Below are 57,671 nucleotides of genomic sequence, written 5' to 3'. Positions count from 1 at the left end.
GGGACCTACCACCGCATTAATCCCGGGTTCAAAGCGCACTGTGGTGGCGGTGGCAAAGGATTTGAATCCTCGCATGGTCAAGGTTTTTAAGTGCACGATTACAGATTATGCCAGACGACGCCACCGGTGGCGCTACGACGGGGCGTTACGACAGTTGCAACCGGTACCCGTGGTCGCGGTGGCACGCCGCACCGTACCGGGACCGCTAGAACATGAAGGGCACGACGACGATCTTGTAGATAAGTGCAATCGCGAAGGTCGTAGCGTAACCGGTCATCACCCGGTTATCGGTGGTACGTGAGGTAGCGTAGGAAAGCACGGCCGGTTGGCCAAGCAGTCCTGCCACCGCTCCAGAAGAACGGGTGGCCGAGGAACCAAGCGCCCATGCGGCAGCCATCATGACTCCGCACCCGACAATGCTCACGGCCGCGGCCAAGAGCAGCGATTTCAAGCCCACCATTGTGAAGACGGTCGAGGCAAAAGCAGAACCGGAGTTGAGGCCCACCGCGGCGAGGAAAAGCATGAGGCCAAACTGGCGCAGGGTCAGATTCGCGGGGCGCGGGAGTTGCCAGGGTACCCGGCCGGTGCGGTGCACCGCTCCGAGGATCAGCCCCACCACAAGCGGACCACCTGCCGCCCCCAGGGAAAATGCCGCACCACCCGGCAGCGGAATTTCCACCAGCCCGAGAGCAAAGCCCAGGGCAAGGCCACCGGCTGCTGCCACCCAGTCGAGTTCGGATGAGCTGGAGACCGAATCACCGAAGTATTCTTCGAGTTCTTCTACCCGCGAGGTAGGTAAGGCGACTTCTACCACGTCGCCCATTTCCAGGTAGGTATCCGGGGTGGCGAGGATCTCGTCATCGGCACGGCGGATAACCGTCACCCGTGCTTCGAAACGACGATAGAGCGGGAGGGAACCCACCGTGAGCCCAGCAATATCCCGATTGGATACCGTAAAACGGTGCACCGTCAGATAGGGATCAGTCAGCCGCCGATGACGCATCCGGCTACCCAGGCGTTCGATAGCTTCAGAAAGCGCCGCCCGGGAAGCGAAAATACGAACCCTATCCCCCGGTTCCAGAGCACGCTCCATATCGAGGATATGCCAACGGCGATTGCGCCGCATTGCTACGAACCGCACCTGTTGTCCGGCTATATCCCGCATCTGCTGCGCGGAGATCTCCCGATCCACGTACACGGTTGCCTGTTCCAGTTCCACATCATCCGGATCGAGTTGGTCATGACGGGCTTTCCATTCCCGGTTAATAAAAATAGCGACCATGACAATGGCGAGCGTGACCCCGACCGGGTAACCAATGGAGTAGCCCACCGCCGGATTATCCGGGTCGGTCATTTCCTGGGCGAGAGCAAGCGAGGGCGTCGAGGTGAGCGAACCGGCGAAAACACCCACCGCAGTACCGCGCAATAAACCGAGAAGCTCGCCCAGTCCCACCGCGGCCGCCGCACCGGCCGTAATCGCAATAATTGAGGCGAGCATAAGGCCCAGCTGTTTGCGAATCTCCTGGAAGAATGTTTCCCCGGCTTCCAAGCCGATCATATAAACGAAAATACCCAGGCCTAAATCTTGCAGGAGCACGAGGAGGGAGGTGGAGGGCGGAACCACCGCACCGACAAGCAAACCGATGAAAAGCGCTCCCGCTGCCCCGAATTTCAGGGGACCAAAAGGAATCGCCCCGAAGGCAGCGCCAAGCGCCACCACAATGAAAACAACGAGAACGGTATTGCTGGCAAGGATATCGAGCACAGTGCCACCTCGGGGTTGAAGACTGGTAGAACGTTGCCTACTCTACCAATTTGGTACACCGTGCCAGTGCTTTCGGGCCCGGTGCCCGCCCCGTCCTACTCGGTAGGGGCTTCGTCAGGAGCCCCTTTACCCATCATTTGACGCGCCATTCCTGCCAGATAAACCGATCCAACTACTGTCACCACCGGCGTGGCGAGCTCATCGCCCGCTTCGGCCTCGGCCCATCCGGCAGCTTCGTCAATCGCAGCGAGCAGATCGCGTTCCACCCGCACCCTTTCTGCACCGAAGACCGCCCGCGCCAGCTCTGCCAGGTCCTCGGCGTCCATGGCACGTTCACCGGGCATATCGGTGATGACAACAGCATCCAAGACCGGCTCGAACTGCCCGAGGGTTCCTTCCACATCCTTATCTGCCATCATGGCGAGCACCCCAACCCGCCGGCCGGGATAGTACTCTTCCAGCGCGGCGGCTGTATGTGCGGCGCCGTGAGGGTTATGGGCCGCGTCCACGAGGACGGTGGGCGAGGTACGCACCACTTCGAGGCGCCCGGGCGAAGTAACGGCCATCAGTGCATGTTCGACGACGTCACCCGCAAGCGCGCGCCCCCCAAAGAATGCTTCAACCGCAGTGATGGCCAGCGCCGCGTTCTCTGCCTGATACGAGCCGCGCAGTGCGAGAGGAATATCGTCGTAGCGGGCCGCGGGGGTGCGCACAGTCATAAGCTGACCGCCCACCGCAGTCTCCCGCCCGAGGACCTGGATGTCTTTCCCGTAGACGGATACGTGGGCGCGGGCCCGGTGGGCTGCCTGAGCGATAGCCGCACCGGCTTCCTCGGGTTGGGAGGCGCTCACCACGCTGGCCCCGGGTTTAATAATCCCAACTTTTTCACCCGCGATCTGTGCGATGGTGTGCCCGAGCCATCGTTCATGGTCGAGAGCGATGGGGGTGAGAACAGCGACGTCGCCGTCAATCACATTGGTGGCGTCCCACCTTCCCCCCATGCCCACTTCGACTACCGCCACATCGATAGGTGCGGCGGCGAAAGCTACGTAGGCCATGACCACAAACACTTCGAAGAAGCTCATGCGCGGCCCACCCTCCGCTTGGGAGCGCTGGTCCACTAGTTCGACGAACGGCGCGACATCTTCCCATGCCTGAATGAAATCCGCGCGGGAAATATTATGTCCGTCGATAGCGATGCGTTCACGCACCGACACCAGGTGCGGGGAGGTGAAACGCCCGGTACGCAGACCGTGCTCGCGTAGCAGCGCTTCGATCATGCGTGCCGTCGAGGTTTTCCCATTGGTGCCCGTCACGTGCACGCACCGGTAGGAATGGTGCGGATTACCGAGTAAATCCAGGCACATCTGAACGCGCTCAAGGGAGGGCTGCACCTTATGTTCGGGGGCGCGGGTGAGGATATCCCGGTAGATCTCATCCACCCGAGCTTCTTCTGCGGTGGTATCCGCGAGTTCAACGGTGGGATCAGGTGACTCCTTGACCTCTCGGAGCACCGCTTCGTCCCCGAAAATTCCAGAGTTGAGGACCTCGGAAAGCGCCGCGTCAAGTTCAGCTTCCCGCGCATCTTCACTGTCGTACCCCGCGCCATCGTACCCAGCGTTATTCGTACCCATACCTGCCCCTTTCACGGCACACCAGCATATACCACGGGGCCCACGGTGCGACTGGCGCTGCCAGCCCCGTGGGCCCCGTTCCCGCACACTACCGGTCCGCACGAACCCTTATGTACGGATGTGCCTAGGAGGCTGATTCCTCCGCGTTCTCCACCGACGGGATGAGGGTGGAGAGGAGAAGCGCAATAATCACAAGGACCGCACCCACCGCAATTCCGGCCTGATAACCGCCCACCAGGTTCTCAGTGCCACCCACGGCGGTGGCCACAGCGGTGAGGATCGCGAAGGAAAGCCCGGCTCCCAGGTTGAAGGCACCGGCATTCATTCCCGGTAGGTAGCCCTGGTTATCAGCCGGGGAGAGCACGATACCCAAGCCGTTGAGCATGATATTGACGGTACCGGCGTAGGTAATACCGATGGCCACGCACAGGAAGAAGATAAGCGACTTCGAGGGTGCCCCCACACCGAACACCGCGATCCCGAGGAAAATAACCGTGGAGAGGAGCCCCGCCTGGAGCACCTTCTTGTAGCCGAAACGCGAAGCGAGCTGCCCGGCGATCGGCCCCATAATAAGACCGGCAATCGCGTAGGGCGTCAGCGTCACGAAGGAGACCGTTTCGGCCGGGAGCTCCAGACCACCGGCACTGGCTTCCAGCTGCGCCAGGTTCGGGATGAGACCGTTCATGACCGCGAATACCCCGGTCATGGTGAAGAGAGTGGTGGACAGGAGAGCCCAGGTGCGCCGTTGCTTGAGGTAGCGAGTGGCCACCAGCGGGTGTGCGCGCGAGGACTCGATCTTCCAGAAAATCACCGCGGAAACGGCGGCCACCAGGATTTCCACGCCGATGAGCCACCAGCGGGCATCCCCGAGCTTGCCTAACTCATTGAAAGCGAAATAGACGCAGCCAAAAACGATGAGGAGTGCGATAACGCCGGGCCAGTCCATCGGGGTGCGGTCGCCCTGGGATTCACGGGTCCCGAACACCGACGCCAGGAAAGCGACGGCGCACACAACTGCCATGCACACGAAAACGGAGCGGAAGCCCCAGTTCCCGGCGAGCCAGCCGCCCAACAGGGCGTCTACTCCTGCGATACCGCCGTTGACGGAGGTAAGAATAGCCATGTACTTGGCGTAACGGCGCGGTTCGGGCACTTCCTGGTGCAGCATCACAAGGGTGAGAGGCACCATCGGCCCCGCCGTCCCCTGAATCACACGCCCGATACCGAGGATCGTGACATTGGGAGCCAGTGCCGAGACCACGCATCCGATCCCGGTAGCCAGGAGCATGCCCAGCAGAATCTTCTTACGCCCGATAAGGTCGCCCCAGCGCGGCAGGAAAAGGGAGAAGAGCGCGGCGGAAGCGAAGAAGGCCGTTTGGGTCACGCCAATTTCAACCTCGGTCGCATTGAGTTCCACGCTCATAGTATGCAGAGCTGGGGAAAGCATGGAGGCGTTGAGCTGGAAGGCGAAGACCGCGCAGAGCAGCGCGGCCATCAGCACGATAATATTCGTGCGCGAACCGGATTGCGCCCGGCAGGCACGTGTGGGAACGGACGATGCCATAGTTTTTCTTTCTCACCGGGGAGGACGACGCCGCACCGTGGCGGCACCGCCCTCCGTTCACAAAGGTTGGGTTGGACGGGGATTAGCCCCGTGGTTAGCCCAGGTAGTGGTGTTCACCCACGCGCTCCAGCGCATCGGCGATGAGATCCCAGAAACGCCCGTGATCGAGTCGGGTCGCAGCCCAGGTGTGGCAGTCCTCGGGAATGGGTCCGCGGAAATCAGCCACTGTCATCCCCACGGTTAGGGTTCCGGTGAGTTCCACATCAATGGGGACCTGCACCGTTTCCACGATGGTGGGGTCAATAAGATAGGCAACCGCGCACGGATCATGCACCGGCGGGTAGTCGAAGCCCTGCGCGTCCTGGTAGGAAGCACGGAAGAAATCCATGAGTTCGTGGACGAAACGGGCCGGCTGGGTGCCCACCGCATCAATTTTTGCGTAGGCTTCCGGGGTGCAGAGCGCCTGGTGGGTGAGATCCAGGCCCACCATGACCACCTTCCACGGCTCGTTGAAAACGATATGCGCGGCTTCGGGGTCGATCTTAATATTGAATTCGGCCACCGCGGACCAGTTACCAACGTGGTAGCCCCCACCCATGAGGACCACCTGCTTGACACGCTCGGCCAGGCGCGGTTCCTTACGTACCGCCAGCGCGATATTGGTGAGCGGACCGGTGGGAACCAGGGTGACGGTTCCCGGTTCGTGCGCCATCACCGTGTCAATAATGAGGTCGACGGCGTGCCGGGAATCAAGCTCGATAGTCGGGGCTGGCAGTTCGGTGCCGTCCAAGCCGGTATCCCCGTGAATATCGGGGGCGACTTCCACCGGGCGTACCAGCGGTCGGTCGCATCCGGCCGCGAAAGGCACGCCGGTCATTTTCATGACGGTGCCCACGGCGAGGGCATTATTCGTAACCTTCTTCAGGGTTTGGTTGCCACCCACCGTGGTGACGGCAAGCAGTTCAATCTGCGGATTCGCCCACGCCAGCAGCATCGCAACGGCGTCGTCATGACCGGGATCGCAATCCAAAATGATTTTTTCCGGGGTGTGCTGTGTTGCCATGTTTTTCTCCACATCCTTGGGGAACTCCCGCGGAGTTCTACGTGGTTTCATTAAAACATAGAAACAATAGTTTCACCGCGAGCGTTCGCCGACACCCCGCAAATATCAGGCTACTGGCGCCTCCGCTGGCTCATCGGCTTTGGCTCGCACCAGAGTCGGTGGGAATAACCGCCCTTGGATCCCGTCTACCGCTAGCCCGAGAACAAAACCGAGCACCGCCGGCCCGGCCCAGGCGAGCCCTTCTGCACCCAGCGGGAATAGCGCCAAGAATTCCGCGACGGGAGCGAAAATATCCCATTCGGTGACAACCAGCCCGTCCAGGAGAGCGAGAGGTGCCGCAATCCAGGCGGAGGCTCGGTAAGCCCAATGCAGGCGCCCGGGAACCGCCAGATCAACAAGCGTCACGAAAATAAGAACAATCGCGATGGGATAAATAAAGCGATTGATCGGATTAATGAAATTGAGGATTCCTTCCAGTCCCAGCGTGGACATGGCAAAAGCAAACATTCCCTGCCCGATGAGGAGAGGACGGTACGCCAGCCCCGGAAGATAACTGCGATAAAACTGAGTGGCCGCGCCCAGCAGGCCAATCGCCGTCGTCAGGCACGCCAGAATCGTGATGGCACCGAAAATAAGCTGACCGCTGCGTCCGAAGAAACGCTCGGAAACAGCCGCCAGTGCATCCGCACCGTTGGCAAATCCCTCGGTGGCCACCCGGACCCCGATCTGGGACAGCCCCAGGTAGATCGCGGCGAGGATAATCGCGGCGATGAGGGCCACGCCCGCCGCTCCCCCGAAGAGCGCCCCGCGGGAGGTGAAACCTTTGGAGCGCAATGAGGACACGATGACCAACCCAAAGACGAAGGCCGCCAGCGCATCCATGGTCATATACCCGCTCAGCAGCCCACCGGTGAGCGCATTGGGCGCATACGGTGCCTGCGGAAGGGCAACCTGGGGCGGCAGGTTGAGCACCACCACCGCAATAAGAATCGCCATGAGAATAACGAGGGCAGGGGTGAGGATTCCTCCCACTCGATCCACCATTTTGCCTGGGTTGAGGGCCACGAGCACAGCCACCACGAAGAACACGGCGGAGAAAACAAGGAGGGCGGGGCGGGCAGCGGCGTCGTCGTGCATCACGGGGCGGACCGCAACCTCGAAACTCACCGCGGCCACCCGCGGTACCGCGTACAAAACTCCGGTGGTGATAAAAATTGCCCACAGAAGCGCGTGACCGGGGATGCGACCGATACGGGTCGCAATATCCTGCGGAGTACCATCGCGGCTAGAGGTGGCAGCGATGAGCCCAACGGCGGGGAGAATAACCCCGGTGCCGATAAATCCGGCGATAGCCAGCGGCGTATTTGTTCCGGCTTGGATGCCGAGCATCACCGGGAAAATCAGATTCCCCGCCCCGAAGAACATGGCGAAGAGCGCCAAACCGGTAACAGCGAGCGTGAGGACGCGCGATTTTTTCATCCCTGACCTTCGTGTGAATTGTGAGGAGAGTGCGTGGGCCGCGGCGAAAACCATGGTCGTCCACCGCGGCCCGTGCAAGGCACCCTACTCTAGAGGATCACGGCGCGCCGTTACAGAGCGCGCCGACCTTTAGTACGCGACTTTCGTCACCTCGATGCCGAGCGGTGCGCCTTCTGCACCCGCAGTCACCTGCGCCTGCACCGCGAGAGTTTCCTCCTGGATGAAGGGCAGATAGCGGGTAACCGCATCAACGCGCTCGGCGGGAACCGTGAGGTTGAGAGCGATCCGGTCGGCCACGTGCAGCTGCGCGTTCTTGCGTTCGTCCTGCACGGCGCGCACGACGTCGCGGGCGTAGCCTTCGGCTTCCAGTTCTTCATCCACCTCGGTATCCAGGGCGATGAAGGAACCGGAATCGAGCGCCGCGGCAACTGAACCCGGGTCGGCTTCCACCGATACGGTGATCTCGAATTGGCCGGGCGCCAGGCGCACCTCCGGATCGGTGTGGAGCACCGCGTCCGCACCGTCTTCGCTCCAGTTCCCGGCCTTGGCGGCTTGGAAGAGCGCGGAGGTCATCTTGCGTAGCTGGGGATCCAGCTCACGCGGGAGAACCTTGAGGTCACGGCTGACCTTCATCCCCGATTGCGCCACGTCCTTGAGCTCAACATTCTTGACGTTCACTTCCAGAGCGATGAGCTCGGTGAAGGGCGCCAGGTCACGGTCGGTGACGATGGTGAGGGTACGCAGCGGTTGGCGCACCCGCAACTGGTGGGTTTTACGCAGGGAATGCGCAGCGGAGACGACGGCGCGCGCTTCGTCCATCGCTTCGCGCAGCGCATCGTCCTTCCAGGAATCGGGTAGTTCGGGCCAGTCTTCCAAGTGGACGGAGCGTCCGCCGGTCAGCCCCTTCCAGATCTCTTCGGTCACGAGCGGCGCGAGGGGCGCCATGACCCGCATGAGCACTTCGAGCGCCGTGTAGAGGGTATCGAAGGCGGCGTGGTCCTCATTCCAGAAGCGATCCCGGGAGGTACGCACGTACCAGTTGGTCAGCACATCTAGGAAACCGCGCACCCGGTCGCAGGCTGCCGGAATATCGTAGTTATCCAGGTCGGTGCGCACCTTATCGGCCAGGTCCTTAATGCTGGCCAGCAGGTAGCGGTCCATCACATCCAAACCGGAGGGGTCGCTTACCGGCTGGGCGCGGTAGCCCTCCCCCTTCGAGCACGTCGAGGCGTAAAGCGCGAAGAAGTAGTAGGCATTCCACAGCGGCAGCAGGACCTGGCGCACCGTATCGCGCAGGGCACGTTCGGTCACGATGAGGTTCCCGCCGCGCACAATCGGTGAATTCATGAGGAAGAAACGCATCGCATCCGCGCCGACCTCGTCGAACATCTCGTAGACATCCGGGTAATTGCGCAGCGATTTCGACATCTTCTGACCGTCATCTCCCAGCACAATGCCGTGGGAAATACAGGTGCGGAAGGCCGGACGGTCAAAGAGCGCGGTGGCAAGCACGTGGAGGGTGTAGAACCAGCCGCGAGTCTGGCCGATGTATTCGACGATAAAGTCCCCCGGGTAGTGGTCCTCGAACCAGTCCTTATTCTCGAAGGGATAGTGGACCTGGGCGTAGGGCATGGAGCCCGATTCAAACCAGCAATCCAACACGTCGGTGATGCGCCGCATGGTGGACTTACCCGTCGGATCGTCCGGGTTAGGGCGGGTCAGCTCGTCGATATAGGGACGGTGGAGATCCACTTCGCCCTTCTCGTTACGCGGCAGTCGCCCGAAATCACGCTCGAGTTCTTCCAGGGAACCGTATACATCTTCGCGCGGATAGTTCGGATCGTCGGAACGCCATACCGGAATGGGGCTGCCCCAGAACCGGTTACGAGAAATGGACCAATCGCGCGCCCCGGCAAGCCAGTTACCGAACTGGCCGTGCTTGATATGCGCCGGGGTCCATTCGATCTGCTCGTTAAGCTCCACCATCCGATCTCGGAAGGCACTCACCCGCACAAACCACGAGGACACTGCCTTGTAGATGAGCGGTTTACGGCAGCGCCAGCAATGCGGGTAGGAGTGCAGGTAGGAGCGTTCTTGCACAAGCACGGCGCGCTCGTTTTCCGGGCGGCGTGCCAGCGGTCCGGTTCCCTCGCGCAGATCGCGGGTGATGGGCAGATTGGCATCAAAGACCTGGGTGCCTTCGTAATCGGGCACCTCGGCGGTGAAACGCCCGGCGCCATCCACCGGAACCACGGGGCGGATGCCCACCTCCTGGCAGGCGAACATATCGTCTTCACCGAAGGCGGGGGCAATATGAACCAGCCCGGTACCGTCGTCGGTGGTCACGAAGCTCCCCGCGATCACGTGGTAGGCATGCGGGCCGGGTGCCTCATCGTCCGCACGATTCATGAAGTAATCGAAAATCGGGGCGTAAGCGCGGCCCACTAGCCGCGAGCCGGGGAAACGATCCACAACTTCCGGATCTTCACCCAGTTCCTTTTCGTAAGATTCCAGGCGGGCTGCGGAGATAATCACTCGCTCGCCTTCCAGCTTGCCTTCGCGCGGAATGACGGTGAGGTACTCGATGTCCGGACCCACGGCAATGGCCAGATTGGAGGGCAGCGTCCAGGGCGTCGTCGTCCAAATAAGGGCGAGTTCACCCGTTTCCAGACGCAGCCCCACGGTCAAGCTGAGATCCTGCCGGTCCTTGTAGACGTCGTCATCCATCTTCAATTCGTGATTGGACAGCGGGGTTTCGTCATTCCAGCAGTAGGGCAGCACCCGGTAGCCATCGTAAGCCAGACCCTTGTCGTACAGAGTCTTGAAGGCCCACAGCACCGATTCCATATAGGTGGTGTCCAGAGTCTTGTAATCATGGGAAAAATCGACCCAACGTGCCTGGCGGGTCACGTATTCTTCCCATTCCTTGGTGTAGCGCAGCACCGAGGAACGGCAGGCCTCGTTAAATGTGGCGATGCCCATATCCTCGATCTCATCGGTGGAATCGATGCCGAGGATACGCTGGGCTTCCAATTCGGCCGGCAGCCCGTGGGTATCCCAGCCAAAGCGGCGCTCAACTCGGCGCCCGCGCATGGTCTGGTAGCGCCCCACCACATCCTTGACGTAACCGGTGAGAAGGTGACCGTAATGGGGTAGGCCGTTGGCGAAGGGTGGACCGTCATAGAAAACGAATTCATTGGAGCCGTGCGGCCCGGATTCACGCTGCGCCACGGAGGACTGGAACGTATTGTCTTTCTTCCAGAAAGCGAGGGTGCCTTCTTCCATCTTCGGGAAGTTCGGGGAGGCGGGCACGCCGCCCTCGCGATGAAGCGGATACATATCCACGCGGTGTCTCCTCGTGTCTCAAACCTAATCGGATTGAGGACGACGCCGGAATTCCGGTACCGCGGTACCACCTCATTTGCTACTCACCGCACGCGTGGTACGGCGGGTAACCGCTTCATTAGGACGCTAACGGGTCCACCCGCTCGGTTCTACTGGGCTGCACGGCACGGGCCGCGCGGCTGTTCTTCCGAGAGCTCGCCGGTGATTGCCGGGTCATAGCCAACGCCGCTCATTGTAGCCCTTCCGCGCGCGGTGCGCATCTACCTTCCGGGTGGTGGGCGGACCGGTGGGGATTGGGGCAACGGCGCAGCTCCGGCGGGTGGTTCGCGGGGCGGCGTCAACCTGGCTGGCGGCGCCCCGGGCTCCGTGGCTTGCGGCACTCCGGACACCGCGGCAGGATCGGTGGTAATACGAGCAAGTTCGCGCATTTGCGGGGAATCCGCGTTTTCCAAATATTCCGAATGCTGGGAGAATAATCCGCCGCGCCCGGAGAAATGATGCGCGGTGAAATCCGGATCCCGGCGCGGATTGAAGCCGAGCGCATCGGTATGCCCGCCCGAGACCGCTCCCCCACCCAGCACGTTGACCACGTTAATAATGTCTTTCTTATTGGAAAGGACGTGATTGGAGGCGGCGCTTCCAGCCCCGTGCGCCCCGGTATTCATATCCCATCCTTCGGCCACAACCCCGGGTGTTCCGTATACCACAAGAGTGTCGACGACGCCGGGCCGAACCCGCTCCGCGGCCGCTGAAGCCGTCACTGAACCGTAGGAGTGCCCCAGCAGACTGATACGCGGGCGATCCTCCCCGCGGACCTGGGCAATTCCCTCCGCGAAGCGCGCGAGGCTTGCTCCGCCTTCACGGGCGCGCGCCGGGGTGTAGAGGGAAGAGTCCAGCGCACTTTGCGGAGCGGCGTAATCAAACCAAGTCACCACAGCCGGGCTTCCGGTTTCTCCCCGAGCGGTGAGGATCTCCTGCTGGAGGGTAGCCAGGCGGCCGGCCGCTTCGATGTGGGAATCAAGGGAATTCACCACATTGGTAGTCATTCCACCCACCTCGATGGTGATAGACGAGGCAGTATCCACATCGCCTTGAGATAGGGCCACCTGGATGGTGCGCAATTCCGCACCGGTACCGGTACGGGCCCGGTTCGGCCCGCGATACACGAGGAGTTGGCGTGGCTGGCCGGACTGGGCGGACTGGGCGGAGCCTGCCAGCGGAGAGGAACGCGGCGCAGGCGAGTGCGCCGGAGCTGCGCGCCCCGCGGATAGTCGCGCGGCGGACGAGTGCGCCGCGAATGATCGCCCCGCGGGTGGCGACGAGCTCCGCTTCGAATCCTGGGACGAAGCGGAGCGAACCGGGGCCGTGGAGATATGCTCGCGCCAATTGCGATCCAGGCCGCGCTGGGTGCGGATCCTGGCGTACGCAGCCAGGTTGGCGGTGATGGTGGCATAGCGCAGTTGAGCCGCCCCAAGCTGGGCGGTGCGAATCTCCCGATCAGTTTTCCCGAGGTTTCCCTCAAGATCCGCCTGGGCACTGGCGATTTCCGCGGAAAGCTCGGCCAGAATCGGATCGTAATAGGCGCGGGCCATTTCTTCGTCATGACGGGCCACGGCAATATTGGCGCGGTCCCGCACCGCGTAGGGTATTCCGTCCAAATTCCCCAGATCCTGAGGGGCATGGGCGAGCACATACGAGCGCTCGGCATCTCCCAAGGATGCCCACCATGCCTGCACATAGGCCGCGCTTTTCCCAACCGGCACCCGCCCGACCGAACGATAGTAATTGGTGCGAGCCTCCGGGGCTATCTGCCCGGCAGCCAGCTGGTTGAACACCCTGTTTAGATAGCTGAGCGTATTATCGGCCGATCGGTGGGCTACCTCTACCTCCGCTCTAATCTGTACCACTATCTGGTGGCGTTCCCACTCCGCTACCCCGGTGTCATCCGCGCCGGCGAGCGGGTCGATCACCTCACCGCGAGGGGTGATCTCCATTCCGGCAGCATTCGCACGGGAGAGTGCTTCGCTCACTGCCGTTTGGGTACGGGTGATTTTATGCTGCGCTTCCCCCAAAGCCTGGATCAGGTGGTCAATACGGTCGGTGTGCGCGGCGGCGCGCGCGGCCAGGGCCCGCACATCGGAAAGGAAGGCACGTGCTCCGTAGCCTTCCCAGGCTCCCTTCAAGGAGCGCGCGGCTAGCTGGCGCAGCTGCCAGCTGGCTTCTTCGCAGCGCCGGCGCACGGCCGCTATCTCATCGAGAACCGCTCCGAGCAGGGCCCCGTTCCAGCCACGCAGTTGCCCCCACGTCACCCGGAGATCTTTCATCTTCCGACCCCCGCAATATCGAAACCGGAAATATCCACGCCCGCGATATCCGCGCCGGCCTCGCCGTCTGCCTCCTGGTAGATGCGCCAGGCCAGTGCGAGGGAGGCTGCTAGCTCATCGGCTCGGGCCGCGATATCGCGGGTGTGCCTATCCAGGGCCGCGCATCCCGCGCTCACGCTGGCCGGCGGTGGGCTTCCAGCCAATGCCGCCGCCACCGCTCCCGGCACGGTATCTACCCGCAGCGGAGCCAGCGCGGCACTCACGTCCGCAAGCGCGGCGCGCAGCTCCGCCGTCGCAGACTCCGTGATAAGAACACCATCCACCGTGACCTCCCCTCTTCGCTCCTGTTTCCTTTGCGCTGGCTACGTTTGACTTCTGTGCGCTGGCGCCGCTTACTTTCGTTGAACTGGCCCCGCTTGTTTTCTGGGAGCCGGCTCCCCTGCCAAACGCTTGAGCCGATGGTGCCAGGCATGGAAATATCCGTCCAGGGTCCATCCACAGGCGGAGTTCGGCGCGTGTAGTTATCCACAGGTAGGGGCGCGGTAGGGTGAAGTGTGCGTGTTTTAGTGACTTATTTTGAGCCCTTTGGTGCCGATACCGAAAATGCGAGCCGGGAGGCAGCGCTGCGATCCGTCCCTCATCTTCGAGATATGAATCTTCCTTGCGAGGTGGAGGTCGCGACGGCCATGTTGCCGGTGGTGTTCGCGAGCGCCGGACAGGTGCTGGCCGAGGCAGTGGAGCGTTTTCACCCCGATGCGGTTATTGCCATCGGGGAAGCGGGCGGGCGTAGCGCTATCACCCCGGAACTCCAAGCTTTTAATGAAAACTTCGCCCGGATTCCCGATAATGCGGGAGCTCAGCCTAACGGTGAACCCGTGATTGCGGGCGGGCCTGCTATTGCTGCGAGTCCCGTGCGGGTGGCGGATATTACCCGCGCTATTAACGGGGCCGGTATCGCTGCGGAAACGAGCCGAGATCCGGGGCGCTACCTCTGTAATAACATCGCCTACCGCGTGGTCCAGCTTCCCGTTCCCGGTCTCTTCATTCACGTTCCGGCTCTGCGCACCGTTGGGGTGGCCACGGTGGGTGCGGAAACCGACGTACCGTCCGCGCCGCAGCCTGCGCCACTAACCGACGCCGGAGATGCAGCATTGCCCAAGACGGTGCACGGCGCACCGTTAAACGAGGGCGCCACCCCGGCGCTCCCCCGGCCCGCCACCACCTTCGATGAGCTCGGCCTCGGGATTGCCGCGGCGATTGCTGAACTTGCCCGGCAGATCACCGCGACCCGGTAGTTTCCCGCACGACGCTGGCGCGGTGCTGGCGCTACGCCGGCACCGCGTGCGCCCCGGTGCCCCTACTTTCCGCCTAGCCCCGAGGAGGGTAACTCCACCACGTCGCTGCCGGTACGGGCCACCGTCCAGGAATTCGCCTGGGCAACGGGGCGGATAACCACCGAATCGATATTGACGTGGGCGGGGCGGGAGAGCATCCATACCACCGTCTCAGCAATATCCTCGGCGAGGAGCGGTTCAGCTACCCCGGCATACACATTCTGGGCTGCGGCATCTGATCCGAGTCGATTCTTAGAAAATTCCTCCGTCATCACCATGCCCGGGCGCAGTTCCATGAGCCGCACCGGTTCTCCCACCAGTTCCAGACGCAAAGTGTCCTTAATCATGCGTTCGGCATGCTTGGCCGCCGTGTATCCGGCCCCACCCACGTAGGTTTCCTGCGCCGCCGTGGACGTCACAAAGAGAACGCTCCCGCCGTTCTCGCGCATATGTGGGAGCAGCGCCAGGGTCAGGCGCAGGGTACCGAGTACGTTCACGCGGTACATCCACTCCCAATCCTCGATTTTCGCGTCCGCCACCTTGTCCTGCCCGCGGGCGCCGCCTGCGTTATTGACCAGGGAGTCCACCCCGCCGGATTCCGCTACGGTGGCGACGAGCCGTGCGACGTCGGCCTCTTTCGTCAAGTCCGCCACCACGTAGCTGCACCCGGTTTGTTCGGCGAGCTGGCGGAGCCGATCTTCGCGCCGGGCAGTGGCGATCACCTCAAATCCGGCCGCGCGTAAAGCGCGAACGCTCGCCGCACCAATTCCGCTGGATGCTCCGGTCACGAGTACTCGATGTGACATGTCAAACCCTCCGTTCTGCCGGGTGAGAGCCACGCCGGCCATAAAACACCTTTCTTCAGCCTAAAATAAAACGCGGAGAGCATACCCGGTGTTCGCTCAGCGCCGCTGCGGGAGCACCGGGCCTAGCTGGTAGAAAGGAAGTGCTCGTGATCGGCTTTATTGGAACCGGACATATGGGAGGTGCCCTGGCGCGCGGGGTGCTTGCCGCGGGTGCGGATCCGGCATCCGTCGTCGTTTCCGCGAAAGACGCGCAGGCGGCGCGCGACTTCGCAAAGGAAACGGGAGTGCGCCCGGCCGTCTCAAATACCGAGCTGGTCACGGCCGTGGGTGACGGAATCGTCGTCGTCGCCGTAAAACCATACGCGGTTGCGGACGTTCTGAGAGAGATTAACGACGCCGCACGGCAATGCGGCACCGTCGTCGTGTCTATCGCAGCGGGCCTTGAACTTGCCACCCTCGCCCACCATCTCGCCCCCGGTCAGCCACTCGTGCGTGCCATGCCGAATGTAGCCGCCAGCGTGCGTGCCTCCATGACGGCGCTATGCTTCTCAAGCTCCGTCACCCCCGCTCAGCAGGACGCGGTGCGGGAAGTTTTCGCTGCCGTGGGTGCCCATATCACCCTGGAAGAAAAGCATTTTTCCGTCTTTTCCGCGCTCGCCGGATGCTCCCCGGCTTTCACCTTTACTTATATTGATGCCCTCAAACGGGCCGCGGTTGCCGATGGTCTCCCGGCCGCGCAGGCGGTGCGCATCGCCGCACAGGCGGTGGAAGGTGCGGCACGCCTGGTGCTCGCCAGTGAGCTGTCCCCAGCCGATTTGGCCGATACGGTGCAGTCGCCTGGCGGCACCACCGTGGCCGGTGTGGTGGAATTAGAACGCGCCGGTTTCGGAGCGGCCGTTGTGCGCGGCGTGCAGGCCAGTATTGATAAAGATAGGAACCTCAGCTAAATGAACGGACTGTCACTCCTTGGCTTCGCTGGGATTTTCCTGGTGGTGCTGCTGCTGTGGGGGATTTCCATGCTGCGCGAGGCCCGCTCGCTGCGTTTTATGCGTACCCACGAATGGAGCGAGGAAGAAAAAGAACGTATTTTGACGGCCGCGGCGGAGGGAACCGCCACCGCCATGCGCGCCGCGAAGAAAATCCACCCCATCTTGACCGCGCGCCACGCTCGCCTCGTGGTGCACGATCTGGAAAGCGAAGCCGCTGAGACTCGCCGGCGCGCCAAGCGTGCCAAACCCGGGACCCGCGCGTCCCGCTCTATCCGCGATACTGACGCAAAGGAGAGGTAGCTCGCCTTTTAACTCCACGTTTTCCAACGGTTCACATTGACTCGATAGATACATATATGGTGACGCCTTCGTGCTGAGATGCGCCGAGCCATATTTTGACTTCACTACCTGATGGGAACAGATATGAAGCGTTTTGCGGGCGTCGCCCTGCTCGTTGCCGGACTCGCGCTGTCCGGCTGCTCAACCAACCCGCCCTCCAATGAGGCTTCTTCCTCCGCTAGCGGCCCAGCCCCGGTTCAGAATGCGAACCCGGATGCCTCGGTGCACGTTGGTTTTATTTTGGAACCCACCGGCCTGGATCCGACCTCGGTATCCGGCGCGGCCCTCGATCAGCTTGTTATCGATAATGTTTATGAAGGACTCACCCGCCGCGCTGAAAACGGTGATATCTTGCCAGCTTTGGCGACCTCCTGGGATATTTCCGAAGATGGGCTGAGCTATACTTTCCATCTGCGCGAAGGTGTTAAATTCCACGACGGTTCTGATTTTGATGCCGCGGATGTTGTTGCCACCCTGGAAGCTTCTGCTGCCGAGGGGTCGAAGAATCCCGATCATAAGCTCATGCGCACTTTTAAATCCGCGCAGGCTTCCGACCCGCATACCGTCGTCGTGACCCTATCCGAACCGAATATGAATTTCTTGGACAGCATGTCTACGGACGCTGCCATGATGGTTCCTTCCGATAACACGGTCGATTTGAATAAGGAATCGAACGGTACCGGCCCCTTCACCATCGGTGAATGGAAGACCGGATCCACCATTACCCTCGAACGCAATGACAATTATTGGGGCGATCCGGCCGGCACCAAGGAAGTGGTCTACCACTATTACGCGGATCAGACCGCAGCCGCCAATGCGCTGGCCTCGGGACAAATTGATATTCTCACCACCCAGAACACCGATACGGTGGAGCGGTTCGCGGCCGACCCGGCAATTATTACCTCGCAGGGTACGGAAACCTCATGGATGACGCTCGGCTTCAACCACAGCAACCCGACTCTGGCTAATAAGGATGTGCGTACCGCTATCCGCAAGGGCATCGATAAGGATGGCCTCATTACCGCGCTGGGTGGGAACATGGTGCGGGTGGGTTCCATGGTTTCTCCCGGGATGGCCTGGTGGAGTGATTCCCTCAATGACATTGATTCCTATGATCCGCAGGCGGCCCGTGAACTGCTCAACAAGGCCGGCGTTGAGAATCTCTCTCTCAACCTGCGGGTAGCTAATAATTACGATTCCGCTATTTCTGAATATGTGGCTGCCCAGCTCAAGGAGATCGGCATTAATGTGACGATTGACCGGATGGAATTTTCCAGCTGGCTCGATGAGGTCTACCGCGGGGGAAATTACGATATGACCATGGTGCTCCACGTGGATCCGTGGACGCTCACCTACTACTCGAATCCTAGCTACTACTGGCATTACGACAGCGCACAGGCCCAGCAGCTCAATAAAGAAGCGATGACCGCCAGTTCGCTGGCCGAACGCGATAAGAAGCTCGGTGAGCTCGCCACCTTCGTTTCTGAAGATGCGGCCTCGGATTGGCTCTACAGCCCCAAGGCCATTATTTTCTCCCGGGAAGGGGTCTCCGGATTCCCGACCAACCGGACCGGTTCTCGCTTCTACGCCGCTGATATTCAGGTTGCGCGTTAATGGCTGAACCACTCGCGCTCGCGCAGGTGCCGGGGGCGGATGCCGCCTCCGGCACCGTGGACCGCGAAACGGTGCTTCGCACCACGACGTCGCGCACCGCCCGCATCGTGCTCGCCGCGCTGGGGTGGGCGGTAGCGGCGTTATTCCTCGCCTCTTTCGTAATTTTCTTCGCGCTCCACACCCTGCCCGGGGATCCGGCCGTCATTATGGGTGGTCTGGATGCTACCGACGCGCAAATCGAGGCGATCCGGGCCGAGCACGGCTGGGATCGTCCTCTCATCGTCCAGTATCTGAGCTGGTTAGGCGCTGCCCTCACCGGAGATTTCGGCACCTCACCCTTTTCTTCTCTTTCCGTGACCCACGAGCTCGTGACGAAGCTCCAGGTCACCGTGCCCCTCGCTCTCATGTCCTTGAGTTTGGCGGTTATTTTCGCCCTGGTGATCGGGGTGTATGCCGCGGCCCGTTCCACCACCCTGACCGGGCGCCTCGTCTCCTGGCTTTCCCAACTGGGTATCGCGATCCCTACGTTCATTGTGGGGATGTTGCTCGTCATGTACCTAGCGACCCCGCTTCATCTTCCCTCCACCGGTTTCCCGCGCGAGGGATGGGGCGATCCGGGTGCGGCGCTCCGTAGTCTCATCCTGCCCGCCATTACCCTGGCGATTCCACAAACGGCGGGACTGGTGCGCTACGTGCGTTCCGCCGTGCTGGAACAGCTCGGCCAGGATTATGTGCGCACCGCTCGCGCCCAGGGGATGAGCCGCAGGCGTGCCCTCCTCACTCAGGCGCTGCGAAACGCCTGGCTCCCTCTGCTGGCTGTTATCGCTCTCGATGCGGCGGCCCTCCTCATGGGCACCGTGGTGGTCGAACAGGTCTTTGCACTTCCCGGCATCGGGCACCATCTGGTTGCGAGCGTATCCACCCGCGATATTGTTACTGTCCAAGGTTTCCTCATGGTGCTCTCCGGAGCGGTTATTCTCCTTATGATGCTCTCCAACGTGGCCTCCCGCCTCCTCGACCCGAGAGTGAGGTTGCGATGAGTATTCCTTCTCCGGCCCTGCGGGCCCTCTCCGCCACGTCGCCGTGGCGGGCCCGGTTGCGGGCGCTGCTGCGCAATCCGGCCGGCCTCATCGGCACCGTGGTGGTACTGGCGGTGCTGGCCACTTTCCTGCTGTCTTTCATCTGGGTACCTTATGATCCCGAAAGTGTGGATTCGCGGGCTTCCTGGGCCCGCCCGAACGGGGCGCACTGGTTCGGCGCCGACCAACTCGGGCGTGATATTTTCTCCCTCATGGTGCTCGGTTCGCGGGTTACGGTGCTCACCAGCGTGGGTGGAGCGGCGGTGGCTCTGGTGGTCGGGTTGCTCCTCGCCTCGATTATTGTATATGCCCCGCGTTGGCTCGGTTCCCTGATGGAGCGCCTCACCGATGTATGGGTGGCTTTCCCCACCCTCATTATTGCCCTCATTCTTGTCACCGCATTTTCTGGCTCCACCCTCACCTCCACCGTTGCCATCGGATTGGGCTCCGCCCCGGCGGTTACCCGCACCATCCTGCCCGAATTGCGCCGTGCCACCGCCTCCGATCACGTGCTCCTGGCGGTGGCCGCGGGGGCGCGTTCCTGGTGGATTCTTTCGCGCCATATTTTCCCGGCGATCACCCCCACGCTGATTGTGCGCGTCACCCAAATCATGGGAACAGCCACGCTGGCGGAAGCGGGGCTGTCCTACCTGGGGCTGGGCACCCCGCCACCCACTCCATCCTGGGGGCGCATGCTTTCCACCTACCAGAGTTTCATGTATTCCCACCCGACGGTCATTCTCATTCCGGCCACCGCGATTATCCTGACGATTATCGGATTTAACCTCTTGGGGGACGGCCTGCGCGACGTGCTCGATCCGCGCGGAAGGGAGACACGATGAGTCTTCTTGAGGTACGTGATCTCACTGTGACTTTCGGTTCCACCGACGTGGTGCGGGGAGTGTCCTTCACGGTGGAGGCCGGCGAACGCGTCTGCCTTATTGGTGAATCCGGGTCTGGAAAATCGATGACGGCGATGGCGATCCAGGGGCTGCTCCCCCGCGGGGCACGCGTGACCGGTTCGATTCGTTTCGAGGGGCGCGAATTGGTAGGCGCTTCTGACGCGGAGTTCCAGAAAATCCGCGGGCGCCGTATCGGCTGTATTTTCCAGGAACCGCATACAGCACTCAACCCGGTGGTGCGCATTAAGCACCAGTTGGTGGCGGCTTCTCGTATTCACGCGGGATTAAAAAAATCGGCGACGGCGCAGCGGGCCAGCGAGCTGGCCCGCATGGTTGAGCTCCCTAGCCCGGAAAACATCATTAACCGCTTCCCCCATGAGCTTTCCGGGGGCCAGCGCCAACGCGTGGTTATTGCCATGGCGATGAGTTTGGCCCCCGCCCTTCTTATCGCAGATGAGCCGACGACCGCCCTGGATGCCACGGTGCAGGCCCATATTTTGCAGCTCATGGACGATGCCGCCCGCGAACATGGCACCGCTGTTCTCATGATTACCCACGATATGGCGGTGGCCTACCACACTTCCGAACGTATCCTCGTGCTGCGCCGGGGAGAATTGGTCGAAGAGGGTAGCGCCGCGGATATTTTGCTCCGCCCCGCGCATCCTTATACTCAAGGACTGGTGGCCGCGGCTCGCGCCACTAGCTTGCAACGCCCAGCGGGGATGGGAGGCAAGGCACGGGTAGGAGAAGCTCGGGTTGTCGCCCAGGAACTAGGAGCACAGCAAGGCCTGGCGGTGCACGGAGGTGACCAGTCATGACAAACGCATCGGAAAAAACCTGGGATCCGCGCGAGGCTGCACTCCGGATGACTTCCCGGGCCCCGCTGGAAAAGGACTGGCCCGTCAAACGCGGGGATGTGCTGTTCAGCTGCCGGAACGTCACTAAATCCTACGGGAGCACCCTGGCTCTGGCACCCACGTCTTTCGAGGTGCGAGCGGGGCGGTCGCTGGGGATTATTGGCGAATCCGGCTCGGGAAAAACCACGCTCAGCCGCATGATGCTCGGTTTACTCGAGCCTAGCGGCGGCTCAATCACCTACCGGGGTCAGGAGGTGCGCTACGGAAAGTTGGGTGTTACCCGCCTGCGCCACGAAGTCCAATTGGTGCTGCAAGATCCTTTTGCTTCCCTCAATCCGCGGATGACGGTAGGCCGGATTATTGAAGAACCGCTGCGCCTGCTGCGAGTTCCAGGCAAACACCGGGAGATGGTGCGCGATGCGTTGGCCGCCGTGGATCTCAACCCGGAATGGGGCTCCCGCTATCCGCATGAGCTTTCGGGAGGGCAGCGCCAGCGGGTGGCAATTGCCCGTGCCGTGGGCTGCCAACCCAAGGTTCTTATTGCCGATGAGCCCGTCTCCGCCCTCGACGTTTCGGTGCGAGCCACTGTCCTGGAGCTTCTCCACGACCTGCGCGCCCGCCTGAACCTCACCCTCATTGTCATCTCCCATGACTTAGGCATTGTCCAGAATCTGTGCGAGGACACCCTCGTGCTACGCGGGGGCACCGTCGTCGAATATGCTCCCACGGCGCAGGTGCTGGAGCATCCGCGCCACCCTGCCACCCGGGAACTTATCGCAGCGGTGCCGTTATTGCCCGAGCCGACACAGGCGGTGAACGCCGCCCCGTCCGCAGCGTTCACCCTCCCCGTCCCGCCCGCAGCATCAGCTACATCCGCCGTACCCGCCACGCCACCCGAAAGAGACGATGACCTATGAACCTGCGCATCCTGCACCTCTCCGATACCCACCTACGGGCCGAGCGCGCCCCCCACTACGGAAAAATTGACACTTCCGGGCTACTGGAGGCGGCTGTTGCCACTGCCGGCAAACTCGCGCCCTGCCACGCCATCGTGGTCTCCGGGGATATTTCCGATGACGGCACCCCCGAGTCCTACACATTCGCGGCCCACACCCTCGCCCCGCTTGCGCAACGCTGGGATGCGCCAGTGATTTGGGCCTGCGGGAACCACGACCTGCGCGCGGCGATGCGAGAGGCCCTTGACCTGCCTGGCGCACCCCTGGACCCGATTTTTTCCATCACCGATATCACGGTGGGAAAGGCACGGTGGCGCTTCGTTGCGGCAGATAGTTCCGTTCCCGGGCGCGGCTTCGGCTACCTCGGCGACCAGATTCACCGTATCGAGGACGCTGTGACCGACGTCGACGGCGCACACACGGTGGGCGGCGCACCCACGGCGGGCGAGGCACCGCTCCACTCCGTCCTCGTCCTCCATCATCCGCCACTGGCCGCCCCCACGGTGCTCCACGGGGCACTGCGCCTCATGGACGCCCCGCGCCTGGCACAAGGCTTGCAATCCTGGGAAGTGGCGCCCGCCGTGGTGCTGGCGGGCCACTACCACCTGGCCGGGCGAGGACGCGCTGCTGGAGTGCCGGTAGTAGTCGGCCCGGCCCTCGCCAATGAAACTACGCTCGGGCGGGGTCCCGAATGGGAAAGCGCGCGAGCCCGCTCGGCTTTTTCAGTGGTGCAGATAAGCGCGGCCAGTGTCCAGCAGGATATTACCTACCTGGAGGACGGGGCGGCCGCACTGCCCAGCGGCATCGAACCGGGCGAGGAAATCTTTGCGTATAGTCCGGAAGAAGTAGTGGCTATCGGGAGGCGGGCCGGGCGGCCCGGCTGGAGCCCAAGCGACCCGCTGGCCTGGGACGGCCCGGGTTCCTACCTCCTGGAAAACACGTTTGATACCGGATCGAAAGGACAGTGATGACTTCCCCACGCCTGCCCCTCGGCCTGCATAATCTCCGTTCCCTGGGCGGTACCCGGATGGCCGGCGGGCATATCCGCGAGCGCGCCCTGCTGCGTTCTTCCGCGGCTTTCCGCCACGACGAGAGCCTGGGAGATTTTTTGAGAGCGCAGGGCATCACCGGTGTTATTGATTTGCGTGACGACGCCGAACGTGCCGGCACCACCAATTGGGCAGATTACGGGGTGAGCGTTGCCTCCGTGCCTATTTTCAATAACCAACTTGCCCACCTGGAATGGTCCGAGCTTGCCGACCTGTATATGCAGATGGCCCGCAATTTCGGTGGGCAATTGGCGCGGGCGGTCACCGCGGCGGCGGAGCTATCCGCGGAAGGCGGGGTGCTCATCCACTGCACCGCCGGGAAGGATCGCACCGGGGTGGTCACCGGGCTTATCCTCTCCATCCTCGGGGCGAGCCGCGACACAATCCTGGCTGATTACCTCACCTCCGCCACGGCGCTGGGCGAAAGTTACCAGGAGGATCTTGCCTTCGTGATGGGGCGCGAATATATCCCGGGGGCCGCCGCGCACCGCGCCGTGTACGTGACTGAAGAAGCTCTGAGCGCTGCCACGGTGCGCATAGAAGCGGCCGGTGGGGCGCGCGAGTACCTCCTCGGGCACGGGATTGACCCGACTGTTTTTGAGCTGTTGCGCGCCCACCTGGTGGAACCGGATACCCATCTCTAGCGGGGCCGTGCGCCATTTTGACGGCCTCGGATACCACCGCTACGGTGGCCCGAGCACCGCGCGCCGTAGCTGCGCCGTCGCCCCTCTCACGTATGGCGCAGTTTCCCGCAACGCACGGGGCGTGAAACAATAGCCCCATGACTAGTTTTAACCAAGAGTCCGAACTCCTCGATCACACGGAGGTACCGGACCGTGCCACTCTCGACGGTCTTGAAACTACCTGGGGCGAACGGTGGGAAGAAGAAGGCACCTATGCTTTCGACCGCACCGCTACTCGCTCCGAAGTATTTTCGGTAGATACCCCGCCGCCCACGGTCTCTGGCTCGCTGCATATCGGCCATGTTTTTTCCTACACTCACACCGATACCGTGGCCCGCTACCAGCGCATGCGCGGAAAATCGGTGTTCTACCCGATGGGCTGGGATGATAACGGTCTGCCCACCGAACGGCGCGTTCAAAACTACTACGGGGTGCGCGGGGATGCATCCCTCCCCTACGACCCGAATTTCGTGCCCCCGCACCAGGGCGGCGCAAAATCCATTAAGTACGCCGACCAGGTGCCCATTTCGCGGCGTAATTTCATTGAGCTGTGCTGGAAGCTGTCCGAAGAGGACGAAAAGCAATTCGAGGCTCTGTGGCGCCACCTGGGACTGTCCGTGGACTGGAAGCAGAATTACCAGACCATCGGAGAGAAGGCCCAGAAGGTAGCCCAAACCGCTTTTCTGCGTAATCTCGCGCGCGGGGAGGCTTACCAGGCGCAGGCCCCGGGCCTGTGGGATATTACCTTCCAAACCGCGGTGGCGCAGGCCGAACTTGAGGCCCGCGATTATCCGGGTGCCTATCACGCGCTGGCATTCCACGGTGCGAGCGGCGACGTCGTGATCGAAACCACCCGCCCGGAGCTGCTGCCCGCCTGCGTGGCCCTCATCGCGCACCCTGATGACACCCGCTACCAGCACCTCTTTGGGACCACGGTGCGCGTGCCGATTTTCGATATGGAAGTTCCGGTGCTCGCCCACCCCAAGGCGGAAATGGACAAGGGCGCCGGTATCGCCATGTGCTGTACATTCGGTGACGTCACCGACGTGGAGTGGTGGCGCGAATTGCAACTTCCGTTGCACAGCGTGCTCGGTAAGGACGGGCGCCTGGTGCGTGATACCCCCGAGTGGATTACCTCGGAGGCCGGGCGCACCATGTACGCTGAAATGGCCGGGAAAACCACGTTCTCCGCCCGTAAGGCGCTGGTGGAGAAACTCAAGGAAACCGGGGAAATGATCGGTGATGAGAAGCCGACCATGCGTAAAACCAACTTCTTTGAGAAGGGTGATAAGCCGCTCGAAATTGTTACCTCACGCCAGTGGTACATCCGCAACGGCGGGCGTTCCCACGTGGAAGGTAACGGCAAGGAGCTGCGCGATAACCTCATTGAAGCCGGCAACAAGCTGGCTTTCCACCCCGATTTCATGCACGTGCGCTACGACAACTGGGTCAAGGGGCTCAACTCGGACTGGCTTATTTCGCGGCAGCGTTTCTTCGGGGTGCCGATTCCGGTGTGGTACAAGATTTCGGAGAACGGCGAAGTAAAGTACGACGCCGTCATTACGCCGGAGGAATCCAGCCTTCCCGTGGATCCTTCCAGTGATGTGCCAGCCGGCTATACCGAAGATCAGCGCGGTAAGCCGGGCGGCTTCGCCGGGGAAACCGATATTTTGGATACCTGGGCCACGTCGTCGCTCTCCCCGCAGATCGCCGGGGGCTGGCTCACCGATGAGGATCTTTTCGAGCGCGTGTACCCCATGGACGTGCGCCCGCAGGGTCAGGACATTATCCGTACCTGGCTCTTCTCCACCGTGGTGCGCGCGCACCTGGAATTCGGGGAGCTGCCCTGGAAGCACGCCACGATTTCCGGGTGGATTTTGGATCCGGATCACAAGAAGATGTCCAAGTCCAAGGGCAATGTGGTGACCCCTATGGATCTGCTGGTGCGGCACGGTGCGGACGCGGTGCGTTACTGGGCTGCCTCCGCGCGCCTGGGCGTGGACGCCGCCTTTGATGAAAAGCAGATGAAAGTGGGGCGCCGCCTGGCTATGAAGGTGCTCAACGCCTCGAAGTTTGCGCTGGGCATGGGCGGGGAAGGCTCACCGGTCTGCCTGGATGCCTCCCACGTGACCGAGCCGATTGACCGGGCTCTGCTGGCCGATCTGGCGCGCGTGGTGGAGGAAGCCACCACCGCTTTTGAGGTCTTTGATCACACCCGCGCTCTGGAAGTAGCTGAAACCGCCTTCTGGACCTTCTGTGATGATTACCTGGAGCTGGTCAAGGACCGCGCCTATTCGAATACCCCGGAGGCGGAGAGCGCCCGGGTGACGCTGGCGATTGCGGTGGATACTTTCCTACGCTTGCTGGCGCCCTTTATCCCCTATGCCACCGCCGAGGTGTGGAGCTGGTACCGTACCGGCTCCGTGCACCGGGCGGCGTGGCCGGAGGCGGCGCCGCTGCGCGAGGCGGCGGGTTCCGGAAACGCGGAGCTGCTCGAGGTGGCCGGTCAGGCACTCACGGTGCTACGCGGCGTGAAATCCGCGGCGAAGGTGTCGCAGCGCACCAGCTTCGCTCGGGTGGAGCTGCGCGGTAATACCGCCTTGCTCGAGGAGGTGCGCGCGGACCTGGTGCGCGCCGCCCACGTGCGCGGGGAGCTCCGTTTCACGCCGGGTACGGAGGCCGGCGAGCAGATCACCATCGGTGATTACGAGCTGGATGAGCCGGAACCGAAGCGGAAGTAGCGTCACAAGCACAACGGCGCAGCGTGCGTAGCGCTCCACGTAGCACTACGCACAATTGAGTGAATCCTGGTGGCGGGTCTGCGAAAGCGGGCCCGCCACCCTCATTCACGGCTACGACTCGAGGTACGATTCACTATTCGAAAAGCGGATGCCATCTTGTCCCAACACACCCTAAGGAGTAGCCATGTTCTCCTACTTCCATCCCGAAGAGGAATTCCAAGTCTGGAAAGTGGAAAACTATTGCCACCGTTGCCCTCACGCTGTTCTTGATATTTCTTTCAACGATGGCGAACGCTATCGTGGGATGTTCGAAGCCGCTTATGACTCCGAGAATGGCGGCGATCTCGATATCGAGATGGATGATCCCCGATATGACGAATTCCACCAAATTGTTTTTGAGATATCAGAAATTATTCACGACGGCCCGCGGCGTTACCACACCTACCTTTCAATTGATTACCGCGACTTCCCCACGCTGATTACTGATATCAACACCGGAGACACCGTCTATTCAGCTCAGACCGACCCTTCACGTACATGAGAAGATTCTCATGATTGTTTCCTGGCCCCGTCATCTCGCTCCGGTGTACTTAGGGACATGACAACTCGTGTGAAACTTCTTGCCGTGCTCCTCGGGCTGGCGCTCCTCGGTTTCTTGGGGATGCAGCTTGCCCACGCCGTGAGCGGGAGCGGCACCCAGTCCGTGGGCCCCGCCGTCACCGTCACGGGGCCGTCTTCCCCGTCCGCGAGCTCCGCCGGCGCTGGCAGCACCGTTTCGGCTTCTTCGCCCACGGAGCGCCCGCCGCTCAACAACGCGCAGCGCGCCACCCTGCGCAGTCTTTTGGTTGATGTGGCCGAAAATGCGCACCTGTTCACGGGTGATGCTTCAAATAGTACGACGACGCCGCCCGCGGGCACTGCCCCGTCCCCCGCTAACGTCGCTCCGGCACCGGCGCCAGTTCCCGCCCCGGCGGCGCCGGCACCCGCGCCGCAACGGGTGGCACCAGCTCCCGCGCGCCCCGCACCGCCCCAGTACTCGGATAATGACTGGGACGATGATGACGACGATGACGATGATTGGGATGATAACGACGATGATGATTGGGATGACGAGGATGACGACTAAACCAGTCGCGAACCCCGGTCCTACCGCCTGAACTAGCAGCACCGTTCCTTCACCCAGAAGGCCCCGCTGCCTTAGCTCAGGCGGTAGCCCATGCCGCGCACTGTTTCGATGCGGTCCCGCCCGATTTTCCCACGCAGGTAGCGCACGTACACATCCACCACATTGGAACCGGGATCGAAATCGTAGCCCCAGACCCGGGAGAGGAGTTGTTCGCGGGAAAGCACCTGCCCCGGGTGGCGCATAAAGGTTTCCAGCAGGGTAAATTCGCGGGCGGAGAGCTCCACCTGTTTCCCGCCTACGTGGGCGTGGTGGGAGAGTAAATCCAGGATGATGCCGCCGTGGGAAAGCTGGGTGGCGGAGCTAGCTGGCGCCGGGGTGGCTGCGGCGTCGCGCAAACGCAAACGGATACGCGCGAGGAGCTCTTCAAAAGAAAAAGGCTTCGCCATGTAATCATCGGCCCCGCCCTCGAGCCCGGCTACGCGGTCCGTCACGGAGGTGCGGGCGGTGAGGAGAATAACCGGGGTGTCCAGGCCCTGCCCGCGCAAGCGCTCGAGCACCGTGAAACCGTCGATATCGGGCAGGCCAATATCCAAAATAATCAGGTCAAAAGGAGTGTGAACAGCCAGATCAACGGCCTGCCCACCGCTTGATGCGGTGGTGGAAGTGTAGCCGGCTGCTTTCAGGCCTTTCGCAATAAAGCGGGCAATGCGCTCTTCGTCCTCGACGATGAGGATGGTGCTCATCTTGCTCCCTTCTCCGGTTGTGAGGCTATCACGAACCCAGGTAAACGCTGGGCAAACTCAAGGTAAATACGGAACCTTCCCCCAACCGCGAGTGCACCGTGACTTCCCCACCGTGAGCCCGGGCGATGGAGCTAACAATCGCGAGCCCGAGCCCGGAGCCTTCCGAACGCCCAGTATTACGCCCACGCGCGAAACGCTCCATAATACGTTCGGTATCCTCCGGGGCGATCCCGCAGCCGGCGTCTTCCACCGTGAAACTCACCCGCCCCGCTACCACGCTTGAAGAAATCTCCACCGGGGTGCCTTCTTCGGAGTATTTGACCGCGTTCGCTGCCAATTGCAGCACCGCCTGGGTGATGCGCTCCGGGTCCAGGTACACCTGCCCGCTGGCCACGGCGCCCAGGTTCCAGGCGCGCGGACCCAGCCCGGTGGCTTTATCGAAGATCCGCTCCGTGAGCACGGCTATATCAACCTCACGGGGCACCACAAAATCGGATCGTTCGGCTTTCGCGAGGGTGAGTAAATCTCCAACCAGCGAATTCATGCGGTCGAGTTCTTCGAGGGCGAGGGCACGGGTATCCGCGGCGTCGCTCGGATCGTTAGCATCCATGAGCTCCAGGTGCCCGCGCACGATCGTGATGGGTGTGCGTAGCTCGTGCCCGACGTCGTCTAAAAGTTGGCGCTGATCGGCGTCCATGGTTTCCAGGGAATCGAGCATGGTGTTCATCGCTGTTGATAGCCGCGCCAGGTCGTCGCGCCCTTCCACCGGGACCCGTCGGGACAAATCAGCATTGGCGGTAATATTTTCGGCCGTGGCGCGCAGCTGCTCCACGGGGCGCAGCAGTTGCCACACCAGCCGCCACGCGATGGCGACGACGCCGATGACGGCCACCAGGTAGACCACCGCCAGCACCGTCATGAGATTCCAGATACGGGCGCTGATGACGTCAAGAAGGTACACGTGCACGAGCGCGCCGGGCTGCGAGCCGGAGAACTGCACCGGGACCACGATATAGCGGTATTCACGCTGCGCCCCCGCGTAGGTCCCCATCGTGATCTCTCCGCTGCGGGTGAGTGGGAGAAGGTGGCGTACCAGGCCGGAATCTTCCTCGGGGCGCACAGGACTGGTATCACCACCTACCCAGGCAACCCGACCGTCTACAATCCCCATCTCCCCTTCGGCTTCGGAGAGTACGGTGCGCGAAAGGTAGGTTTCGATGAGCTGGGATGGCCCAGCGAAGGGCTGCCCGGTTTCCGGATCGACTCCGTTTTCAGCCAGCACCCGAAATTCATCTGCGACTCGCACCAGGGTGGCGTCCACTTGGGCACGCCACATGCGGCTCTCGGTGAGGACAACGGCTACGCCGGTTGCCGCCAGCACGACCGCGACGAGCGCGACCATGGTGGCGGCAATCCGAAAACGAATCGTAATAGGACGTGATGTCACATTGTTTCCCGTTCGACGGCGGCGGGCGGGAGCGGCACGGTGTGTACGCCCGTTCGTTCCAGTTTATTCCATTCGCTGGCTTTTCCGCGTATTTCTAGCCAGATCGCGCGCACCGTGGCGGCGCTCATCATCCAGGAGAAGGGGAGCCACAAAGGCAAGGCGGGTAGGAGGCGCAGGTCGCGCCAGGCGCGATCAAGGATAAGGGAGAGCACCGTTACCGCGAGGGCGACCACCAGTCCTGCCCCCACCAGTACATTCATCCAGTGCGGTGCCGCGCCACTGAGTGCTGCCACCGCCCACACCGCGAGGGTGACGACCTGGAGTACCGGGGCAACAAGGAGTGAGAAAAGATTGATAGGCAGGTAGGCATCAATGGGGCGCCGCCACGGGGAGGTGAGGCGGGAGCGGTGGATGCGAGCGGTTTGGATGAGGCCGCGTTGCCAGCGCACTCGCTGTTTCCACAAGGCCGGCAGGGTGGCGGGAACTTCAGCCAGCACGAGGGCATGGGGCGCAAATTCCACGTCCCAGCCGGCAAAGTGGATCCGCCAGGTAAGCTCCAGATCCTCCCCCAGGGTATCTTCCCGGAAGCCACCTACCCGGCGCACCGCATCAGCACGGAAAGCCCCGGAATTTCCCGCCACGATGGGGAGCATCCCCAGCAAGGCGAGCGCACGGCGCGTCATCCCTGTCCCGACGTGAGTCATAAGGGCGAGCAGCGCGGTGAGCGGACCGGTAATATTGACCGGCTGGTCGTTCCCGCACACAGCACCCACCCCGGGGTGGCGGAATCCGGCCAGGAGCTCCGGAATGGTGGTGGAAGTGAAAAGCCCGTCGGCATCCACAAAAATGAGGATCTCCCCGGTTGCATGGGCAATACCGAGGTTGAGGGCGCTTCCTTTCCCGCCATTAGTCTTGCTCAGGAAGGTGACGCGTGGATCGCTGGTGAAAGGTGCCGCAACGGCGGCAGTGGCGTCCGTTGATCCATCGTCGACGACGATTACTTCCAGCCGGCGCCAGCCAGTGGCAAGGATGGAGCGCAGGCAGGCACCGAGCACCACTTCCTCGTTATAGGCCGGGATAATAATCGACACTTTCGTGTGGGTGCCGTAGAGCGGACGGGGCCGCTGGCGCATCTCCCCCAGGATCGCGGCCGGGTACATCATCCAGGTCACCGCGGTGAGGATGAGGGTAGGAACGGCAAGAATGAGGAGCAGGGTGGTCATGCGGTCACCTCGACGGTGCTGCACGGTGCCAAAGTAGCCTGCGCGGGTGCGTAAGCCTCCAGGAGCGCGTCCAGCAATTCGGGTGCGTGAGCGCTATGCGCGCCAAAACGGGCATTGATTTCGATGAGGGCGGGGCGGCCTTGGGTATCGCGGCGGATATCAACGTCGGCCGCTCCGTTCAGGCCCACCGCCCGAGCCGCAGCGAGCGCCAGCTCGGCAACGTCCGGGGCTTTCACACGCCGAACCCCGGTCGCGTTTCCGTGCTGACCGGAAGCCAAGCTAGTTTTTTCCAGCACGACGACGGTGGGACGACGCCGGGCGTTATCTCCCGCGCCGTTCGCGGCCCCGTTCCGTCGCGGGCTTCCCGGGGCAGGCAGATACAGCTGCGCGCAGTATTCGGTTCCGGGGAGGAAGGCGGAAACCATCTCGGTCTCGCGCAGTGGCACGGTGGGCGGGAATGATGTTTCCAGGCGTACCCCGCGCCCGCCGCGTGCTACCCGCGGGCGTACCACATAGGGGAAACCGAGCCAGTATGCGCCTTCTTCGGTGAGGGCAGGGCCCTCCAGGCTGCGGGGCACGGCCAGGCCACTACTCTCCGCTACCCGATGGGTGAGCCATTTATCGGCAGCAATCGCCACCGCTGCGGTGGGGGCTACCGCAATGCGAGCGCGGTGAAGCAGCGCGGTACGGAGCGGGGCGAGAACGGAGAGTTCTTCATCCACCGTGGGGATAAGGAGACCAATCGAGTGTTCCTCACAGATAGCGGCCAGAGCACTCACAAAATCCGGGGCGGTGGCGGGCGGGCACCGGAGGATCGTCGCGCCATCGGCGCGGGGACGGGGCGCCATATCGACACCAAGCGCCGGAATTCCCCTGGCTCTCAGCTGGGTGAGGAGGGAGGATCCAGCCGGGCCACTGGCGCCGGTGACAAGCATGCGCGGGCGGGAGCTGAGAGGTGAATGATTCATCATAATGGTCCTTCGATAGAAGATGGAGGGGACGGGGCAACGGTGCACGGACGGTGCGACGGTGCTCGTAGTTCGCACGGTGTAGCAGAACAGGCACGGGGCAACGGTGCCCACGGCGCGCGCAGGCGCACGGAGCGACGGCGCTCGCGGTGCGGGCAGTGCAACGGCGCAGGCACGGTGCAGGCAGGCACCCCGGGCTGAGAGCACGCCACGAAGATTTAGAGCACGCCCCGGAAAGCGGGAATGCGTACCGCTTCAAAAGCTTCCGCGGCCTCCATTTTGGCTTGTTCGCCCCGGAAATTAGCTTTGGCGGTGAGGACGTCACCGGCCATATACGGCTTGTCCATCTGGTCGGCGTGGATAGCCACCCCGGCGCTTTTCACCCCGGTGTACTCGGTGATATCCACGAAGACTTGCGGAGAAAAGTTTGCGGTAGCGGAGGGGGATTCATAGCAAAGAATCGCCGGGTGGCGCCGTCCGGCCCGCATGGTGGCGCGGTGCACGGCGGTGTGGTCCTGGTGCTGGTCGTGGGCTGAATGGGTGAAAATAATATCCGGGTTGAGGGTGCGGATTTTTTCTTCAATAGCGGCGGTGAGAGTGTTTTCGTGTTCGGCGAGGCAGGTATCGGGTAGGCCGAGGGTGCGCAGTGAGGTCACCCCGAGGAACGTACCGGCGCGCCGGGCTTCCCCGGCCCGCTCCCCGGCATTACCTCCCACCGCACCGTCCGCCGCCACGATGGCATGAATCTCATGCCCCGCATCGGCCAAGCGCGCCAGAGTACCCCCGCATGCCAATTCCAGATCATCAGGATGCGCCCCGACGGCGAGAATACGGCGCGTGGGCGCCGCCGCCCCCACCGGAATCCAGCCACTCACCAGGAGAAGGAGCTGGGTGGCCAGCGCCGCAACGGAGCCCAGGCTCACCCACCGCTCCAGGTTCGCGGGCGCATTCCCGCCCAGCAGGGCGATATTAGCCGGAACGAGAAGGAAAGCACTTCCCAGCGTAAAAAGCTGAAGGGGCCGGAAGGCGCGGATGCGTCGTCGTACTGAAGTTTCAAGGAGGACAACGGACAGTGCCGCCACAAGTAGCAGCACGGCAAGCAGAGCATTCATGGAGATCGTCATGGCTCCAGTGTTCCGCCCCGTGTTAATATCGCGGTGAGGAGGTAATGAGAACTCTCTCATCGTGCCTCCACCCCCGTTTCCTGCGCGTGCCGTACACTTTACTTACTCACGCGTAACCTTGAGGAGAATCATGGCCGAAATCGAGCGGACTGAAGTTTTCACTCCCGGAAAGATTCATATCACCGATGAAATGACGATTCCGTGGGTTTTCCGTAACATCGCACGCGAGCAGCCCGAGCGCACCGTGGTGGCACGCAAAGCCTCGCTGGGGCAATGGGTGCCGGTGGCATGGCGGACTTTCGAATCCGAATATCGCGCGCTGGCACGCGGCTTTATCGCCATGGGCGTCCAGCCCGGGGATCGTATCGCTCTCATGTGTCACACCCGCTATGAATTCTGCGTTGTTGATTTCGCGCTGTGGTCCATTGGTGCGATGGCCGTCACCGTGTACGAAACTGATTCCACGGAGCAGGCTCGCTGGATTGTAGAAGATGCGCACTGCCGTTTTGCCGTCGTCGAAAACCGGCAGATGGCCGCCGTTATGGCGCCTTTCCGTTCCGATTTTGATTTCTTTAGCGATATTTTCGTTATTTCTGATGATGACCTGGCCCGGATTTCCGCGCGCGGCACCATGGATCTCGATGCTGAGATTGACCGCCGTATCGATGCTATGCATGCCGACGACGAAGCTACCGTCATCTACACCTCTGGCTCGACAGGCCGGCCCAAGGGCGTGGTTCTCAGCCACCGCAACCTGCTGCACGTCGTTATTAACGGGCCGTTGGATGATAACCTCGCCCCGATCCTCTCCGGCGAGAAACGTACCCTGCTCTTCCTCCCCATGGCCCATGTTTTCGCGCGCTTTATTAACCTGGTGGCTTTCTACGCGGGCAATACCATCGGGCACTGCCCCGATACCCATAACCTCGTCGAAGATATGAAGTCTTTCAAGCCGCATTACATTTTGGCAGTGCCGCGTGTTTTCGAAAAGATTTACAACGCGGCGGATGCCCAGGCCACCGGCGTGAAACAGAAGATTTTCCGCTACTACGCCAAAGTGGCGATTGCTTATTCGCGGGCCCTCGATAGTGCAGCCGGGCCTTCGCTAGCATTGCGGGCCCAACACGAAGTGGGTGAACGCCTGGTCTACTCCAAGATTAAGGAGATTACCGGCGGGAACCTCGAGAATGTGATTTCTGGTGGCGCGCCGCTGGGTGCACGGCTCGGGCATTTCTTCCGCGGCATCGGGATTAATATTTTCGAAGGCTACGGAGCGACGGAAACCTCCGCACCCACCACGGTGAACCGCTTCAACCACCAGCGAATCGGCTCGGTGGGTCCGGCCTATCCCGGCTGCCACGTTGCGATTGATACCGACGGCGAAGTGCTTGTCAAGGGCGATCACGTTTTCCACAAGTACCTGAATAATCCGGAAGAAACCGCCAAGGCTTTTACCGAGGACGGCTGGTATCGCACCGGTGACCTCGGCAAGATCGAAGATGGCTTCGTGTGGATTACCGGGCGGAAGAAGGAACTTATTGTGACCGCCGGGGGGAAGAACGTCTCTCCCGCAATCCTGGAAGACCGGCTGCGTGGACACCCACTTATTTCGCAGGTGGTTGTAGTGGGTGATCAGCGGCCTTTCGTGGGTGCGCTTATCACCCTGGACGCGGAGATGCTGCCTATCTGGCTGAAGAACAAGAATCTGCCGGCAATGTCCGTTTCGGAGGCCGTGCACGATCCGCAGATTATCGCCGCGGTGGATCGCGCCATTAAGCGCACCAACGAAGCGGTTTCCCGCGCGGAATCCATCCGCAAATTCGTTATTCTGCCTATCGACTTCACCCCGGAGAACGGCTACCTCACCGCCTCCCTCAAGGTGAAGCGCACCGCGGTACTCCGCGATTTCGCCGCCGTGATCGGGCGCGATATTTACGGGGATAAGGGCGATAAGAACCGCGATTAGGTCATAGTTCGGCTGGGAGCGGGGCGTGGGCTACCTTAGTCCGCGCCCCGACTCGTTTTTCCTTGTGCGGGGCGAAGCTAGTGCGCGCCTTCATCGCCAGCTTCACGCTCAGCGCGCTGAGCCTGAACAACACGGCCAGCCTGCGCAGCGCGGGAAGCCTGCGCAGCACGAGAAGCGCGGGAAATACGCTGGTGATCCTCGACGGCCCGCGAGGTGATGACATTATGCACCCGCACCGCGAAGTCGGGATCTAGCCCCGCCCCGCGCGCCAGCTCGGCAATTCGAGCGTGCTGGACACCTTCGCGCGCCATATCGCGAGCGGGAAGCCGGTAGCGGTCCTTGAGGCTCCCCACGGCATCGGTCACCTGCTTGCGTTGCCCCAGCAGCTCAATAAGCTGGGCATCCAAAACGTCGAGGCGCGCCCGCAAAGCCCCGAGTTCCGCGGCGCAGCGTTCTGCATCCGGATGGCGCCGCATCCCTTCGCCGCCCACTAAGCGCTCTTCCGTTGCGCAGCGGAAACAATCTCCACAGGTGCACCGTCCGTGACCGCCGCGCGGGTCACAATCACTTCCCGGACATCCTTGCGGGAAGGCACATCAAACATGGCCGGGCCGAGTACCCGTTCCATAATGGAGCGCAGCCCGCGCGCCCCGGTGCCCCGTTCCATAGCTTCACGTGCCATGGCACGCAGCGCCTCGTCCTGGAAGGTCAGGTGCACCCCGTCCAGCTCAAACATTCGGGTGTACTGCTTGACGAGGGCATTGCGCGGCTCGGTGAGGATCTGCACCAGGTCGTCTTCGCCCAGTGCTTCTACCGTGGCAATAACGGGCAGGCGCCCCACCAGCTCCGGGATGAGGCCGTATTTGTGGAGGTCCTCCGGGGTGACCTGCGAGAGCATATCCGAATGGGCGTCGGCGTCGTGCAATTGTGCCCCGAAACCGATACCGTGGCGCCCTACGCGGGTAGATATAACATCTTCCAAACCCGCAAACGCACCGGCGCAAATAAAAAGAATATTCGAGGTATTGATCTGGAGATAGTCCTGCTGGGGGTGCTTGCGCCCGCCCTGCGGCGGCACCGCCGCGACCGTCCCCTCCACAATTTTGAGGAGTGCCTGCTGTACGCCCTCCCCCGACACGTCGCGGGTAATGGAAGGATTTTCAGATTTGCGCGTGATTTTATCGATTTCATCGATGTAAATAATGCCGGATTCGGCCTTTTTCACATCATCACCGGCAGCCTGCACGAGCCGCAATAAAATATTCTCGACATCTTCGCCCACGTACCCGGCTTCGGTGAGAGAGGTGGCATCCGCGATCGCGAAGGGCACATCAAGCATCCGCGCCAGCGACTGGGCAAGATACGTTTTCCCAGTTCCGGTGGGTCCAAGCAGCAAAATATTGGACTTGCCGAGCTCAACGGTATCCTCACCATCGGCGGGGCGCGGCGCAGCTTTGGCGCGCAAACGCTTGTAGTGGTTATACACGGCGACGGCGAGCGTGCGCTTCGCGGCATCCTGCCCCACCACATACTCATTCAAAAACGCGTAAATATCAGCGGGAACGGGAAGCTCATTCGGGGAAAAACCATCGTTTTCCTTCCCGAATTCCTCGGCGATAATCTCATTGCATAGCTCAATGCATTCATTGCAGATATATACACCCGAGCCGGTGATGAGTTTCTTCACCTGGCGTTGGGTTTTCTGGCAGAACGAACACTTGAGAGCTTCTGCTGCATCGACGGTCGCCATGTTCCTCCTTGCCTCGCGGCCGCGCCGTACGCACGTCTTCCCTATTTCACCGCATCTTCGCCCAAAGGTCACGTTCCCACGCGGGGCGCCCGGTCAGTGAGTTGTACGACGGCGCAGCTCCCGCGCCGTACGCACGTCTTCCCTATTTCACCGCATCTTCGCCCAAAGGTCACGTTCCCACGCGGGGCGCCCGGTCAGTGAGTTGTACGACGGCGCAGCTCCCGCGCCGTACGCACGTCTTCCCTATTTCACCGCATCTTCGCCCAAAGGTCACGTTCCCACGCGGGGCGCCCGGTCAGTGAGTTGTACGACGGCGCAGCTCCCGCGCCGTACGCACGTCTTCCCTATTTCACCGCATCTTCGCCCAAAGGTCACGTTCCCACGCGGGGCGCCCGGTCAGTGAGTTGTACGACGGCGCAGCTCCCGCGCCGTACGCACGTCTTCCCTATTTCACCGCATCTTCGCCCAAAGGTCACGTTCCCACGCGGGGCGCCCGGTCAGTGAGTTGTACGACGGCGCAGCTCCCGCGCCGTACGCACGTCTTCCCTATTTCACCGCATCTTCGCCCAAAGGTCACGTTCCCACGCGGGGCGCCCGGTCAGTGAGTTGTACGACGGCGCAGCTCCCGCGCCGTACGCACGTCTTCCCTATTTCACCGCATCTTCGCCCAAAGGTCACGTTCCCACGCGGGGCGCCCGGTCAGTGAGTTGTACGACGGCGCAGCTCCCGCGCCGTACGCACGTCTTCCCTATTTCACCGCATCTTCGCCCAAAGGTCACGTTCCCACGCGGGGCGCCCGGTCAGTGAGTTGTACGACGGCGCAGCTCCCGCGCCGTACGCACGTCTTCCCTATTTCACCGCATCTTCGCCCAAAGGTCACGTTCCCACGCGGGGCGCCCGGTCAGTGAGTTGTACGACGGCGCAGCTCCCGCGCCGTACGCACGTCTTCCCTATTTCACCGCATCTTCGCCCAAAGGTCACGTTCCCACGCGGGGCGCCCGGTCAGTGAGTTGTACGACGGCGCAGCTCCCGCGCCGTACGCACGTCTTCCCTATTTCACCGCATCTTCGCCCAAAGGTCACGTTCCCACGCGGGGCGCCCGGTCAGTGAGTTGTACGACGGCGCAGCTCCCGCGCCGTACGCACGTCTTCCCTATTTCACCGCATCTTCGCCCAAAGGTCACGTTCCCACGCGGGGCGCCCGGTCAGTGAGTTGTACGACGGCGCAGCTCCCGCGCCGTACGCACGTCTTCCCTATTTCACCGCATCTTCGCCCAAAGGTCACGTTCCCACGCGGGGCGCCCGGTCAGTGAGTTGTACGACGGCGCAGCTCCCGCGCCGTACGCACGTCTTCCCTATTTCACCGCATCTTCGCCCAAAGGTCACGTTCCCACGCGGGGCGCCCGGTCAGTGAGTTGTACGACGGCGCAGCTCCCGCGCCGTACGCACGTCTTCCCTATTTCACCGCATCTTCGCCCAAAGGTCACGTTCCCACGCGGGGCGCCCGGTCAGTGAGTTGTACGACGGCGCAGCTCCCGCGCCGTGCCCCGCCGCCCCATGCACGTGGGCGGGCAGGAGCACCTGGCCCCTACCCGCCCATGATACGCGCTACCGCCCGAAGCTACAGCCCGAAGCTACAAGCCCGAGCACGAGCGCGCGAATTCTATTAACCGTTGGTTACGGTATCCGCATTTTTACGCGATTCGAGCACGTTGTCCACCAGGCCGTATTCCTTGGCCTGCTGGGCGGTGAGGATCTTATCGCGCTGGATATCTGCCCGTACCTGATCGGGAGATTTCCCGCTGTGGTGGGCCAAGGTGTTGACCAACCATTCCGTCATGCGATCGAGCTCATCGGCCACGATAGAAATATCTGTGGCCTGGCCTTGCATGCCCTCCATGGCGGGCTGGTGGATGAGCACCCGAGCATTGGGAAGCGCCAGGCGCCGGCCCGGAGAGCCGGCAGCCAGCAGCACCGCCGCCGCGGAGGCCGCCTGCCCCAGGCACACGGTCTGAATCTGCGGCTTGATGTACTGCATGGTGTCGTAAATAGCGGTGAGCGCGGTGAAGGAACCACCCGGGGAGTTGATGTACATGGTCACCGGGGAGTTCGGGTCCATCGATTCGAGGACGAGCAACTGGGCCATCACATCATCGGCCGAAGCGTCATCCACCTGCACCCCGAGGAAAATAATGCGATCCTCGAAAAGCTTCGTGTAGGGGTTGGAGCGCTTGTACCCGTAAGGGGTGCGTTCTTCGAAATCGGGAAGGACGTAGCGGTTGGAAGGCATGGGGCCCGCGCTACCGTAGCCGAAACCAGCGCTGGGAGCGTTGCCAGCACCGTAGCCGGCAGCCATCATGGCGGGCAGGTTACCCGCGGCTCGGAAATTCATCGTCATGAGAGCTCCTCCCCCGCGTGGCTGGCTTCCAGTGCGCCGTCGTTATTATCGCTATTCGGCTTCTTGAGCATGACCTGCGAATTGGAAATAATGTGATCCACGAAGCCGTATTCCAATGCTTCCTGCGCGGTGAACCAGTGATCCCGTTCGGAATCCTCCAGGATCTGTTCCAACGACTTGCCGGTGTGCTTAGCGTTAAGTCCGGCAAGTTCTTCCTTCATCTGCAAGATGAGATTGGCGTTGATACGGATATCAGCGGCTACCCCGCCGGCGCCGCCCGAAGGCTGGTGCATAAGAACGCGGGTATGCGGGGTGATATAACGCTTACCCTTCGTACCAGCTGAGAGCAAGAATTGGCCCATCGAGGCCGCCATACCCATAGCCACCGTCACAACATCCGGTTGCACATACTGCATGGTGTCAAAAATGGCCATACCCGCGGTGACCGAGCCACCCGGAGAATTAATGTATAGGTAAATATCGCTCTCCGGATCCTCCGCGGCAAGGAGCATCATCTGGGCGCAAATCTGATTCGCATTATCATCGCGAACCTCCGAGCCGAGCCAAATGATGCGTTCCTTGAGGAGGCGCTGGTAAACAGCATCGCCGAATGCTGAAGGCTGGTTATTATCCCGGCCTTCCATGCGAGGTGATGTGGTCACGGTTTTCCTTCCTCGGAACCCCCACGCGGAGATTCCATACTCGTATGCGACTTTAACGCCCGCGGGCCACCGCGATCATCCTGGCTCGAGACTTTTTCGCTGATGGCGCATGGTTGGCGCCGTCACGGTGCCGCGGAGCACGACGGCGCCAGCGCGCCACGCGCCAGTGTAGCGGCACAGCACCACGGTGCCACGCGCCGGTGCCCCGTCATGGCGCCGCCATGGCGTCGCAACTGAGAAAAAGAGCGGGAGGGCATCGAGGTGATTCTCGCTGCCCTCCCGCTGGGGAGCTGGCTAGCTACTAGCCGCTGGTAGCGGACTGCTAGCGGTTGACGGCCGGGCGGTCAGCGCCTGCTCCGTTCCAGTCACCGGCGAGGAATACATCCCCGGCGCGGCCAAAGCCGAAGCTGGCCACCGCGACGCCTTCACCCACGTTCTCACGCAAGTGCCAGACGTTACCGCGGACCACGCCAATGCCATCCACACCGTCTCCGTTCCAGTCGCCGGCGAGGAAGACGTCACCGGGCCGGCCGTAGGAGGAGGTGAACTTGGCCTGGGTGTCAGCGAAGGAAGCCTGGGCGAAAACGGTGTTGCCGCGGCGCACCGCGAGTTCGTCGCGCCCGTTGCCATCCCAGTCACCGGCCACGATCTGGTCACCGTGGCGCCCGAAGGCTACCGCGGCCGTGTGGTTGCCACCCGCCAGGTCATCGCGCACGTACACCGTGTTACCGCGCCGCACCCCGATGGTGTCCTTACCATCCCCGTTCCAGTCGCCGATAACGATCTCGTCATCCGCGCGGCCGAAGGAGAACTGCACCTGGGCATTACCGGTGGCGGCATTGGTCAGCAGGAAGGTGTTACCGCGGCGCACCCCGGGGGTGTCCACGCCGTCGCCGTCCCAATCGCCCACGAAGATGGTTTCACCGGCACGGCCGTAGCTGGTGACACGGTCGGCATTACCACCGGCCAGGGCGGTGGAGCTGAAGAGCAGGTTACCCTGCGGCGCCGCCGGCTTGCTCGGTTCTTCACTGGGCTTATCGCCCGGTTCCGTAGGCTCCGTGCCCGGCGTGCTCGGCTCCGTCGGCTCAACGCTCGGCTCGGTACCCGGTTCTTCGCCACCGGGTTGCTCGCCGCCCGGGGTTTCCCCGGCACGCGCGGTCAGCCACTTGCTCGAATCAAGCGGTTCGACCACGAGGCGGACTTCACCGACGCAGCCCTGGAAACCGGATTCACGCACACCGGCGTAGGAGCCCGCACCGAGAACCCAGGGCAGACCCTGGGTGCCCACGCCCACGGTGCCCGGCGAATTACGCAGCACCGGCACACCATCCACGTACATGGTGGTCATCTTGGTCTCCGGATCGTTGACCACCGCGAGGTGGAGCCACTGATCGCGGGCCACAATTTCACCCGACCACGCCGAAGATTCAGCCGGGGTGGGCTTCTGGGAATCCACGAAGGAGAACTGGATTTCAGCCAAATTGGACATTGCCCACGCGAAGGGCGGTTCTTCACCCTCGGTGTTGTTGTAGCCAGCGATGTTCTGGCGCTGACCATCGCGGGAGAGCCAGGCCATCCAGGCGTTGTTCTTGTTATCGAACTTCGGGGAGATCTTGATGAAGGTCTCGAAGGTGAAACCGTTCTCGAAGGTCTCATTATTGACGGCGGCATCAGCGGCGGTCACGAAGTTATTCCACCGCGCGTTATCACGCCCACCATTGGCGAAGCACACCGCGCCGGCATTGGCCGAGAGCGGGTGGTGGTCACGGGTCCATACGACGTCGCCTTCTTCGGCTCCCTTGGAACCGGGCTGGTCCAGCGGGGCCCGGGTGAAGTTATCCCCACCCACGGCGTCCACGATGGCTTCACCCACGGCAACCGGGGTGCCTTCGGCCTTATCCACCGGCATCTTCCAGTGGGCCACGGTGCTGTCCACCTTCGGGTAGTCCTCCGCACCGGTCGGGGCGGTGGGGGTAACCTGGGTCGGCGCATCGTAGGTAGCAAGCCACTCGCGCAGCTGCGGCGTCGTCAAAGAAGCCTTCGTATCAGCAATAACGAGGTTCGGGAAACGTTCCGCGAAGTTGAAGTCGAGCTCAAAGGTTTGGCCCGGGCCGTTGAGAATGGCCTGGTCGTCGGGAACAAGGGTGTCCTTAGCCTTGGTCATGACCCAGGGCGAGAAGGACGTCTGGTAAATCTTGTTACCCGGCAGGTCGAATTCCACCATGCCCATGTAGCCGTTTCCACCCATGTAGGCCATCTGGTAGTCCATGAGGACCTGGTAAACGGGATGGCCGGCGTCGTTCGTGCGCGTCCAGGTGGTCGCGCCGTGGTGGTGGCCGTTGAAGGTGAGGAACACCTGGTCGTGATTACGGATGACCTTGTTCCATACCTTTTCACCGAACTCGGTGGCCAGCGGCGTCACGCCGTCGCCCTCCACGTTAATGAGCTGGTGGGAATTGACGATCGTGGGGGTATTCGGGTGCTTATCGAGCACATCGGAGGCCCACTGCAAGGCATCATCCTGAGCCTGCCAGGACAGGTTCATCACCAGGAAATCTTGACCGTTCACCTTGAGAATGTGGTATTCGTGCGCCCCGGACGGATCACGTTCCACGAAAGTGGAATTCTTGGCGGCACGCTCACCGCTGAACCATTCCTTATAGGTGCCGTAGCCGACCGGGTCGGTATCCGAAGCATCGGCCCCGACGTCGTGATTACCGGCAAGAATCGAGTACGGGTGCCCCGCGTCTTCCAGAATCTTCATCGCCTTATCGGCGATCTCCCACTGCTGGGGACGGTTGTACTGATCGACGATATCGCCCAGGTGCATGGACATCTTAATGCCGTACTTCTCGGCGTTCTGCGCAATCCAGGAGGTCTGGGCGGAGAAGGGTTCGCTGCCGTACATGGCACCGAATTGGTTACCGGTTTCCGCGGTGGCGTAGCGCGAGTAGAACTGGGTATCAGGAATGACGCCGAGGGAGAAGTTCGAGAGCGGGGTCTTTTCTTCCGCCTCGCCGGTGCCGTCCTGCGGGGTGCCAGCCAGCGGATTACCTTCCGCATCCAGGTACACGGTGAACTGCCCGGAGAGCAGCTCGCGGCGTTCCACCTTTTCCACCTCGTAAGTGTCATCGAGGACCGGGAAGAGCGAGATGGGGGTCATAACCATTTCCGCGGCCGGTTTCGCTCCGGAATCGAGGGCCGGACCGGCGTAGGGCTGAATCTTGATATCCAGGTGTCCGTAGTGCTTTCCACCGGAGATGAGCTTCTTCACGCCCGCCTCGTTGGTCTTCCACATTTCCGGTTCGTTGGCCTGCGCCATCCACACGGAGTGGGAGTTGAAACGCAGCGGTTCGAAGGCACCGCCCTCCCCCGTCTTGACCATTTTTTCGCCGCGCAGGCCGTCGGAAGCTACGCCAACGTCCCAGTGGTAGACGCCCACGCCGTCGCCCGCTTCGTCCACGTAGGAGGCCTGGAACATTTCGTCATGGCCGGAGAATACGGAGGCGACATTGTACTTTTCGAAAAGCGGCTGGAGGTGGCGCATGGGCACACCCGGCTGGCTGTCGTGGAACTTGTGCCCCATCGGGGTGCCGTGCACGCCGTTGGAGTAGGCCACGTGGTGGTACTGCACGATGATGATCTGGCCCTTGGCGCGAGCATCAGCCAGCTGTTCCTCGAGCCAGCGGTACTGATCCGAACCGGGCATAAAGCTGGGCTGGTCCACCGAATCGGGGGCCGCATCCGGGCCCCACCAGCCGGCCGCCACCGACTTGGGGAAGTCCCGGGCGTATTCCTCGTACGGGAAAACGCCCTGGGTATCAGTCCCGAGCTGAGCGGCGGTAATGCCTTCGTCATTGCCTTCGATCTTGGCTTCTTCGGGCATCTTATCCGGTGTCTGATCGGTGCCGTTAGTCGAATCGAGGCTGATAATGGTTACCGGCCCCATATCGGTGCGGTGATAGGCATCGCGAGCATTCGCGTTATCCGAGCCGTTGGTATCAAAAACCTGGTTGTAGGCGGCGCGCGCCCGAGCTACCGCGGTGCGATCATCCGGGCTGCCGTAGCCGTACACTTCGTGGTTGCCCAGCGAGGTGATAATCGGAATCGAATCGAGGAGCTGGCCTTTATCACCGGCGAAGTAGCGGAACCATTCATCCCAGTGGCTTTGGGAGGAGGCGCGTTCGGCGATATCGCCGGGCAGCAGCACCAGGTCCGGTTTAGCGGCGGCAATGGCGGCGTTATTGATTTCCTGCGCCTTATCCTCGGTGAGCATGTAATTGACGGCGTACTTGCCGTTACGGGTGGAGCCACCGAATTTCTTATCCCAGGCCGAGTCCTTCCCCGGGCGTTCTTCGGAGCCCTCGGCCAGGTTGAGGGTCTGTTCCCATTCGCGGTAGGTCACGCGCCCGATGGGATCAGTTTCGGTATCAGAGAAGGCAATGATGTGGAGCGGATCGGTGATCCCAGCCTTTCCATCGGGGAGGGTACGGAGCGTGGCGGAATGCGCGTAGCCGTCCACCGTGACCGTGTAGGTGTAGGTGGAGCTGGGCTGGAGCTCTTCCACGCGCTGGCTGTACTTGTAGGGATGATCTGCGCGAATCCAGGCGCCCTGAGGTACCGATAGCGCCTTCCCGCGGCTGAGGGTGCCCTGCTTGAGTTCGTAGTCCTGGTAATCATTGACCGGGTTCTGCATGCCGGCCACCGTATAGGTACGCCCTTCGGCGGGCAGGCCCGGGCCGGTGATGGTGAGAACGGCATTATGGCCCAGTTCCGTAAACCAGTTAATCGTCATCTCGTGGGCACCGGGGCGCTGCAGATAGGGCAGCACCCGGAAACCGGGACGCGGATCCATGGGCTGAGTCACTCCGTCAACGACGACGGGATTCTCATTCGTAGAGGCGAGAGCCGGAGAATCGACTCCCGGGAGTACTGGGTCGGCTACGGCTGGCACGGTAAATGCCACCCCGACCGGCACTAGCGTAGCGGCAGCTAGAGCCGCTACTGCTCGACGCACGTGTCGCATGAATATCCTTCGCTTTGAGCTAGTCGGGGCGCGGATTGGCCCGACTCGGAAACACGCGTTTCCATTGCTCAAACTATTGAATTCGCCTTAATGAGCCGTAAACATCCCCTTAATTTAAGGAGCCCCGATTGAATATCACATTGCGACGTTACTACGGTGCGGCAAGTACTACGGTGCGGCAAGTACTACGGTGCGGCTGTGCGGCGGGGCATGGCAGCACGGTGCGGCTGTGCGGCGGGGCATGGCGGCACGGTGCGGTGCACCGTATGTGCCGTGGTGGTACGACGACGCAGCTGCGCTGCGCGAATACGCGTGTGGGGTGGGAGGCTGAGCCTCCCACCCCACACGCCCGCCACACTAGCGAGCAGCTAATAAAATCCCCGAATTAGCCGAGGAGCTCCTCGAGCTTCTTCACGAGGGTCTTGCGAGCCTTGCCGGCCTTCTCCGCTTCGAGCACGCGGGCCACTTCAGCGGCATCCGCACCCTGGGCGTATTCCACCACTTCGTCCACCTTCTTGGCGGCCGGGTCGAAAGCGTCCGCATCCGCGGCCGGCGCATCTGCGGCGGGCGTTTCCTCCGCGGGCGCGGCGTCGTCGCCCTCCACCGTGCTGGAGCCAGCCGCACCGTCCTCATCCACCGGGCCGTCCCACACGGGGCGGGACGGAGCAGCGGAGAAGTCCGGGGTCAGTTCTTCTTCCGGCTTTTCACCAACGACCTTGATGACATCCACTTCATTGCCGTTAGTGTCCACAACCTTGGCCAGGCGCAGCGCCGAAATGAGAGCCTTGCCGCGGCGCAGTTCACCGCTGAAAGCCCCGAGCTGGCCGGTCTGGGCGGCCGCGGAAATGAACTGGTTGGGGTCCATGCCGTAAGACTGAGCCTGCTGAACCAGGAAGTTGAAGAGTTCATCCTGGGTGGTATCCACACCGAACTTCTTGGCCAGTTCGTCCAGGATGATCTGGTCACGCAGAGAATCGCGGATTTCCCCGCGGATTTCCTTGGCGTGGTCATCGTCGGTGGCGCGGTTTTCGGATTCGAGATGGCGTTCCACTTCAGCGTCGATCACGCGCTTGGGCAGCGGCACCGCGACATCCTCACGGAGCTTATCAAGCAGAAGATTACGGGCAGCCATGACCTGGACCTGGGCGGCATCCGTGGCGGCCTTCTCCGCCAGATCCGCGCGCAGTTCCTCAATGGTGTCAAATTCGGAGGCGAGCTGGGCGAAATCATCATCCGCTTCCGGAAGTTCAGATTCCTGCACCTTCTCCACCGTGACCTTAACATCGGCCTGCTGCCCGGCGTGTTCCCCGCCCACGAGGGTGGAAGTGAAGCTGAGCTCATCGCCGGCGGAGGCACCGTTGACGGCCTCATCCAGGCCATCGAGCATATTGTCATCACCGATGCGGTAGGAAACGCCCTCCACCGAATCAACTTCCTCACCGTCAATGCTGGCGGAGAGGTTAATGGTGACGTAATCACGGCTGGCGGCAGCGCGTTCCACCGTTGTGAGGGTGGCGAAACGTTCGCGCAGTTGCTCGAGGCGTTCCTCCACGGCATCATCATCGGCATTGGTGGCTTCCACTTCGAAGCTGTACTGCGCCGGATCCGGGAGAACGATGGCCGGGCGCACATCCACCGTGACGGTGAAGGCGAGCGGATCGGTGGAGTTCTTCTCCATCGCCACGCCGGTCACGTCCACCGCGGGACGGCCCATGGGAACGAGATCGTGTTCTTCCAGAACGTCCTGGTAGTAACCGTCCAGGGAATCGTTAATTGCCTGCTCCACAATCGCGGCGCGGCCAATCTGCGCTTCGAGAACGCGCGCGGGCACGTGGCCCCGGCGGAAGCCAGGAATCTGCACCTGGTTGCCGATAGTCTTCGCGGCCTTGTCAATTTCCGGCTTGAATTCCTCAAAAGGAACCTCGACGGTCAGCTTTACCTGGGTGGGATCGAGCTGTTCGTAGGAGCTTTCCAACTTTTTCTCCAGTCTAAAAATGGGGGTGATAACCCTTGTCGATAGGACGAATTCGTCCCCTTACTGCGCCGCGCCGGGCGCGGGCATACCCGCTAATTCTACGGCACGCACCCTAGGTGATGGGAGTTCTAGCGTGAAACTACTCGCCATATGTGAACGCACTCTCACCCGCGTGCTGCTTGCAGGCACGACGACGCAGCTGCCCGGTACCTCGCACCGAGGTACCGGGCAGCTGATAGCTCACTCGCTTACCAGCACAGCTGGCCAAGCAAGGTGATAAGGCTCAGGTCAATGAGGCTTAGAAGGCGGGAATGACCTCGCCGTTCGGCCAGGTATCACGGATGTACTTGGCAACCTCGGGGCTGTGCAGCGCGGCATCCAGCTTCTTCACACCCTCGAGCTTCTCACCGGTGGCCTTGGAGTTCCAGGCGAGGATATTGCCGTAGGGGTTATCGGTCGGATCTTCGGTGTAGATAGCGTCCTTGGAGGGAACCAAGCCGTTTTGCAGGGCGAAGTTACCGTTGATAATCGCGATATCCACGTCCGGGAGGATCTTCGGGACGGAAGGAGCATCAGCTTCGCGGAAGGTGAGGTTCTTCGGGTTCTCCACCACGTCGTAGATGGTGGGGGAAGCAACCTGCGGGTTGAGCTTGATGAGGTTGTTCTTCTGGAGCAGGTCGAGGGCCCGGGCCTGGTTGGACGGATCGTTGGTCACACCCACCACGGCATTGTCCTTGAGCTCGCTGAGCTGCTTGATCTTCTTGGAGTAAATGCCGTAGGGCTCGATGTGAATACCCGCGCCGTGATCCAGGGTGTAGTTCTTTTCCTTGATTTCGTTCTCAAGGTAGGGCAGGTGCTGGAAGTAATTCGCGTCGATTTCCCCGGCGTTGAGCGCCACATTGGGCTGCACGTAGTCGTTGTACTCGCGGATATCCAGGGTAAAACCGGCATCCTTGGCGAGGTTATCGTTGACGAATTCTAGGATTTGCTTATGCGGGGCCGGCGAGGCGCCGACCACGAGGCGCACCGCGCCGTCGTCGTTCTTCGCGGGGGCGGAGGAGGACGAATCCGAGCTACCGCAGCCGCTCAACGCGAGCGCGCTCACCGCAGCTACCAGGGCAATTTTTGAAAGCTTCTTCATGGTTAATATTCCTCTATTTTTCACAATGTTGGTGGTGATGACTTATCGCTGCACACCTTTTGTTGACAGCGCTGGTCCGGGTACTTCCCGGTGGTGCGTGACCCGGCCGGCGGTTCCTTAGCGGTGATCCACCAGCCGGCTGAGCATGTCACCCAGCGCCTGGATGACCATAACGAGGAGCACCAGCACGACCACCACGATCATGAGGACATCCGGGCGGTTATTGTAGTACCCGGCGTTTTGAGCCATGGCGCCCAGGCCGCCGCCGCCCACAGCACCCGCCATCGCCGAGTAGCCGACGAGGGTGACCGCGAGGATCGTGACGGATTGGACGAGTGCGGGCAGCGCTTCGCGCATGAGCACCCCGAACATGATGCGGGTGCGGGAAGCTCCCATCATGAGGACGGCTTCCACTTTGCCGCGCTCGACGCCCATGAGATTGGATTCCACCAGGCGCGCGAAGTAGAAGGCCGCGGAGATCGTGAGCGGAACGGTGAAGCCTTGCCAGGCGCTGCCCGTTCCGGCAATTGCACGCGAAAAGCCGATGAGAATAAAGACGAAGATGATGAAAGGAATGGCGCGGCCCACGTTGACAATAAAACCGAGGGTTTTATTGAGGAGCGGAGAGGGAAGTAGTCCCCCGCGGCCGGTTGCCACGAGGATCATCCCGAGGACAAGGCCCAGCGCCGAAGCGATAACGGTGGAGATACCCACCATAGCCAGTGTTTCGAAGGTAGCGCGGGCCAAGCCGTCTTTGATTTCCGGGGCATCGAACCAGGTGCCGCGCTCGTTGGGGAGGGCGGCCGCGGCGGATGCTACCGGCACGGAGAGAGCCGGGCTGAGAACTGCACTGAGAAGAGTGGTCATGCTGCCCGCACCTCCGCGGTGATTCCGGCGTTGTTCATCGCGGTGAGAACGGTATCAACCTGCGCGTTATCGACCACGAGGGCCAGGCGCGCAATCTGAATCTCACCGATGGATTCAAAAACACCCGCGCCAATATCGCAGCCGAGACGCGCTGCCAGGCTGAGGGCTTGAGATCCGGCGGTTTCACCGGGGCGGGCGGTAAAGGCAATGTCAATCACAGAACCAGAAATATTGGTCGTTTCAATATCCGGAGCGGGTACGAGGCGCCGCGCGAGGGGTGAACTTACGTCCGCGAGCACGCTTTCAATGGTGCCACCGGCGGTAATCCGACCCGATTCGAGGAGGGTCACCGAATCGCAGATGCGGCGCACCACGTCCATTTCGTGGGTGATAATAACGACGGTCACCCCGTAGGCATCACGAACCTCGCGTAGCAGTTCCAGGATCTGCAAGGTGGTATCCGCATCCAGTGCGGAGGTGGGCTCATCGCAGAGCAGCACTGACGGAGTGGTGGCTAGGGCGCGCGCAATGGCCACGCGCTGGCGCTGCCCGCCCGATAGCTGGGAAGGATAAGAATCGCCCCGATCAGCAAGGCCGACGACGCCCAGCAGCTCGCGCACTCGTTCGGCTATCTTCGCGGATTTTTCCCCGGCGATCTGGAGGGGATAGGCGATATTATCCGCGGCGGTACGTGCCTCGAGCAGGTTGCCGCCCTGGAACACCATTCCGATGGTGCGCCGCGCCGCGCGTAATTTCGAGGGCGGCAGCGCGTTGAGATCTTCGCCGTTAATGCGAATGGAGCCGCTGGTGGGTTTTTCCAGGGCGGTGAGGCAGCGAATAAGGGTGGATTTACCCGCCCCCGATTCGCCAACGATGCCGTGGATTTCTCCCGTGGGGATAGTAAGCGAGATGCCGCGCAGCGCCGCCACGGATTCCGCTCCGCGGCGCGGGTAGATCTTCTCCACCTCTGCTAGTTCGATCATCTCGTATCCCCTGACATTTCCCTTAGTGTGCCCAACGGGGCTGCTGCGCACAGTCAATCATCGTAGGTGTTTTTGCCGGCGACAACAACGCAATGGCTCACTCATGAGATACGCCACGGTAGGTTTCGAGGGCGAAAACAGCGCTATCCCCTCGGTTTCCCCGGTATTTCCACGTTTTCCTTCCCGGCGGTACCGGTGAAGGTTTTGCGCAAATACTTTATCAAGGTTCCCGAGGGGATAGCTATCAAGCTTCTGGCCTGCTATTTCACTTAGCCGCGGTACTTACGGCGTAGCGCGTAACCGCCCAGGATGAGCGCGGCCGCTCCTGCAATCACGGGCACCGCCGCGGCGCCCGTATGCGCGAGCTTGGCCGCGGGGCGCTTGACCTTCACCGTCGGAGCCTTCTGCTCTGGCGCGGGCTTCGGGTCAGCTGGAGCGCTCGGGCCAGCGGGCCCACTCGGCGTTCCGGGTGTTCCAGGCTCCTGCGGCGTGTTCGGATCGCTGGGCGTTCCGGGCGTTCCAGGCGTACCGGGCGTTCCAGGCGTTCCAGGCGTACCCGGTTGCGGATCCGGGGTACCCGGCACTTCTGGTTTCTCCGGAGTGCCCGGCGTCCCCGGGTCATTCGGCTCGCCCGGAGTTCCGGGCTCCGGGGCAGGATCGACCGGCGGATCCGGGTTCACCGGCGGCTCAGGCACGGGACACGCGCGGGCGGAAATATCGAAGCTCCACTCGGTCGTAGCGCCAGCGGCGAGGGTGTAACGCTCCGGATCCTTAAGCTGCGCTGTCACGGTCACGGTGCCGTTATTCTCCGTGCGGGTGTACTCCACAAAGGAGGAGTCCGGAATGGTGACCGTGGCTGGAGTACCGCAGCTATCTGCCGGAACCAGCGTCGGAGCAATCGGGGTCACCGCCGGCTTTTCCAATGGAGTAGCAGCACACGCGGTTGAGGTGAGATCCAGGGTCCAGGTGGCCTCACGATGATTCTTATCAACCGTGTAGCTCGCCCCGGCACCCGGACTCGCAATGAGATACCCGGGTTTCGCCGTAGCGATCACGGTTGCCGTGTTTCCGTTGATTTCCGGCGTTCCATACGTCACGCCTTCATTCTCCGGCAGCGTCACCTGTGCCGGTGCCACGCTTCCGCTCCCGTCACAGGGCTGCGGGGCGGTCACGGGCGCTGCGGGCACAATGATCTTGCCGTACACCGGCGTCAACGTAAGATCCTCGGCCGGCATGGCGAAGCTCAGCGCACTATCGGACGGGTTCTCCTGCGCATTCTGCCCGAGGGCCTCCGCGCTCAGCTGCTCGGTTGGCGTGGCCAGGTCAGATACCGTCCACCAGGCGAAGGGAAGAGTCTGCTCCCCCGCCGAAATGCTCAGCTGCGCGCTCGTGCCCACCTGAGCTTGCGGCGCGGTGAAAATATGCTGCCGCACGGTGCCATCCGGATAGTGCGCCGAACCAGGTTCGGTCACCTGACCGGTAATGGAATCAGTTTGCGCCGTGGTGCCGATCTGCGCCACGTACCCCTGGCCAATCGTCCAGTTTCCGGTGCGCTGCCCCTTGTGATTGACCACGAAGCGTGCACGGGTATTGGAGGACACGGGGCTGGTACCAGCCGGGCCGGCCGCCTTGTTCCGGTCGAGGTTATCATCGACCGTAAAAGCACCGTCAGCAAATTCGGCCAGGGCAAAAGTGCCGGGCTTGGTCACGCCGATACGCTCCCCAAATTCGGTATTCGGGCAGGTGAGGTAGGCGCCGTAGCCACCAACGGTTTGGGCGGTAACATCCCCCGTGCCCAGGAAGCGGCAGGCGCCCTGACCCGCAGCGACGATCGCCGGGGCATTCTTGGCCCCGTTCATCTTAATGAGGCTCTCACCGGTGCTCGCGAAGGTCACACCGGTGGCACCCACAACTCCGCCAGCAACATTCGCTGAGGAAGCGGCCACCGTGAGAGTGGCTGCGCCGTCGGCCTTTACCTGGCCTTCGCCGTATACCCCGTACCCTTGAGATTGCGAAGAAGACGTGACATCAAGTGACGCGGTTCCAGCAACATTGAGATTTCCCCTGCTGTACAAGCCGTAACTCGATTTTCCTTGCGCCGTTGCCCGCGCCGTGACCTTCGCATTGGTGATGTTCATAACGTCGCCGGTGTTATCTACACCGCCGCCACCGGCCTGCATAATCGCCGTTGCCGTGGAGGTGTTGGAGGTGGCTTCCGCCGTCACCGTAGCACCCTGGGAACCGTCAATATTGAGGTTCTTCCAGGCGTTAATTCCGGTTGCCAAACCCGTTTCGTTGGTCACTCGTGCCGTGACCTGAACATTGCCGCCGATGCTAAGATCCGCGGTGCTGCGAATCGCGGTGCTCATCGCGGTATTGTTATCTCCGCTCCCGCACTTTTCGCAGGTAATATCCCTACCCACGGCGGTGAGCTTTCCCTGACCGATAATTTCGATCGGCGCACCGGAAGAATCCAGCCCGATAGAGCCGCCCTTCAGCCACTTAGCGGACGGATCACTATCGGCCACATTGACCGGATATTTATTGATCGTATTTGTGGCATCGAAGGTGGCGTCGCCATCAAAATCGAGGACGTATTTATACAGGCCGTCCTGGTTACCGGCAAAATAGAGGGCGTTCGCGGTGTAGCCGCCCTCGCTCGCGGTGAAAACATTCGTACCGCTGAACTTGACCGTCACATCGGAAGCGATCTTGCCCGTGTCCACGGACACGCCGCGCTTGTAGGCGTTCGCGGCGTCCTGCACATAATTATTGAACCACAGGGTTTTCGTGGCAGCGTTCCAGGAAATTTTGTTATCACCGGTAACGAAAGACTGATCCAGGCAGTACGTCACACTATTGGTGTAGTAACTATCCTGGGCCGGGTAGGTTTTCCCATCATCCGGCTTGGCGGTGCGGAGCGTGCGGCCCGTGCAGCTATTGCCGGTCGCGTTCACCACGACCGAGGTCACATCGGCGACCGCATCGGCAGGCACAAAACCGGCCGGTAGCTCGCCCGCGGCCGAGGGAGCTGCCACTGCGGAGGTGACAGCCCCTATCCCAGAACCTACAAGTATTAGCGCAGCTCCGACTGCGGCAGATTTTCTCAACATAATGATCCCAACGACATAGGTGCAATCACTATTAAAGAATACCTACATATTGAAAACATTATGGTAAAAGTGGGCCATTTCCTTATTTAGACACGGTAATAAAAGACACGATAGAAAACGCCACTGAGCAGTGAGAAATATTTCGCCTGGCTATCGCAGAAAAATGGAGCGAGTGAGGAGAATCGAACTCCCATCATCAGCTTGGAAGGCTGAGGTTTTACCACTAAACTACACTCGCATACGAACGCTTGCGCGAACGCTACCCGAAGAGAATACCATCCCACCCCCAAGACTTCCACTCCGATGGCACTCTCCTGTGGCGTGGGCATCGCCGGCCGGAATCTATTACACTAGGCACGTTGCTTAGGTGCGGCCGGCAGCCTTCAGTTTTCGGCGCACGGCAACGTACATACAACCAGTACGGGACGTGGCGCAGTTTGGTAGCGCACCCGCTTTGGGAGCGGGGGGTCGCGGGTTCAAGTCCCGCCGTCCCGACCGTGCGACGTTTCGTCCAGTGCCACCTCGCCACATTTCACGAACGACGCCGCCGCCAGCTCCGCCGCGCAATTCCCACAAAATCCAAGCCGACCAGGATGTACGTCCTTGATTGACACACCCCACTCCAGCACCTACCCCAATCCATTTCAACCCCCACACCACCGACTTTTCCGCATATTTTCACGTAATTCTTATAAAGCACCCGCGTGATCAAACTTACACAACTTACCGCAGCACACCCTTTCCATAGGCCTTTCGTCCCGCTAGATTGGGTTACGTGGCGCCAGTCACGGCACCGCACTCACCAGAGCTACTCAATGAGGAGAAAAATATGAAGGCTCTTGTCTACGGAGGTCCGGGAATTAAGGAATGGAAAGAAGTTCCCGACCCGCAAATCCAGCAGCCCACCGACATCATCGTCAAGATGGAAGCAACCACGATCTGCGGTACGGACCTCCACATCCTCAAGGGTGACACCCCGGAAGTGGAACCCGGGCGCATTCTGGGCCACGAGGGAATTGGCCGCATCACCGAAGTTGGCTCGAACGTGACAAATCTCAAGGTCGGCGACCGGGTGATTCTCTCCTGCGTGAGCTCCTGCGGGCATTGCTCCTACTGCCGTACCGGAATGTACGCCCACTGCATGGATCCCGAAGGTATGCCCGGCGTCGGTTGGATCTTCGGCTACATGATTGACGGAACCCAAGCCGAATACGTGCGCGTGCCCTTCGCGGAGAATTCCGTGTACAAGATTCCGGAAGGTGTGAGTGATGCGGAGGGTATTCTCCTCTCCGATATTCTTCCTACCGGTTTCGAAATTGGGGTGCAGAACGGCAAGGTCAAGCCGGGCGATGTTGTCGCGGTGATCGGCTCGGGTCCCGTGGGGTTGGCGGCAGTGATGACGGCGCGCCTGTACGGGCCGGCCAAGGTCATCGCCATTGACCTGGATGATAAGCGCCTGGATCGCGCCCGTGATTTCGGCGCCACCCACACGGTCAATAACGGCTCCGCCGATTGGAAGGAGCAGGTTATGGCCCTGACCGATGGTTTAGGTGTCGACGTCGCCATCGAGGCGGTGGGCGTACCCGCTACCTTCGATACCTGCCTCCAGATCGTGCGCCCGGGCGGCCACGTTGCCAATGTGGGCGTGCACGGCAAACCGGTTAACCTGCCGATCGACAAGCTATGGATCGCCAATATCAATATTTCTATGGGTCTGGTTTCGACCAATACCCTGGAAATGCTGCTCAAGTTGGTGGCCGCGAAGAAGCTACCCGCCGACAAGTTCGTCACCCACGAATTCGCCTTCGAGGACATTATGGAAGCTTACGAGGCGTTCATGCACGCCTCGGATACCAACGCCCTCAAGGTTCTCATCCACTAAACCAACTTCCCACTAATGTAGTCTGTCCCCTCAAACCACCAGAACTGTCCTCGGGCTCCTAACAGCCTTCCCTCGTTCAGTAGCCCGAGGACGCATCCCCTACGGCCGGGCGCTCCCGTAAGCGCCCGGCCGTAGGGCCGTGGTGGCGCACGAAGAGTTTCTCCGCCCCGCTCAGGAGCGCGAGCCCGGCCAGGTCATTGGGCTGGTAGGGAATGGAGAGGAGCCCGCCATCCAGGGCCCGGTCGGTCAGGAAACTGGTGGAGGAAGCAGTGGCCTCCGGATGGTGCAGGTCCCACACCAGAAGACCAGCGAGGAGAGCCGCTGCGGTATCCGCGGAAAGGGGCGGGTATCCCAGCCGTTCCAGGCCGGCGTACCCAGCACGCAGCGGCTGGGAAATGAGCACTGATTCGGTGCGGGACATCGGCGCAATAGTGTAGGAAATAGTGCGGCCGGCTTCCCGTTCCACGGTGGCACGCCATCGCCCGATGCGTTTCGCGGCGGCGTAATTGGGGCCCTGGATATCTTGGAGCAGATTAACGACGCCGCCCTCGCGAGCGGGCCGCGCCCCGGAAAGTTTCGCCCAGCTGCGGATCGCCGTTCGGGAGACCCGTCCGCCGGGAAGTCCAGCGGCGCCAGCCGCTGCGGCGTCGTTCCCCGGAATCGGGTAGGCATCCGTAGGTGAACCGTACCAGGCGAAAGCGGCGTCGCTTTCTTCGCCCACCATGCGCAGCACGGCGTCCGCTCCCGCTTCCACCAGCAGGAATTTATATCCGGGCGCGTAAAGGGTATCCACCACCACGAGGTCACCGGGCAGGGAGAGGAGCCAACCTGCCACCGCATCCGGAGCGGCGGTTACATCGCCGAAACCCGGAGGCGCAATATGCAGCTTGCCGGCAGTTTCCAGAGCCCGGGCGCGGAGGGTGCGCATACGGCGCGATTCGCTGCGCCCCACTCCCGCCACCCGCGCGCCGGTGGCCAGCAGCGTGGGTGCGGGCGAAAGCTCCGCTCCGGCACCGAGCACCGCCACGGTGCGCCCCTCCAGACGCATCATCTCCGGGTTCTCCACCACCTCGGTGAGCGCGGTCAACACCCCCGGCCGCACCCGCCCCTGGGCTTCCCACAGCGCGAGGTGCTCCAGGAGCTCCGTGCCGCTCAAGTACACGTATTCCCCGCGGGCGTCCCTGCGGGTTGCCCCGCGCAGGTGTTCCGGAATCTCCCGGCCTCGGAAAGGCACGGTGAAGGGGCACGGCACCGTGGTCCCCCGGACAATTTCACCCCGGGGCGCCCCCGCGCGCGGGCGTAGCTCAGCTAGGGGCGTACCGTCATGCAAGGTGAGCGTATGGTGCACGAAGTCCAATCCGGTGCGCGCCACCTGCGCCCCGTGGGCCGGATCGTCAATGCGGGTCAGCTGCACGTAGGGCTCACGGTACGTGCGCCGCCATGGGATAGCTTCCTCAAGGGCGGTGGCAAGCGCGGTATCGCCCTCCGCAAAGACTTCCACCATGCCGCGTGAAACCGCGGTGCTCGAAGGTTTCCCTTCACGGACAGGGAGCACGATGCCGGCCTGAGCTTCGTGTAATTCCGGGCTGGTGTAGCGCAGGTGGACGAGGTCGCGTCCCGTGCGTTCCTCTACAACGGCAACGGTGCCTTCTTCCCCGACGGCGCGCAGCACCACCTTTTGGGGCAGCACCAGGGGCGCACGGAAAGTGACCTCCCCGCGTCCCGGTGCATCCCCGCGCACGCCGAGCTGGCCGCAGGCCCAAGCATCGGTAGCGGCACCGTGAAGCACGGCCCCGCTAAAGCCGAAGAGGCGTGCGGTGGCTCCGGAGAGGTGGATCGGGTTGATATCTCCGGTCAGGCGGGCCCAATGGCGCGCATCCGTGGCGGTAAAGCGCCGCTCGGCGAGGGCATGAGGACTGGCGTAGCGCAGATGCCCGTTCTCATCCACCCCGAATTCGGCACGGAAATCCAGCGCGGTGCCGGGGAAAGACGATGCTAACGGCGCCGACGGCGCAGATGGCGCGGACGGCTCGCCATGGACTGCCGGTGCGGGTGATGTCTTGGCCCGCGACTGCGCCACGTCCTCCGATTGCGCCACATCCTCCGGCTGCGGCACTTCTCCGAGCACGCGGGCGGGGCTCCCGGTGCTGCCCCGGTCCAAATAACGGGCGTTTTCCCGGTAACATACTGCGCCGTCGTACAAAATATCCGCCACAATGCGCAGCGCCGTACCTTGATCATCGCGCTCGAAACTGGCGACCAATGCCCGCACCGTAAGCGGGCGGCCAAAAGGTACGGGGCTGAGGATTTCCCACCGTAGGTCAGTGATAACAGCACCGGTGGCCACCAGGGGCAGGCGCGTATCGGCAAGAATATCGAGAGTGGGGCCTAGGCATAGTTGGTGCAGCAATGCGGCCGGGGCGTGCCCGCCCACGCCCCCACCGGCGAAACGCGCAATTGCTTCCCCCACGGCGCGCTCGGCAACCGCGTGGACTTTTACCCGCGGCAGCTCATCAGCGTGGGGAACGGCGCGGCGGCTGAGTTTTTGGCGGGCAGCGGCAGCAAGAATGGCGGCGTAGCGACGGGTTTGCATGGGGCCCCTTTCGTCGGTGTCTCTTCCATTTTAGGAAAACAGCCGCTCTCCTGCCGGCAGCACGCCAGCAGTCAGACTTGGAGTTGTCCCGTGGCCCCGTGGCGGCACTACAACACAAAAATACCCTCGTGAGGTAACCTCACGAGGGTATGCAAGCTTGAG

The 57,671-nt window shown here is 62.0% G+C and carries 42 protein-coding genes and 2 tRNA genes (1 of these 44 cut by a window edge); 17 read left to right on the top strand and 27 right to left on the bottom strand.

Annotated elements, in window-relative coordinates; genetic code table 11:
• The 9 genes from smc to HMPREF9237_RS04015 form a co-directional block, all read right to left on the bottom strand.
• Positions 1-96 carry the 5' portion of a chromosome segregation protein SMC gene (gene smc / locus HMPREF9237_RS04055; RefSeq protein ID WP_039898297.1) on the bottom strand. It extends 3,459 nt beyond the left edge of the window, so the window shows 96 of its 3,555 coding nt (coding positions 1-96); it begins with the start codon at positions 94-96; its stop codon lies off the left edge, out of view.
• A gap of 109 nt (positions 97-205) precedes the next feature.
• A complete protein-coding gene (locus HMPREF9237_RS04050; RefSeq protein WP_016442460.1) occupies positions 206-1,765 on the bottom strand; it encodes an aspartate:alanine exchanger family transporter in 1,560 nt (519 codons plus the stop codon).
• A 95-nt stretch (positions 1,766-1,860) separates the two neighbouring features.
• Positions 1,861-3,399, bottom strand: coding sequence for a bifunctional folylpolyglutamate synthase/dihydrofolate synthase (locus HMPREF9237_RS04045; protein WP_016442459.1), 1,539 nt, complete (start codon positions 3,397-3,399; stop codon positions 1,861-1,863).
• Positions 3,400-3,523: 124 nt separating this feature from the next.
• Positions 3,524-4,963: an MFS transporter gene (locus tag HMPREF9237_RS04040; RefSeq protein WP_016442458.1), complete on the bottom strand. Its 1,440-nt coding sequence runs from the start codon at positions 4,961-4,963 to the stop codon at positions 3,524-3,526.
• Positions 4,964-5,057: 94 nt separating this feature from the next.
• The gene (locus HMPREF9237_RS04035; protein ID WP_016442457.1) at positions 5,058-6,026 is read right to left on the bottom strand and encodes a nucleoside hydrolase; all 969 of its coding nucleotides are present in this window, start codon (positions 6,024-6,026) and stop codon (positions 5,058-5,060) included.
• 105 nt (positions 6,027-6,131) lie between these two features.
• Entirely contained in the window at positions 6,132-7,505 is a 1,374-nt protein-coding gene (gene brnQ / locus HMPREF9237_RS04030; RefSeq protein WP_016442456.1) for a branched-chain amino acid transport system II carrier protein, read from the bottom strand.
• A gap of 129 nt (positions 7,506-7,634) precedes the next feature.
• Positions 7,635-10,844 carry an isoleucine--tRNA ligase gene (gene ileS / locus HMPREF9237_RS04025; protein WP_039898725.1) on the bottom strand — a complete coding sequence of 1,070 codons (3,210 nt, stop codon included), beginning with the start codon at positions 10,842-10,844 and terminating at the stop codon, positions 7,635-7,637.
• Between the two features lie 266 nt (positions 10,845-11,110).
• Positions 11,111-13,159 (bottom strand): alpha/beta hydrolase, encoded by a 2,049-nt coding sequence (locus HMPREF9237_RS04020; RefSeq protein WP_196800237.1) that lies wholly within the window; start codon positions 13,157-13,159, stop codon positions 11,111-11,113.
• Positions 13,160-13,170: 11 nt separating this feature from the next.
• Positions 13,171-13,497, bottom strand: a complete 327-nt coding sequence (locus HMPREF9237_RS04015; RefSeq protein ID WP_016442453.1) for a hypothetical protein — start codon at positions 13,495-13,497, stop codon at positions 13,171-13,173.
• A 231-nt stretch (positions 13,498-13,728) separates the two neighbouring features.
• On the opposite strand from HMPREF9237_RS04015, the gene HMPREF9237_RS08925 reads away from it, so the two are divergent.
• Positions 13,729-14,469, top strand: coding sequence for a pyroglutamyl-peptidase I (locus HMPREF9237_RS08925; RefSeq protein WP_081637293.1), 741 nt, complete (start codon positions 13,729-13,731; stop codon positions 14,467-14,469).
• A 62-nt stretch (positions 14,470-14,531) separates the two neighbouring features.
• Here HMPREF9237_RS08925 and HMPREF9237_RS04005 read toward each other — a convergent pair whose 3' ends face one another.
• A complete protein-coding gene (locus HMPREF9237_RS04005) occupies positions 14,532-15,314 on the bottom strand; it encodes an SDR family oxidoreductase (RefSeq protein ID WP_016442451.1) in 783 nt (260 codons plus the stop codon).
• 146 nt (positions 15,315-15,460) lie between these two features.
• On the opposite strand from HMPREF9237_RS04005, the gene proC reads away from it, so the two are divergent.
• The 13 genes from proC to HMPREF9237_RS08920 all read left to right on the top strand — a co-directional run bounded on the left by proC (position 15,461) and on the right by HMPREF9237_RS08920 (position 27,649).
• Positions 15,461-16,261, top strand: coding sequence for a pyrroline-5-carboxylate reductase (gene proC, locus HMPREF9237_RS04000; protein WP_016442450.1), 801 nt, complete (start codon positions 15,461-15,463; stop codon positions 16,259-16,261).
• Positions 16,262-16,603, top strand: coding sequence for a hypothetical protein (locus HMPREF9237_RS03995; protein WP_016442449.1), 342 nt, complete (start codon positions 16,262-16,264; stop codon positions 16,601-16,603).
• Positions 16,604-16,726: 123 nt separating this feature from the next.
• Entirely contained in the window at positions 16,727-18,256 is a 1,530-nt protein-coding gene (locus tag HMPREF9237_RS03990; RefSeq protein WP_016442448.1) for an ABC transporter substrate-binding protein, read from the top strand.
• Positions 18,256-19,296 (top strand): ABC transporter permease, encoded by a 1,041-nt coding sequence (locus HMPREF9237_RS03985; RefSeq protein ID WP_016442447.1) that lies wholly within the window; start codon positions 18,256-18,258, stop codon positions 19,294-19,296. Before HMPREF9237_RS03990 ends, HMPREF9237_RS03985 begins: the two co-directional genes overlap by 1 nt.
• Positions 19,293-20,177: an ABC transporter permease gene (locus tag HMPREF9237_RS03980; RefSeq protein ID WP_016442446.1), complete on the top strand. Its 885-nt coding sequence runs from the start codon at positions 19,293-19,295 to the stop codon at positions 20,175-20,177. The genes HMPREF9237_RS03985 and HMPREF9237_RS03980 overlap by 4 nt, the downstream gene beginning before the upstream one ends.
• Positions 20,174-21,055, top strand: a complete 882-nt coding sequence (locus HMPREF9237_RS03975; RefSeq protein WP_016442445.1) for an ABC transporter ATP-binding protein — start codon at positions 20,174-20,176, stop codon at positions 21,053-21,055. Before HMPREF9237_RS03980 ends, HMPREF9237_RS03975 begins: the two co-directional genes overlap by 4 nt.
• Complete coding sequence (locus tag HMPREF9237_RS03970) at positions 21,052-22,011, top strand: ABC transporter ATP-binding protein (protein ID WP_016442444.1); 960 nt, start codon at positions 21,052-21,054, stop codon at positions 22,009-22,011. The genes HMPREF9237_RS03975 and HMPREF9237_RS03970 overlap by 4 nt, the downstream gene beginning before the upstream one ends.
• Entirely contained in the window at positions 22,008-23,018 is a 1,011-nt protein-coding gene (locus tag HMPREF9237_RS03965; protein ID WP_016442443.1) for a metallophosphoesterase, read from the top strand. The genes HMPREF9237_RS03970 and HMPREF9237_RS03965 overlap by 4 nt, the downstream gene beginning before the upstream one ends.
• Positions 23,018-23,743, top strand: coding sequence for a tyrosine-protein phosphatase (locus HMPREF9237_RS03960; protein WP_016442442.1), 726 nt, complete (start codon positions 23,018-23,020; stop codon positions 23,741-23,743). Before HMPREF9237_RS03965 ends, HMPREF9237_RS03960 begins: the two co-directional genes overlap by 1 nt.
• 137 nt (positions 23,744-23,880) lie before the next feature.
• A complete protein-coding gene (gene valS / locus HMPREF9237_RS03955) occupies positions 23,881-26,523 on the top strand; it encodes a valine--tRNA ligase (RefSeq protein ID WP_016442441.1) in 2,643 nt (880 codons plus the stop codon).
• A gap of 59 nt (positions 26,524-26,582) precedes the next feature.
• Positions 26,583-26,705: a polymorphic toxin type 50 domain-containing protein gene (locus tag HMPREF9237_RS09895; RefSeq protein WP_155875838.1), complete on the top strand. Its 123-nt coding sequence runs from the start codon at positions 26,583-26,585 to the stop codon at positions 26,703-26,705.
• A 2-nt stretch (positions 26,706-26,707) separates the two neighbouring features.
• A complete protein-coding gene (locus HMPREF9237_RS03950) occupies positions 26,708-27,064 on the top strand; it encodes a hypothetical protein (RefSeq protein ID WP_016442440.1) in 357 nt (118 codons plus the stop codon).
• A 57-nt stretch (positions 27,065-27,121) separates the two neighbouring features.
• Positions 27,122-27,649, top strand: coding sequence for a hypothetical protein (locus tag HMPREF9237_RS08920; RefSeq protein ID WP_016442439.1), 528 nt, complete (start codon positions 27,122-27,124; stop codon positions 27,647-27,649).
• Between the two features lie 71 nt (positions 27,650-27,720).
• Here the strand turns inward: HMPREF9237_RS08920 and HMPREF9237_RS03940 are convergent, their stop codons facing one another.
• The 5 genes from HMPREF9237_RS03940 to HMPREF9237_RS03920 all read right to left on the bottom strand — a co-directional run bounded on the left by HMPREF9237_RS03940 (position 27,721) and on the right by HMPREF9237_RS03920 (position 33,154).
• Positions 27,721-28,392 (bottom strand): response regulator transcription factor, encoded by a 672-nt coding sequence (locus HMPREF9237_RS03940; RefSeq protein ID WP_016442438.1) that lies wholly within the window; start codon positions 28,390-28,392, stop codon positions 27,721-27,723.
• A gap of 28 nt (positions 28,393-28,420) precedes the next feature.
• On the bottom strand, positions 28,421-29,839 hold the full coding sequence (locus HMPREF9237_RS03935) for a sensor histidine kinase (RefSeq protein ID WP_016442437.1): 1,419 nt from the start codon (positions 29,837-29,839) through the stop codon (positions 28,421-28,423).
• Positions 29,836-31,062 carry a glycosyltransferase gene (locus HMPREF9237_RS03930; RefSeq protein ID WP_016442436.1) on the bottom strand — a complete coding sequence of 409 codons (1,227 nt, stop codon included), beginning with the start codon at positions 31,060-31,062 and terminating at the stop codon, positions 29,836-29,838. The genes HMPREF9237_RS03935 and HMPREF9237_RS03930 overlap by 4 nt, the downstream gene beginning before the upstream one ends.
• Positions 31,059-32,033: a hypothetical protein gene (locus HMPREF9237_RS03925; RefSeq protein ID WP_016442435.1), complete on the bottom strand. Its 975-nt coding sequence runs from the start codon at positions 32,031-32,033 to the stop codon at positions 31,059-31,061. Before HMPREF9237_RS03925 ends, HMPREF9237_RS03930 begins: the two co-directional genes overlap by 4 nt.
• A gap of 215 nt (positions 32,034-32,248) precedes the next feature.
• Entirely contained in the window at positions 32,249-33,154 is a 906-nt protein-coding gene (locus tag HMPREF9237_RS03920; RefSeq protein WP_051106970.1) for a PIG-L deacetylase family protein, read from the bottom strand.
• A 130-nt stretch (positions 33,155-33,284) separates the two neighbouring features.
• Here HMPREF9237_RS03920 and HMPREF9237_RS03915 point away from each other — a divergent pair, with 130 nt between their 5' ends.
• Positions 33,285-35,120 carry an AMP-dependent synthetase/ligase gene (locus tag HMPREF9237_RS03915; RefSeq protein ID WP_016442433.1) on the top strand — a complete coding sequence of 612 codons (1,836 nt, stop codon included), beginning with the start codon at positions 33,285-33,287 and terminating at the stop codon, positions 35,118-35,120.
• A gap of 77 nt (positions 35,121-35,197) precedes the next feature.
• On the opposite strand, the gene HMPREF9237_RS03910 is transcribed toward HMPREF9237_RS03915, so the two are convergent.
• The 11 genes from HMPREF9237_RS03910 to HMPREF9237_RS03860 form a co-directional block, all read right to left on the bottom strand.
• Positions 35,198-35,611, bottom strand: a complete 414-nt coding sequence (locus tag HMPREF9237_RS03910) for a chorismate mutase (protein ID WP_016442432.1) — start codon at positions 35,609-35,611, stop codon at positions 35,198-35,200.
• Complete coding sequence (gene clpX / locus HMPREF9237_RS03905; RefSeq protein ID WP_016442431.1) at positions 35,611-36,870, bottom strand: ATP-dependent Clp protease ATP-binding subunit ClpX; 1,260 nt, start codon at positions 36,868-36,870, stop codon at positions 35,611-35,613. Before clpX ends, HMPREF9237_RS03910 begins: the two co-directional genes overlap by 1 nt.
• A gap of 1,665 nt (positions 36,871-38,535) precedes the next feature.
• Complete coding sequence (locus HMPREF9237_RS03900) at positions 38,536-39,225, bottom strand: ATP-dependent Clp protease proteolytic subunit (RefSeq protein WP_081637309.1); 690 nt, start codon at positions 39,223-39,225, stop codon at positions 38,536-38,538.
• 38 nt (positions 39,226-39,263) lie between these two features.
• On the bottom strand, positions 39,264-39,911 hold the full coding sequence (locus HMPREF9237_RS03895) for a ClpP family protease (RefSeq protein WP_039898292.1): 648 nt from the start codon (positions 39,909-39,911) through the stop codon (positions 39,264-39,266).
• Between the two features lie 340 nt (positions 39,912-40,251).
• Positions 40,252-44,955 (bottom strand): metallophosphoesterase, encoded by a 4,704-nt coding sequence (locus HMPREF9237_RS08915; protein WP_016442428.1) that lies wholly within the window; start codon positions 44,953-44,955, stop codon positions 40,252-40,254.
• A 385-nt stretch (positions 44,956-45,340) separates the two neighbouring features.
• A complete protein-coding gene (gene tig, locus HMPREF9237_RS03885) occupies positions 45,341-46,930 on the bottom strand; it encodes a trigger factor (protein WP_016442427.1) in 1,590 nt (529 codons plus the stop codon).
• A gap of 298 nt (positions 46,931-47,228) precedes the next feature.
• Positions 47,229-48,071, bottom strand: a complete 843-nt coding sequence (locus HMPREF9237_RS03880; RefSeq protein ID WP_016442426.1) for a MetQ/NlpA family ABC transporter substrate-binding protein — start codon at positions 48,069-48,071, stop codon at positions 47,229-47,231.
• A gap of 117 nt (positions 48,072-48,188) precedes the next feature.
• Entirely contained in the window at positions 48,189-48,938 is a 750-nt protein-coding gene (locus HMPREF9237_RS03875; protein ID WP_016442425.1) for a methionine ABC transporter permease, read from the bottom strand.
• Complete coding sequence (locus tag HMPREF9237_RS03870; protein WP_016442424.1) at positions 48,935-49,921, bottom strand: methionine ABC transporter ATP-binding protein; 987 nt, start codon at positions 49,919-49,921, stop codon at positions 48,935-48,937. Before HMPREF9237_RS03870 ends, HMPREF9237_RS03875 begins: the two co-directional genes overlap by 4 nt.
• Before the next feature lie 269 nt (positions 49,922-50,190).
• Positions 50,191-52,959, bottom strand: coding sequence for a hypothetical protein (locus HMPREF9237_RS09815; protein WP_051106968.1), 2,769 nt, complete (start codon positions 52,957-52,959; stop codon positions 50,191-50,193).
• A 239-nt stretch (positions 52,960-53,198) separates the two neighbouring features.
• Positions 53,199-53,272: transfer RNA gene (locus HMPREF9237_RS03860), tRNA-Gly, on the bottom strand.
• 183 nt (positions 53,273-53,455) lie between these two features.
• On the opposite strand from HMPREF9237_RS03860, the gene HMPREF9237_RS03855 reads away from it, so the two are divergent.
• Both HMPREF9237_RS03855 and HMPREF9237_RS03850 read left to right on the top strand, forming a co-directional pair.
• Positions 53,456-53,529: transfer RNA gene (locus HMPREF9237_RS03855), tRNA-Pro, on the top strand.
• 334 nt (positions 53,530-53,863) lie between these two features.
• Positions 53,864-54,916, top strand: a complete 1,053-nt coding sequence (locus HMPREF9237_RS03850; protein WP_016442422.1) for a zinc-dependent alcohol dehydrogenase family protein — start codon at positions 53,864-53,866, stop codon at positions 54,914-54,916.
• A 76-nt stretch (positions 54,917-54,992) separates the two neighbouring features.
• On the opposite strand, the gene HMPREF9237_RS03845 is transcribed toward HMPREF9237_RS03850, so the two are convergent.
• Positions 54,993-57,509, bottom strand: a complete 2,517-nt coding sequence (locus HMPREF9237_RS03845) for a MaoC family dehydratase (protein WP_016442421.1) — start codon at positions 57,507-57,509, stop codon at positions 54,993-54,995.
• Between the last annotated feature and the right edge of the window lie 162 nt (positions 57,510-57,671).

Origin of the sequence: Actinotignum schaalii FB123-CNA-2 (genome assembly GCF_000411135.1) — a bacterium.
Classification (GTDB): Bacteria; Actinomycetota; Actinomycetes; order Actinomycetales; family Actinomycetaceae; genus Actinotignum; species Actinotignum schaalii_A.
The sequence above is the reverse complement of the archived record's forward strand: the minus strand, read 5'-3'. Positions and strand labels throughout refer to the sequence as shown.

What these genes read in the sequence shown, in the direction of transcription:
- HMPREF9237_RS04005 (WP_016442451.1), bottom strand. Translation starts at nt 15,314, where the DNA reads ATGTCACATCGAGTACTCGTGACCGGAGCATCCAGCGGAATTGGTGCG.
- clpX (WP_016442431.1), bottom strand. Translation starts at nt 36,870, where the DNA reads ATGGCGACCGTCGATGCAGCAGAAGCTCTCAAGTGTTCGTTCTGCCAG.
- valS (WP_016442441.1), top strand. Translation starts at nt 23,881, where the DNA reads ATGACTAGTTTTAACCAAGAGTCCGAACTCCTCGATCACACGGAGGTA.
- HMPREF9237_RS03965 (WP_016442443.1), top strand. Translation starts at nt 22,008, where the DNA reads ATGAACCTGCGCATCCTGCACCTCTCCGATACCCACCTACGGGCCGAG.
- HMPREF9237_RS03870 (WP_016442424.1), bottom strand. Translation starts at nt 49,921, where the DNA reads ATGATCGAACTAGCAGAGGTGGAGAAGATCTACCCGCGCCGCGGAGCG.
- HMPREF9237_RS03930 (WP_016442436.1), bottom strand. Translation starts at nt 31,062, where the DNA reads ATGACCACCCTGCTCCTCATTCTTGCCGTTCCTACCCTCATCCTCACC.
- HMPREF9237_RS03960 (WP_016442442.1), top strand. Translation starts at nt 23,018, where the DNA reads ATGACTTCCCCACGCCTGCCCCTCGGCCTGCATAATCTCCGTTCCCTG.
- HMPREF9237_RS03915 (WP_016442433.1), top strand. Translation starts at nt 33,285, where the DNA reads ATGGCCGAAATCGAGCGGACTGAAGTTTTCACTCCCGGAAAGATTCAT.
- HMPREF9237_RS03985 (WP_016442447.1), top strand. Translation starts at nt 18,256, where the DNA reads ATGGCTGAACCACTCGCGCTCGCGCAGGTGCCGGGGGCGGATGCCGCC.
- HMPREF9237_RS03850 (WP_016442422.1), top strand. Translation starts at nt 53,864, where the DNA reads ATGAAGGCTCTTGTCTACGGAGGTCCGGGAATTAAGGAATGGAAAGAA.
- brnQ (WP_016442456.1), bottom strand. Translation starts at nt 7,505, where the DNA reads ATGAAAAAATCGCGCGTCCTCACGCTCGCTGTTACCGGTTTGGCGCTC.
- HMPREF9237_RS03950 (WP_016442440.1), top strand. Translation starts at nt 26,708, where the DNA reads ATGTTCTCCTACTTCCATCCCGAAGAGGAATTCCAAGTCTGGAAAGTG.
- HMPREF9237_RS03970 (WP_016442444.1), top strand. Translation starts at nt 21,052, where the DNA reads ATGACAAACGCATCGGAAAAAACCTGGGATCCGCGCGAGGCTGCACTC.
- HMPREF9237_RS03975 (WP_016442445.1), top strand. Translation starts at nt 20,174, where the DNA reads ATGAGTCTTCTTGAGGTACGTGATCTCACTGTGACTTTCGGTTCCACC.
- HMPREF9237_RS03845 (WP_016442421.1), bottom strand. Translation starts at nt 57,509, where the DNA reads ATGCAAACCCGTCGCTACGCCGCCATTCTTGCTGCCGCTGCCCGCCAA.
- ileS (WP_039898725.1), bottom strand. Translation starts at nt 10,844, where the DNA reads ATGTATCCGCTTCATCGCGAGGGCGGCGTGCCCGCCTCCCCGAACTTC.
- HMPREF9237_RS03880 (WP_016442426.1), bottom strand. Translation starts at nt 48,071, where the DNA reads ATGAAGAAGCTTTCAAAAATTGCCCTGGTAGCTGCGGTGAGCGCGCTC.
- HMPREF9237_RS04040 (WP_016442458.1), bottom strand. Translation starts at nt 4,963, where the DNA reads ATGGCATCGTCCGTTCCCACACGTGCCTGCCGGGCGCAATCCGGTTCG.
- HMPREF9237_RS08915 (WP_016442428.1), bottom strand. Translation starts at nt 44,955, where the DNA reads ATGCGACACGTGCGTCGAGCAGTAGCGGCTCTAGCTGCCGCTACGCTA.
- HMPREF9237_RS03875 (WP_016442425.1), bottom strand. Translation starts at nt 48,938, where the DNA reads ATGACCACTCTTCTCAGTGCAGTTCTCAGCCCGGCTCTCTCCGTGCCG.
- HMPREF9237_RS08920 (WP_016442439.1), top strand. Translation starts at nt 27,122, where the DNA reads ATGACAACTCGTGTGAAACTTCTTGCCGTGCTCCTCGGGCTGGCGCTC.
- HMPREF9237_RS03900 (WP_081637309.1), bottom strand. Translation starts at nt 39,225, where the DNA reads ATGGCTGCCGGCTACGGTGCTGGCAACGCTCCCAGCGCTGGTTTCGGC.
- HMPREF9237_RS04045 (WP_016442459.1), bottom strand. Translation starts at nt 3,399, where the DNA reads ATGGGTACGAATAACGCTGGGTACGATGGCGCGGGGTACGACAGTGAA.
- HMPREF9237_RS03990 (WP_016442448.1), top strand. Translation starts at nt 16,727, where the DNA reads ATGAAGCGTTTTGCGGGCGTCGCCCTGCTCGTTGCCGGACTCGCGCTG.
- HMPREF9237_RS04035 (WP_016442457.1), bottom strand. Translation starts at nt 6,026, where the DNA reads ATGGCAACACAGCACACCCCGGAAAAAATCATTTTGGATTGCGATCCC.
- HMPREF9237_RS03980 (WP_016442446.1), top strand. Translation starts at nt 19,293, where the DNA reads ATGAGTATTCCTTCTCCGGCCCTGCGGGCCCTCTCCGCCACGTCGCCG.
- HMPREF9237_RS03920 (WP_051106970.1), bottom strand. Translation starts at nt 33,154, where the DNA reads ATGACGATCTCCATGAATGCTCTGCTTGCCGTGCTGCTACTTGTGGCG.
- HMPREF9237_RS03895 (WP_039898292.1), bottom strand. Translation starts at nt 39,911, where the DNA reads ATGGAAGGCCGGGATAATAACCAGCCTTCAGCATTCGGCGATGCTGTT.
- HMPREF9237_RS03925 (WP_016442435.1), bottom strand. Translation starts at nt 32,033, where the DNA reads ATGATGAATCATTCACCTCTCAGCTCCCGCCCGCGCATGCTTGTCACC.
- HMPREF9237_RS03940 (WP_016442438.1), bottom strand. Translation starts at nt 28,392, where the DNA reads ATGAGCACCATCCTCATCGTCGAGGACGAAGAGCGCATTGCCCGCTTT.
- HMPREF9237_RS03995 (WP_016442449.1), top strand. Translation starts at nt 16,262, where the DNA reads ATGAACGGACTGTCACTCCTTGGCTTCGCTGGGATTTTCCTGGTGGTG.